Here is a 57,671-nt window from a genome sequence, read left to right on the forward strand (position 1 = left end):
TCATTCGCGAGTTATTCACCGATGAAAATCATCCTGTGTACTGGAAAGTCGATGGGCTTTTTGCCGAACTCACTTCCTTTTTAGAACGCAACAAGTCACCGAAACACAGTTTTGTGTACGACCAAGTAATTTGTTTTGGCGAGCTCATTTCTACCACTATTATCAGTCAGTTTTTGAATGATAATGGTATTAAAAACACTTGGATAGATGTGCGTAATCTCGTGAAAACCGACAGCAACTATCGCGATGCCTCTATTGATTGGGAAGAGACACAAAGTAATATCCGCACCCATATCAACAAATCACTGCTAAATATTACTCAAGGATTCTTGGGCAGCGATGCCAATTTCTTCACCACTACCTTAGGGCGTGAAGGCTCCGATTATACCGCTGCTATCTTTGCCTATTGCCTCGATGCCGAGAGTGTAACAATATGGAAAGATGTGCCAGGGGTGCTCAATGCCGACCCTCGTTATTTTGAACATACTGAGCTCTTACACAAAATCCCGTATAAAGAGGCTATAGAGCTTGCGTTCTATGGAGCTTCGGTGATTCACCCTAAAACCTTACAACCCCTACAACAAAAGGAAATTCCTCTCTATGTACGTTCATTTGTAAATCCTACAGCCGAAGGAAGTGCCGTGTGTAATGTTCCTGAATTAGAGCCTAAAGTACCTTGCTTTATCCTTAAAAAAGACCAGATATTACTCTCACTCTCCTCTCGTGATTTCTCGTTTATAGTGGAAGAGGGTATTAGTTATATTTTCAAGAGTTTGCACAAAGCACAAATGAAAGTGAGTGTGATACAAAACTCAGCGATTAGTTTCTCGGTATGTGTAGACAACAAGTTTGATACTTTGGCGGAACTATTAGAAAAATTAGAAGAGCGTTTTAAAGTCTCAGTAACCGAAAAAGTAACACTTTATACCATTCGCCACGCCACCCCAGCAGCTATACAAGCAGTAGAAACGGGAAAAACCGTATTACTCAAACAAGTAGCTGCCGACACAGTGCAAATAGTAGTAGCTTAAATAAATGTAGTAGTAGCATAAATAAAGAGGCTGCCCCCAATGCAAGAGCAGCCTCTCCTTTTTATAAAGTAATAAAGTATTACCTATCTTTAGGGCCTTTATGGTATTTACCAGAAAAAATACATTCCTCACCATAAAGTTTTTTAGTAGCAGCACTTAGGTCTCTAGTAGTTCTTCCACTTTCTATGTTATTTCCATTGATGTTGAAAATCATCATCAATCCAAAGCAATCATTTAAATTAGATTCAGCGACATATTCTGCTCCGTATGTACCCCAATTGGCTTCGATAGACTTTTTCCCGTATTTTTCTTTAGGAACTCCTATGTAAGAACCGTGGTCTTCTCCATAATTAGCCCAACTATAGTCTATGTACTCTTTAGCTTCTTTCCCTTGCTCATCAGTTACACTGCCGTATAATCCGTGTCCGTAATCGTATAGGGTAAGGAGTTTGTCAGGCATTACTTCCTTCATTGCACGCATAAACCATAAGATAGACTTACGTCCTACATAAGGTTTATCTTCAACTTTATCGTACTCTGCGTATTCTTCGTCGATATCGTAACCGTCAAAACCGTACTTATCGGCATATTGTTTGCATTCGCGAGCAAATTCAACGGCTTCTTCATAGTTTTGGAAGTTGAGGTAACCTACGCCTTGGTGGTTAGGCAAGATATCTACTACTACTTTAATTCCCCTATCTTTCAACGGTTTGATATATTTATCAGGGTTTTTGAGAATAGGTTGCAATTTATCGTTGAAAGATAAATAACGTTTGCCTTTTTTGGCATCGTAGTTCATATTAGCAGCAAATAAAATCACAATGTCAAACACTGGTTTTTTACTATCTTTAAGTATAAACTGACCCATATTGCGGATATCCCAGTCGTTAGTCTCTACATAAGCGACCATTTTCATAGGTTCCTTACGGTCGGGGCAGCTATAGCTTCCGGGGGGCATAGGTTTTTTAGAGCTTTCGCTAAGAGCAGAATATTCTCCATCTTTATGCACTTTTACCAAATGGAATGCTTGTTGTCCTGCCATCTCTACTTTCAAAGGGAGCAAGTAGTCGCCATAATCCAAAGAAGCAAAGTTTTTGATGGTGAGTTTGGCTTCAGCCTCAGTAGCGCCTTTGGTATAACTACTACCTTCAAAAGTATAATAGGCTGAAGGTAACAAACTATAATCTGAAACTCCTTTGAAAATGTTGTAATCTTTTACGATTTTCTCCATAGAGCCAGTAAGCAAAGTAACAGCACCTGCATCGGGGGCAGCTTTTCCTATTTTGGTTACAAAAGTGTAAGCACCGTCGGCAGAGAGGTTTGTTACTTCCTCTTGAGGGGCTGTTTTGTAATACAAGGCACTGCCTTGGCTGTTCGTAGTATTGTTCTCGGGTTGAGGCAATTCTATTTTGTCTTTGTCGCAAGCGTACAGCAATGCTGCACCTATCATTATATTAGCTATGATGTATTTTGCTTTCATATTATTCAGTTATTTTTACACCTTTTTCTTCTTCGTGTAGCTGGATAGTTTGTCTACCGTTTTTACTTGCCTGACCATATAGAATAAGGTCGCGGTCGTTACCAGAAGCATCAGGTATTTTATTGTCTTTCACTTCGTTCATTTTCCAATAAGCGTACAAGCCACTTTCAGTAGGATTTACTTCGTACATATTGTCTTTTATTTGTTCGGCTGTACGAGCTACATTCCACAAACGGAGTTCGCTAAAGCGCGCTACAATACCGCGACCTTCGCTCCAGCTCTTTCCAATATAGAAAGTACGAAGACTTCCTGGACTATTAAACTCGGTTATTTTTTTACCGTTTACATAAGCGATGGTTTTACTGCCGTCTACCACCAAAGCAATATGATACCATTGGTTAGTTTTGAATTTTAAACCTATATCTTGACCATTCGCTTGCAAGTGATCAGGATCTACTCCACTATCACCAAAGCGCAATAAGGTTTTCCCTTCAGTACCCATAAAGGTAGAAATACCAGCTTCACCTGGATCATCAGGATTACTTCTAAATTTCTGTACATTGATGAGTCCTTCCATAGTGAAGGTATAACCAATATCACTAACATTGGAATATCCATTATTTACTACTAAAAACTCATCGCGAGTAACTGCTAAAGTATTTTTAATCTGACCTTTTACTTTTTCAAAGCTCACCATTAGCAGTTGGGTGTTAGGGGTAACACTCGCTCCGCTTACTGAGGAGAGACGCAAAGCAAACATATAAGCCGTATTGTCTTTCAATTCATCGGAGACGGTTACTTTGGCAGTTCCTTCGTCCGATAGTATATTACCTGCTTTGATGTTCAAAGTTTTTGTATACGAAATGTATTTAGCGGGTAACACGGTGTATTGGGTGCCGTATAGACTGTTGTATTTGGCTACTTGGCTATCGTCTAAGGTGACATAAGCAGCCAAATTACTGTTGTTCTCTTTGAACAATTGCACTTGGTAGGCTACACTTTTTTGAGTACCTACTTCATTCGCCTGCGCCGAAAGGGCTACTGGAGAGGAAAATTCGGCAGTTTTATTACCGTCTTTTTGGAGCAATACTGCCGATTGTCCTCCTGCTTTAGCTCCTCCTCCTACATCTTCTTTAGGAGCACAAGCCGCAAGGGCGAGGAACATTCCTATGATTAAATTTCGTTTCATTATTTCTATTTTTGTTGTTGTACTTTGTGAATGATGCCTCTCAAGGTTTTGAAAGTAGTTTTACCCGAAAGGTTATAGTAATCTTTTTCGATGTGGTAAAGGGCTACCCCAGCGCGGTTAGAGGCTTTCCAATTAACGATATCTACTGTTCGCGGATAGCGACCATCTTTGCCGTCGGGATTGAAGTTAGTGGTATCGCTAAAACCATCAGCGAGACCTTCTTCACTGAAATCAGTAGAGGGTAAATAGCGCAAGGGTTTCCACTTTTCAGCTTGATCAGTGAAACTGCGTAATAGCTCATTGTCCTTTTTGCGGAATATGACCCAATTAGCTTTGTCAATTGGTTTTTCCTCGCTTGTTAGTCCGTACTCACCATACATATTTTCAACGGCAAAAAGCAAATTGCCTTTCTTAGCAACGATAGCCGAAAGTACGGCATCAAAAGCTGCTTGAGAGAAGTAATCGCTACTTTCTTGCGGAAACTCTACACTCACACCGTTAAAACCATTGGCTTTGGCGATAGAGATAGCATCGTTAGCTTGCTTGGTGAGCTTGGTAGTATCGGTAGTGGTAGCTGCCGAAAAGTCGATACCGAGCAATACTTTAGTCGCTTTCTTTTGTTGTACGTCTCTCAAATCGTTTTGGAGTATTTCGTCGATAGCGTTGTAGTTGTTTTTTACAACAATCACATCTAAGCTATCGGGGGTATTCATCAGGATTGCGCCTGCTTCTTTTCCCCAATTGTAGAGCATACCCATAGTAATTGCACGCTTGTTTAGGTCGGCTTTGTATTGGGTAAGCGCCTGAGTGTTGATTTCACGTTTGGGAGCCTCTATATCTATTGGTTCAATATCGTTACAAGCAACGGCGAGTAACGAGGCTATGAATATTAATTTTTTCATTGCGATAACATTTAAAGGTTAAGTTATTTCTTCACCCACCAAAGGTCGGTAGCACCATTATCGGCACCGCCTAAATAACCTACAGCAGCGTTGCGATTGGTAGGGTTGTTAGTAGTCTCTTTAGAAGAGAAAGGCAAACGGCGCATACCACCAGTGTCTTTGCCATTTACTTGGTTTACCGAAGTAATCACCCCATTGCTGCGGTTTTCTACGGGAGCCATTAGGTTAGGATAACCTGTTCTGCGCCATTCAGCCCACGCTTCGTGTGAGTTGTAAGGGTACATCGCAATCCATTTTTGAGTGATAATCTTTGATAATTTCACTTCATTGTTGGCACTGTTATCCCATTTTACGCTAATAGCCGAAGAGAATGTAGGGTTGTTGTAAGCACTTTGTCGAGGGTCGAAATAAGCACCACGGGTATTGGTATTGTTTAAGTAATTTCCTATCGCAACATTGTGTTGAGCGAATGATAGTTCAATACCTTTTTTGTACAAGTTTTCGGCAGTATCGCCTACAAAAGTCCAGCCTTTGAGTGCCATTTCAGCTTTGATGAAAGCTACTTCGGCAGCTGTAATCCACACCATAGGTGACTCTTTAGTGATTTTAGGTGCTGAAAACTTGGTAGGATCTATTGTGATAGCAGGAGCACCGCTTCTTAACCCGATGTATTTTTGAGGTAAGCCTGTAACTTCAGTGAAATAAGCTTCGCGACGTGGGTCGGAAAAGGCATTCATATAGGCTACAATATCAGCGCCTGCACGTGAGTCGTTCCAACTTACAGCTACTTTGAATACTGAATTGTCTTGAGTTTCAAGCATAGCGTTATCGGCATTTTCAGTAATCACCCCATTGTTAAGAGCAAATTGAGCATACGTTTTAGCGTTAGTTTCGTCTACATCGCTCATACGTATTGCTATACGCAATAGCAAAGAGTTAGCGTATTTCACCCATTTGGTCATATCACCTTTGTATACAAGGTCAAAATCGGCATATTGGCGATCGGATGCATCTACAGCTTTCAAGGTGTTGATAGCAGCTTTGAGGTCTTCAGCCATATATTTGTACAAATCCGATTGTTTGTCGTAAGGAGTTTGGGTTTTACCAGCTTCCATTTTGGAGTAGGGTAGAGGGCCATAACTATCGGTAAGCCAATGAGTGATAGCCACGCGCAACACAGTACCCCAAGCAAAATAATATTTGCTCATATCGCCTTTAGAATAGCTTTTTAGGGCAAAAAAGGCAGGATAGAGATGCTTGGTATAAGTGTCGTCGAACACATAGTCAGTCCAGCCTGTACGTGGGTTATACACAGGGTAATCGGCTTGGAATTTAGGTTGTGAGGCATAACCTGCATACGGAGTAGCTGGCAGGTCAAAACACATTTGGTAAGAGTTTTCCTGCTGAGGTACTACCAATTTTTGCAAGGCAACGAGTTCATTTCCTCCTTGTGGGATTCTACTAAGCTGTTCATCAGTAGCTCCGTAAGGGTTTGTATTGAAATCTTTAAAATCTTTAGTACAGCCTACAGCGAGTAGCGCTAATACAGGGATAATATATTTTTTCATTCTTTTTGCGCTTATTTAAAAGTTTGCTTTGATACTAAAACCATAGCTTCTAAGGCTTGGCAACATAAAGTAGTCTAAACCTTGAGCGTAGTTACCAGTAGATGAAACGGCTTCGGGGTCGAAAGGTGCTTTGCTATAGAGCATTGCTAAGTTTCTACCTACTATCGAAAGGGTAACATCTATTTTATCATTCACGAGTTTGCGAGGCAAACGGTAAGAAACATAAGCTTCTTGCAAGCGGAAGTTAGTAGCCGAATAGGTGTAGTATTGAGCGATACGTCCTTTTCCGCGTTCTTCAAAGTAACTTTGGGCAGGAACTCTGTAACCATTGATATTTACGCCTCCCGCATCGCGAGCCTCAGCCGATTCTTTAGAAACACCGTAGTGGTCTAAGGCTGCTTGAGTCATAGAGATAGCAACCCCACCGATACGTCCAGCCAGCATTGCACCAAAGCCTATATTACCAATATTGAAATCGTTGCGCCAACCTAAGTTGTATTTAGGTAACACGCTACCTAATTTCACATAATCGTTGAAATTGTTATAATTCTGTACACTCACACGACCATTTGAATCTAATAACAAATTGCCATCGGCATCGCGTTTGAAATCGTTAGAAGCGTATACATCGCCTAAAGTACCTCCTGTTCTAAGGATATAGCGAGCACCACCAATACCTCCTTTTTCTAAGTAACTGCGACCTTCGCGTTGCCCAGTAACGGGGTTGATGTAATCTTCAACAAGCGACATAATTTTGTTTTCGTTGTAGCTCATTGTAAAGTAGCTGTTCCAGTTGAATTTATCTTTGATTTTCAAATCGTAACCTAAGCCCACTTCAAGTCCGCGGTTGCGTACATCACCTGTTTGCAAGTAGATGCCGTCGTAACCTGTAGAAGGTGAAATCTCAGCCTTGATAGTTTGGTTGTAAGTGTTAGTTTGATAAACAGTAGCATCAAAAGAAAGGGTACCTTTGAGCCATTTGGTAGCGATACCTACTTCGTAAGAATCAGTGCGTTCAGGGCGCAATTCCCCGATAGGGAAATACGAAACGGCTTTCCATACTTTAGTATCTTCGTTGAAAGTAAAAGTAGGGGTAGTGAGTTCTCTATCAAAAGGAGAAGCTACCGAACTGAAAGCTACACGCATTTTAGCAAACGATAGAGTATTGTATAATTTAGCTTTCTTTTCAGCTGAAAGCAAATCGGTAAGTACTCCTGAAAGTCCCACTGAAGGATAGAAGAAAGAAGATTGTGGAGAGTTTGCTAATTGTGAAGCCCAATCGTTTCGACCAGTGAGGGTGAGGTAGAGCCAACTGTTGTAACCTACTTCCAAACTACCAAAAATAGATTGAGTTTGTTCGGTATAACCTGATTGGTAAGGACGAGTTTTGGCAGCACCTTGGTCGATGTTGAAAGCGTTGAATACGTTAGGAATACCGTCTTTGCGCAAAGGTCCTTTATAGCCTAATTCGTCATAACGTGTATCTTGCAAAGAAGCCCCAATATTGGCTACTAAAGAGAAACGACCTACACCTTCCCATTCAAAATTCTTGTTGAGGTTCGTTAAAACATCTAAGTAAGTTTGTTTTTCATAACCACGAGCAATGCCAAAATAACCTGTTTTGCTCATATCCAATAGCGACAAAGTAGAAGCATAACGTTTGTCGGTGCTGGTGAAGTTGGTGTTATCGGTGCGTACACGACCTGAAATATCCCATTTTTCAGTAGGGCTCCATTGTTTGAGGTCGAGGGTAACGCCCAAAGAGAGCATATTGCGTTCGCGTTTACTTTCACGTAAGTTGCGATAAGCTACCCAATATGGGTTTTGCAAGGTATAATCACCTGCAAAGCTACCGTTGAAAGTACCGTCAGGCCCAGCTGCAAAATCCCCCCATACTTGTTCATAAATATGATTAGTAGGGTTGTAACGTTCAAACTGACGAGCGCGTTGCAAACCGTAACCACGAGGCATCAAATAAGCACCTACTAAGGGGTTCATATATTCCCCTTGGTTAATCATATTGAGGTGGTTTTGGAGAATGTAGCTCGCTGAAGCATCAATGCGCAAACGGTCGTTAAGCAAGTGGGTTGTGTTGCGCACTGTAAAGTTGTAACGGTTGTAATGGTTGTTAGGTACCAACCCTTCGGCATTGGTAGAAGCTGCTGAAAAATAAGTTTGATTCTTTTCAGTACCTCCAGAAAGCGCTACCGAATTGGTAAGGGTAGTGGCAGTTCTAAAGAAGTCCTTCACATCGTAACGACTGGCATCGCTGGGCAATTTAGCTCCCCAAGAAGTTACTTTGCCATCACTGCCATAGCTGTTTTGGAATTCAGGTAAGAGAAAAGGATTGGCAAATTCAGTGTTTGAAGATAGCTGAATGTTCATTTTGCCCTCTTTACCTTTTTTAGTAGTGATAAGGATAGCCCCATTGGCAGCAGCCGAACCATAGAGCGCAGCAGCTGATGCCCCTGTAAGTACGGTCATACTTTCGATATCGTCAGGGTTGATATCAGCAATACTTTCGGTAGTTCCTTGTGAATTGAATCTACCACTACCTTGAGTAGAAGTGGTGGAGAGCATAGGTACGCCGTCTACCACATAAAGCGCGTTGTTGCTCTTTTCAATAGATTTAGCACCACGCATCACTACTTTGGTAGCACCTCCTACGCCTGAAGAACTGCGGTTAATCGTTACCCCCGCTACTTTACCAGTGAGCGAGTTGATAAAGTTCGCATCTTTCACTTTAGTAAGCTCTTCGGCGTTTACCTGTTGTACATTGTAGCTCAAAGCCTTTTGTTCACGCTTGATACCTAACGCCGTAACTACTACTTCGCCAAGCTGTTGCGCTTCTTCTTTAAGGACGATGTTTAAAGTAAACGTCCCTTTTTTAGTATCAATCTTTTTAAGCTGAGAAGCATAGCCTATAGAGCTAAATTCAAGTACTTCATTAGGAGCAACTTGAATTTCGTACTTCCCATCAAAATCGGTTGAAACGCCACGAGTTGTCCCTTTGACAACCACACTCACCCCAGGAAGGGGCAGTCCATCGTTACCTGTAACAGAACCTGTTACAGATACTCTCGTTTGTGCCATTGCTACAGTGCAGCATAGTAACAAAACGAATAGCAACATTGATTCTTTTACTTTCATTTAATAAAAATTTATTTTCGACAAAGGTAGGAAGTTCTTAATAAACTGCCAAATTTTAACGAATAAATTTATTAACAAAATTTAAATTTTAACATTTCGATTTCTGTAACCTTTTATCAATCAATCGAAAAGAATTTAATTGAAAAAGTGCTTTTTCAATCTAAAAAATACAAAAATCGAAAAATAAAGGTTTTTTTGATGGAAATATTTTAATTATTTTTTAAGAAAAAGATATTACCATCTTATGAAAAAATAAGATTTCTTTATTTCTAAATAAATGTTAATATTTTTCTTTCGTCTAAAATCGTGAGAAACTTGAATGATATTCGTTTTTATAGATTGTCTTCTTGTTAATTCTCAATTAATTTGTACCTTTGCCCAAATTATAAATTATAAACGAACAAAAACTAATGAAGAATTTTATAGAAGAATTGCGTTGGCGCGGTATGATTCAGGATATAATGCCTGAAACTGAACAACATCTTATGGAAGGATTACGCGCCGCTTATGTGGGGTTTGACCCTACAGCCGATTCGTTACATATCGGTCACTTAGTGGGCGTGATGATGTTGCGCCATTTCCAAAATCGCGGTCATAAACCCTATGCACTTGTAGGGGGGGCAACAGGAATGATAGGCGACCCTTCAGGTAAATCGGCTGAACGCAATTTGCTTACCGAAGAAGTATTAGCACATAATATAGAGGGTATTAAAAAACAATTGGCAAAATTCCTCGATTTCGAAAGTACCGCTCCCAATCGCGCAGAGCTCGTGAATAACTACGATTGGATGAAAAACTTCTCATTTCTCTCCTTCATCCGCGATATTGGTAAACACATCACTGTGAACTATATGATGGCTAAAGATTCAGTGAAAAAACGTTTCGACCCCAATGAAAATACCGATGGGATGTCGTTTACTGAATTCTCATACCAACTCTTGCAAGGTTATGACTTTTTGCATCTCTATCAAGAGAAAAATCTCACTTTACAAATGGGAGGGTCAGACCAATGGGGAAATATCACTACAGGTACCGAGCTCATTCGTCGCATTGCAGGAGGAAAGGCGTATGCCCTTACTTGCCCGCTGATTACCAAAGCCGATGGTACTAAATTCGGTAAGAGTGAAGGCGGTAACGTATGGCTCGACCCCGAGAAAACTTCACCTTACAAGTTCTTCCAATATTGGATTAATACTTCCGATGCCGATGCCGAACGCTATATTAAAATCTTTACAATGCTCAGCAAAGAGGAAATCAATAGTCTCATCGCACAGCACACCGAGGCGCCTCACTTGCGCGTATTGCAAAACAAATTGGCTGAAGAACTCACCCTATTAGTACACGGGCGCGAAGAACTCGAGAAAGCTAAAAAAGCATCACAAATCCTCTTTGGTAACTCTACTTCTGCCGATTTGCGCACTTTAGACGAGAAAACTTTCTTAGAAGTGTTTGACGGCGTACCTCAAGCCGAAGTAAGTGCTGCCGATATCGCTAGCGGACTTGATATGATTGCTATTCTTTCAGCAAAAACAGGCTTCATTAGTTCTAATTCCGAAGCTCGTCGTGCCTTGAAAGAAAATTCTATTTCGGTAAATAAAGAGAAAGTAGGTGAAGACTACCAAATAGGTGAAAAAGACCTTGTGGATGGTAAATTTATCCTATTACAACGCGGAAAGAAAAACTACTTTATAGTAAAGAAAGTATAATTCTTTATAATATCCAACTTTGCCAAAGTTTCCCTGCCCGTGCGGCTCGCACCTTTGGCAAAGTTTATTATTATTATTAATTTTTCTTCTTACCTCTTATCTCTTATCTCTTATCTATGAAAACATTCCTTCCCCTTATATTATGTTTCTTACTTATCGCTTGTAAAACAGTAGATATGACGGTGCTAAATGATGTGTCTTTTTATGCTTTTTCTAAAGAAAAGGAGGAAGAAAATGAACGTAAATTTCCTTTTGTACCGTTGGAGTACCAACAGCAAAAGGCACTAATAAATAGCTTTCGGTTGCGTTTTAAAAAAGATTCTTTGTTTGTAACTTACGACTCAATTGCTAATGACTCAACTATTCCCGTAGTAAGAGGCTTTAAAGGTAAGCAAAAACGGCGCTTTTGGCGCTATTATGCTGCTTGTGAAATAGAACCTTATTTTCCTATTTATATGAGGATTTATATTCATCGACTGCGTTTGCGCCCTACTGAAGAAGGAAATTTGAGAGTAGATACTTATGTAGATAGAGAAGGGGCTGTATTAGCTGTATTAGGAACTGGTTATTCCTATAAATTGAAACATATTTATAAGCGTATCAATGATGAAGAGCTGATGATTCCTTTTTTTGAAAATGGTAAATATGGTATCAACAAGGGAGGAAAATTGTTCATACCTGCTCAATATGATTATATCAGTGCTTATACCGATGGGTTTTTTATTGTAGAACGAGAAGGAAAATGGGGTACAATTGATAAAAATGGTCAGATGATTATTCCTTTAGAATACGATGCTTTGCAATATGACAAATCAGTAGACAGTCACCCTTTTTTTATAGCACAAAAAGAAAGGCGATACGGATTTTTAGAACCTTCAGGAGTGCCTATATTGCCTCTTATTTATAGTTATATAGAAAAACAATCTAATGAGAGAAGTTACATTTTAGGGATAGGTAATAAAGTAGGGTATTTTACTTATTACACTAATTCTCCATCTCAAATGCCTTATTTATTTATTCCTGCTGTATATACCAAAATAGAAAAGCGCACTCTTAATTCAGATTATATATTAGTATACGATGGAATAACGCCTCTTTTTATAGATCACAAAGGTAATGAATATGATTTGCAAATAGTTCATTTAAACAAGTGGGAAACTTTTATGGGTGAAAAGTTGGGGAAGGAATGCATAGTAAAGATTGATAACAGTTTTTATAAACCCAACTTAGAGACTAAGCGCCCCGCAATGCGATCTGAAAATCCTACAATTATCTCAGAAAATTACGAATAAAAAGCAAAACTACAAAAAATAATGTAATTAGCTCATACAAAGAGGATTAATTTTTTGACAGGAAGATAAGAGAAGACAGAGTCTTAGATGTTTTAGATAGTTTTTTTCAAAATTAGGTTTCTAAATCGTTACCTAATACCTTGAAAAATATTTTTTATTAGTAGGTTATATTTCAGTGTTTTACACCTTTTTTCATATTGTACAGTAACTTGATAAAAAGTACTTTCGCAAATTAAAAAATTAGAGTATGAAAAAAGTAAAGCGCTCAACTTTTAAGGTATTGTTCTACCTTAAAAAGAATGCCCCAAAGAAGAATGGTAAGGTTGCTATTATGGGGCGTATTACCATTGACAATCAAGTAGCTCAGTTTAGTACCAAACTTGAAATCCTTCCACAGAAATGGGATTTGAAATACGGCAGGGTAACAGGTAAAACAGAAGAAGCTACCCAACTCAATCGCAAGCTGGAAGAAATTCGCTCACGTATCATTACTCATTATGAGGAGTTGATGAAGTACGAGGGAGTGGTTACTGCTCAGAAGCTAAAAGCTACTTTCTTGGGTATAGGAGTAATGGAAGATTCCTTGCTAAAAGTCTATGAGAAGTTTAAAGAGGACTTTGCCTTGATGGTAGAAAAAGGTGTTAGAAGTTATAGTACGCTCAACAAATACGAAAATGTATACACTCATTTGAGTGAGTTTATCCAGTACAAATACCACAGAAGTGATATTTCTTTCAAAGAGCTTACAGAAGACTTTATCAACGATTTTGATTTCTATCTTAGAGTTAATAAAAGTCTTACTCACAACACAATATGGGTTTATATGATGCCCCTTTGTAAAATGGTAGAAATAGCTATAGACAAGAGTATCATCTATCGCAATCCTTTTAAGAATTATATAAGTTCTATGGAGGAGAAAGACAGAGGCTATTTGCTTAGAGAGGAAGTAGAAGCTCTTCTACAATATCATCCTAAGAGTGCTTCTGCTGAATTAGTACGAGACCTATTTGTTTTTAGTTGCTTTACAGGCTTCTCTTACATTGACATCAAGCAGCTCAAGAAAAGTCACTTACAATCGTTCTTTGACGGTAACAAATGGCTTATCAAACGACGTCAGAAATCCGATGTGCCCTGTAATGTACGCCTATTAGATATAGCCGAGAAAATTATTGAAAAATATGAGGGTACGACTCGTACTGAGGCATTGTTTCCTACGCCCTCCAACACTAATTGCAATCTCTTAATCAGAAAGATGATGAAAGATTGTAACATCATTCGTGAAAAACCCATTTCATTTCACTGGGCACGCCATACCTTTGGTACTCTGTTCTTAACAGAAGGAGTTCCCTTGGAAAGTGTTAGTAAGATGATGGGACATAAGAATATCAAAACTACCCAGATTTATGCTAAAATCACCAATGAGAAAATTAGCAAGGATATGGAAATTGCAGCTGAACGATTAAAGAATTTAAAGATAGGATAACTAACAAATTTCTTCTTAGAATTAAAATCCATTGATAACATTTCAAAAAGAGATGTGTCAATGGATTTTTTTGTTGCCTTACAGAAAGCTATCTCACAAAGATAAGAGTGTTATTAAGGCTTACCTATTTTCCCTGTTTTAAACACTTAAGGCACGTAATGGCGGTTCGTTGTTCGAGTGCAAAGGTATTTCTGTGTTCTTAACGCTTCTTGCAAGGTCAAGCCCGATGGGTTTTCAAAAAAATCTCCAGCCCTTGTCCGTTGTCCTGCGGGTAGTATTTTTTTGAAAAACCTTGCAGAAGCTAAACACAGACCTTTTATGGCACTCGAAACGAAACCAGCTCATTCCGACCTTTAAGCGAATAAAAAAATGTCAAATATGAGAAAAATGCCGCTTCTTACAGATTGTTTTTTGAAACGAATACCGCTTTTCCTCCCATTGTCGAATAAAAAATTTCAAACTATGTAGCTACCTAATTACGTTTTTACCTTCGTACGTACTTGCTTACGTTGATACGTAAATTCAAAGTAATGTACAAATATACATATAGCTTTACATAGAATTGTAAATAGCTTTGTAAGTAAGTGATTGGTTAAATATATTGCTAATATGCCCTAAATTACTTTATGTGCTTGTAGTGTTTATCTCCCTTTCTTATAGTTAATTAAAATTTGACCTTTAGGGAGAATTTTCTGTTCACCGGAACAGAGCAAGTTGTGTTTTGAGGCACGCATTAGGCGTTTAGGCACTCAAAACAACTTGCCCTTGCAGGGAGCTTAAAACGCACTCCGAAGTCGTAGCGATTAGGTCATTCTGCATTGTGATTTTCGTTGTGTCCTTTATCTTTTATGGTGATTTTACCACCAACTGAGCACATACAATAGGAGCTTTCTGTAAGTATTTTTTGTCCGTTGATAGAGTCTTTCTCTGCGGTATCTTCCCATTGAATAGGAGCAGGCACACAAGGTAAATAACCACCTGAAGAAGGTTTTAGTTTACATTGCTTAAAGGGCTGTATATTAGTATTCGCTTGCTTGTCCTCCTCAGTAGCCATAGCTTTACCCTCAATAGTTACAAAATCTTGACTTGTAACATTGAGTTTACTTGTTGCAGTACCTTGATCGCAACTGAGTTCTGCAGTATCAGTGATGATTTGTGGCATAGTACATAAAAATTTATTCTACTTTTTTATAGTTCTATTTTTATTCTCTTTACTATTTTTTAATTGGGGTAATCCATAAAGATCCATTGCTTTATTATTATAGCGTTCATATTCTTCTCGAGTATATGTCCCTGCTACACAATCAAAGATATATTCATAATAAACATCAATAAAAACATCTATTACTTCTTTAACAACTGCCACTGTCCATTTTTTTTCTTTTTCATCAAAATCAAAGTCTAATTCATTTGCTTCTCTATGTTTTCCCGTTCGCAAATTGATAACTCCATCTTTTTCTAATACCTCTAAAACCTTATTAAAAGACCATTTCTCAAATTTTGCTTCTTCATCTACCTGTGTTTCATCTCCTATAGCATCATATTGTCTCCAAACACCTATTTTTACAGTACTTCTAAGTCCTGCAAAAGCTCCATATTCTTTTAGTCTTCCGTTGGGGTAATAAAAATACATATAATAATGGTAGGAAGGCTTAGGAGGTATCACAAGATAATATATATCATCTCCCCCTACAAATGATTCAAAAGCACTCCCATCTGCTAATATATAAAATGGGGGACGTGTTGGATCTTCTTTATAACCTTCATAGTTTCTTTTGTATAATTCAAAATCAAATCGTTTAAACATAATTGTATCTTTTAAAGAGTTTTTAACTTCAATGCTATATCTTTGCGCATTTTTACATTGTAAAAATAGAGTGATGATTATTAAGCTTATAAATATTCTCATAATATCATTTTTTATTCCAATAATGTACTTTCTCGTACTATTAACCATTGCCAATGCCACGTAAGATAACGCTCTTTTGGCGAGTCTATTCGATTTTTTGTAACAGGGTTTACTCCCAGATGTGAATAGTCCATTATGTTGTTTGTTTCCATTGCTTTGAATACAAAAAAGTTCTTATCTCTTATTTTTTCTTCCATCCTTGATTTATATATTTCTGATGGGTAGTAGAATGAATGTGGCAATCCTAAAGCGTGTAAACACTCGTGTGCAATGGTTTCCTTTTGGTGCCCATTAAATAACATTACACATTTAGATACTGAATCAAAATAACCTCCTGCTCCTTCAGTATTAGGTTCCTTATATTCAAGATCAAGAAAATACAATTTAAAATAATTTGTATAAACAGTAGAATATTTACGTTCAAATTCATTTTTGACAAAATTATCCAATCCATTATTATCTGTTATTGTTTTAGAGACAATTGTAAAAGGATAAGGCGCAGGTAAATTTAAACAGAAAGACTCTCCTTGAGCACTGTTAGGGTCTTTTTCAAGTAAATTTACTTTGATCAACGCCTGTCCTAAAGCTTTTTTTAAGAAATTAAAATTATTATCTTTACTAATAATATAATCTCTCATTATAGTTTTTATATAAACAGGAAGTATATTGATAGTTTTTACAATAGGTGCAATCATTGTAATGCAGCCTGCTAAATTTTCTGTTTTGTTCCCTTTTTCATCTACTTTAATGGCATATATTTTAATATCTATATCCTTGTCAAACTTTATTCCCTGTCCATTTTTATCTATGACTTGAAATGCCTTACAAGTAATTTTTATAGTTTCTCTTTTACCCGATTTAGGCCGCTCTATTTTTAATCTATCAATCCCTATAAAATAATGATCAGCAGTTAGTTCTTTTGTCTCATCATTGAGTTTAAACACTAAATAATCAGGTTTTTCTTTACTTAAAAATTTAATCTGTAACTCAATTTCAGCTTCACTCACTCCATAATTCTCTGTTTTAGGAAATAAGGCAATAAAAGACTTGTAATGAGTAAAATTTTGCTCAATACCATTCTTATTCTTGATTTTAAAGTTAAAAAGGGAAAAATCTTTTCTCAGTTTATTTTGTGATTCATCACTATGTCCATATTGGGTTCCATCAAGTTTGAAATTTTCTATTATATTACCACCTCTGTTTACATACCAACTATTGGGATTGGATATAAAAAATGAACTATAAGTGTTAGAAGGATTGTTTTGTTTTTCTATTTGCATTTCAGCATCTGTTTTACTATAATACTTTCCGATAAGATCTATATATTTCTCAGTATCATTAATTCCTTTCACATTGCTGTTTTCTTTATAACAATCAAACCCAAATTCTCCTTTCCAATCTTTTTTAGTTCTAAAATGCACTAAAACATAAGTATCAGGGAGAGTCTCTATTATTTCATACTCTTCTGCTTTATTACTATGCTTTGTGCCTTGCTGTCCTTTCACCTCAAGCAAGCCCTTAGAGTTTACCGTTGCCAACTCATCTGAGTGGATAAAGAGTTTTTCCACCCCTGCCACGTTGGTCTCTTTTGCCTCTATCTTCATCAGGTTGTCAGAGCTGAGCAAAGCATTACCCAAACGTGCCTCATAATTAGCAACTATCTGCTTCATCAAAGGGGTTTCTAAAAGCATTTGCTGCAATATCTGCATTGTAGCCTGCCCGCCTATAGTGAAGTTAAGATTATTCCCCACACTTAAGTCAAAGTTTTTACCTGCATTCATACAGATATTATTGGGGGCATAAAGATTGATATTGCCCTTGCCGTCCATCTCGTAAATGTTATGACTCGCATCCTCAATCCTTATACTTCCATCTTCATCGTTAAGTACAATTTTTGTACCACTCTCAGTATGTATAGCTTTGGTCGTTGGGTTATACCCACTCTTTGCCGCGCCGTTATAATGCGCCCCCAATACAAATGGTCGTTCAGCATTGCCATTCTCAAAATCTACCATTACCTCTTCGCCTACCTCTGGGATAAAATAAAATCCTTTACCACTACCTGCATAAGGCTGTATCATTCGTATCCACGGACTGAGCTGTTCGCCTTTCTGCCAAAAGAACTGTACCCGTACGCGCCCCATTCCTTGTGGGTCGTTGTTATCTTTAACGATAGCAGGCTGTTGCTCTGCTTTGGGGAATGCTTCTGCATTATAATCTGCAGGCGTGCGCATCATAGGGATAGCCTCAAAACTATTTTCATAGTTCATACCGCTATGGTAGTGTGATATTTTGATAACTCTATAGGTCTCCATCGCACGTGCATTGATGTCGGTAAGACAAGCAAAGGTGTTCATCCTCAGGCGTGGGTCGCGACTGCGCCCTGTTACTTTAAGTGATAGCTCCCTTAAATCTCTTTCCTGACGCACTACTTCTTCTAAATCTATATCCGATTGCTCTAACGAGGTAGCTGAGTGATACTTTTGTGGTATCTTTTTGAAGAGCTTCTTAGAAGCATTTTTGGCATCGGTCTGTATAGGATTGTTTTTGTACTCACAAGAAGCACTTTCGGCGTCCTTTCTATAAACTTCAGCCCTGTCTATAGCATAGTTTATGTACTCAAAATCCTGCGGTTTCATCTCTAAGGTAAAATCCTCATCAATGAGGTTCAGGTTCTCACCTAATTCAATAGTCTCTTGGAGTTTATTGCCAAAGATAAGTTTAGAGCCATCGTAATAAAAGTATTCTCCATACAAATTAGCTAAACGACAAATAAAATCGTAATCAGATTCGTTGTATTGCACCGTATAAGGCAATGCTCTTGTAGTGTTTACCCCTGCAGAGCTATCAACCTGAGCAGAATTATCATAACCTTCACTTACTAAGGCAATAATTTCTTTAAGAGTCTTATTCTCATAAGAATGGCAGGCTTTTCCTTGGTCTAAGAGGATACTCGGTGCATTGCCTGAAATGTAGAGTGTGCCATAGCCACCGCCTGTTTGTCGTTTGCAATAAATTCTGGTGATAATCCCAGAAAAGTGCTGTACTACTTTGCCATATTGGTAGAACTTAATGGTAAGAGGCTCACCAAGTAAGTCGCGAGAATGCTCCATAATGTACTCATTAAAAGCATCAAAAGAGTCTTCAGGGGTTTCAATAGTAAAAGTGTCGTGCTGGCAGTTGTATTGATGTAGCTCAACCTTGTAGCTTTCTTTGGCTAAGAAGTCTTTACCATTGGAACTGAGCAGACAGTAGACCACAGGATTGGTTTTATCTTCTAAAAACTCCTTAAAGGTTTTGATTTTCATATCTTTCAATTCCATACGCAATTGTGTTGTTACTATTAATTGAGAGCAAAGTAACGAAAAATAACGCAACTAACCAAATTATTTTGAACTCAAATAAGAAATATTTTTGAAAGTGTAAGTAAAATAAGGCAATTCGTGATGAATATAAGGTAATGGAAATATAGTTATTTTACCTACTTTATTGTCGTATACACTTAGCAGTTGAACCTACCGTTCAGATCTTTATTTGATATTTTTTTGCTCGCTAAAAAAATAATTGTACCTTTGCATCGTGAGTTAAAACACAATAAAAATAAGGCAAAGCAATGAATTAAATTCCGTAACTAAATCATTACCTATTAGGTTTTTTACAAAATAGAATTGATTGTAAGTGAGAAAGTTAGAAAAATAGTTTATTCTTTGTACCCAGAAGTTACTGAGAAAATAGGTGTAATCAAATAAAATAAGAACTATTACTAAATCATTACCTAATCTTCTTGTAATTCCTGTATCTTCTTTATTTAAAATAGATTATAAAAGTAGTTTCAATTTTCTCAGAAAAATGAAAAAACTCTTCTGCCTTATTCCCTTTCTCTTAATAGTAGCTTGTAGTAGCACCAAAATGGATATGTCTGTGCTAAACAATCGTACTTATTACGCTTATTCTTATGAAACAGATGATAGTAAAGGTAATTGCTTCACTTTTTTGCCTTATAGTTATTTAGACAAAGAAGGAATTCCGATGCGTTTTCAACTACAGTTTAAAGGTGATTCACTACACGTGAATTATGAGATTTTTAAAGAAGGAAAAGTACTTACAGGAACTAAAAGTATCAAAGGAAAACTTAAAAAAGACGGCTGGAAGTATGTATCGCGTAGCTTGTTGCCTTTCTTTCCTATATACCTTTATTCCTCAGTTTATAAAGTATTGATATATCCTAATATTGAAAACGATATGCGTGTGGATACTTATAGTAGTACAGGAGGCTGTCTGTTCTTGTTTTGTGCAGGTGGAACAGGATATTCATCGCTCAACACATATAAAAATGAAGAAGATATCCAAACAGCTATTCCTTATATAGAAAATGGTAAATTTGGTATCAAACGTCAAGGGAAAATCATCGTCCCTGCTTGTTATGATCACATCGATATTTTTGATAAAGGAATCGCCAGAGTAAAAAAAGATTCACTATGGGGAACGATTGATAATCGCGGAAAAATTGTGATTCCTGTTGAATATAAGGTGTTAGAAAAAGAGTATTATACCACTCCTGAATTATTTTTAGTAGAAAAAGATAAGCGTTGGGGATTTTTAAACGAGCAAGGAGAAACAGTTTTGCCTATTATTTATGATGTAATTGATAGATTAGGTTCTAACTTCAACCTATACTTAGGTGATAAAAGAGGATATTTCAAATATTATAAAGGTAAAGAAGATGAAAGTAGATTTATACCTGCTTGTTATACAGCTATAAACGAATCAACTTTATGGAGTAATTACACCTTAGTTTACGATGGTGATACTATATTATTTGTAGATAAAGAAGGCAATGAGTACGATGCAGTAACCAACGAAGTGAGAGCTATAGACGCTTTCTTTGGTTATCCGCAGCGTGACAGCGAAGTAAAAATAGGTGATAAGTACTATCGCCCTAATATAGAGAGCAAACGGCCACCGAGAAAAGAATAGGGGCGTTTTGCAAAACGCCCCCCTTTAACATATTTATAATTCTTTAAACGAATTGATAATCTCCTTCATTTGTTGGTAATGTTTCTCTTTTTTGTTAGCTAACGTCCACGTGAAAATCTGGTAGTACGTTTTCTTTGTTTCGATGATAGCCACCACATAGAACACCCCCATACCATTCACTTCTTCTGTAGTCTCCACTACTATAGCAGGATACTTATTGATAGTGGTTTCGGTAATTTGCTTGGCAGTAGGGCGCATCATATTGGCTTCAGCCCAACCTTTTTTGCAAATCTCAAAGTAATTTTTAAGCTTAAACTTTTTGGCGAAAGCATTTTTGCTGCGAATGTGCAACGAATCTTTCAAAACCTCATAGAGCATATCGTTCACTTCCGATCGGTTTTCATCAATTACCGCTACAAAAAAGTCGGTTTTGCGATCACCATACTGCAAAGAAGCTTGCTCATAGAGATTGTTTTGGTTAGTAAGAGAGTTAGGTAGTTTTACTTCATACTTGTCTTCTATGTTCACCACTTGAGAAGATTCTGTCGAATTTTCACTAATCCTACAAGCAGTAGCCGATAAAAAGAGCACGATGAAGTATAGTTTGTTGAAACGTCTCATCTCTTGCTAATTTAGTTTTTTCCGCTACAAAAGTAGAAATAAATTTTTAAAAATCAATTTTTTTACCAAAAAAATAACAAAAATGTTTTTTTACCTCAGAAAAAAGACAGAATTTTGTACCCAAAAATAAAACAATGCTACCGCTGAAAGACACATTAAAACACCAAGGATTACGCAACCAATTAGCCAATTTACTCAAAGAAAAAGGCATTAAAGATGAACGCGTATTAGCTGCCATTCGTACTATCCCTCGACATTTGTTTATGGATAGCAGTTTTGAAGACCACGCCTATCAGGATAAAGCCTTCCCTATAGGTGAAGACCAAACCATCTCTCAACCCTACACCGTCGCTTTTCAAACCGAATTGCTACAAGTAGCCCCACACCAAAAAGTCTTGGAAATAGGTACGGGCAGTGGCTACCAATCCAGCATACTCTTGTATTTGAACGTAAAACTCTATACAATCGAGCGCCAACAAAAACTCTTCAAGCAAGCCCAAATGCTGTTGCCCAAGCTCATCAGTAAACCCGTGCGTATGTATTTTGGCGATGGCTATAAAGGTTTGCCCAACGATGCACCCTTCGATCGTATTTTAGTAACGGCAGGTGCGCCTTACGTACCCAATGCACTTCTCTCACAATTAGCCATTGGAGGTCGCTTGGTAATCCCCATAGGCAATGAAACCCAAACAATGACCCTCTACGAACGCATCTCCGAAAAAGAATTCCACAAAACCGATTATGGTACATTCCAGTTCGTGCCAATGTTAAAAGAAAGAAATTAATAATCCCAGACTCTTTTGCATCATATTCCGTGAAATATAGTAGTGGCAACTGTCAATCTGTCCAAATTACAATTGATAATAGAAATTTATCCGTGTCAAAATCCGTGTAATTTGTGCAATCTGTGCCCAACTTTTGTAGTAGAACTGCCTCTCTGTCTTCAATGCAAAATGAAGAATTCTGAATAAAAATTGACTCCTTTTTGCTGTTAAATAAAAATAATTACGTACTTTTGCCCAAAATTTAATACAATGGAGAAAATAACCGCTGCCATCACAGCTGTCGGAGGCTATGTACCTGAAGATGTTCTAACCAATGCAATGTTAGAAAAAATGGTAGATACTAACGACGAGTGGATTTACACCCGTACAGGCATCAAAGAAAGACGCATACTCAAAGACCCCGATAAAGGCTCTTCCTTTTTAGGTATTGAAGCCGCTAAAAACCTTATTCATAAAACAGGTCTTGACCCCAAAGAAATAGACTTAGTTATTTTGGCTACGGCTACCCCCGATATGCCTGTAGCCCTTACAGGTCCTTATGTAGCATCTCAAATAGGCGCTGTCAATGCCTTCGCATTCGATTTGCAAGCCGCTTGCTCAAGCTTCCTATTTGGCGTTTCAGTAGCTGCTAAATACATAGAGTCAGGTCGTTATAAAAAAGTACTCTTGGTGGGGGCAGATAAAATGTCGTCTATCATCGATTACACCGATCGCGCTACTTGTATCATCTTCGGCGATGGAGGTGGTGCCGCTCTCTTTGAACCTAATTATGAAGGTTTAGGGATACAGGATGAACTCCTCAAAAGCGATGGGGTAGGGCGTAATTATTTATACATCAAAGCTGGAGGCTCTCTATGTCCTACTACTGCCGAAACAGTGGCTAACAAAGATCACTTTGTATTCCAAGACGGCAAAACTGTATTCAAATATGCTGTTACAGGTATGGCCGATGTCGCCGAAGAACTCATCAAACGCAATGGATTAACACGCGACGATATACAATGGCTCGCTCCTCACCAAGCCAATAAACGTATTATCGATGCCACTGCCGAGCGTATGGGCTTACCTTCCGAAAAAGTAATGCTCAACATCTATAAGTACGGCAATACTACTTCTGCAACTATCATCTTAGCTCTTAACGACTACGAAAACCAACTCAAAAAAGGCGACAATATTGTATTAGCTGCCTTTGGAGGCGGTTTTACTTGGGGAGCTATTTATCTCAAATGGGCTTACGATGGACCCCTCTATCACAAATAAATAACAACTATAGAAAGAATACAATATATAATATATAACGTATGGATTTAAAAGACATTCAAAATTTAATTAAGTTTGTTGCCAAGTCAGGGGCAAGCGAAGTGAAATTGGAAATGGAAGATGTAAAAATCACCATTAAAACAAACCCTGATGAAAGTGGCAAAGAGCAAGTGTTCGTACAACAATTGCCTATAGCTCAACAACTACCTCAGTTGCCTTTGCAACAGTCAATGCCTGTACAACAACTCCCCGCAGCTGAACCTGCCGACAGCAAACCTGCAACCCCCGCCGATGACGATAGTAAATATATCACTATCAAATCGCCGATGATTGGTACTTTCTATCGCCGTCCCGGTCCAGATAAACCGCTATTTGTTGAAGTAGGCTCTACCATCTCTAAAGGTACTGTCATTTGCATAATCGAAGCAATGAAACTCTTCAACGAAATAGAATCAGAAGTTTCTGGTAAAATAGTTAAAATATTGGTTGACGACTCTTCTCCTGTAGAATTCGACCAACCTCTGTACTTAGTGGATCCATCCTAAACCAAACAACTATGTTTAAAAAAATATTAATTGCCAACCGTGGAGAAATTGCCCTGCGCGTGATACGTACGTGTCGCGAAATGGGTATCAAATCGGTAGCTGTATACTCTACTGCCGATGCCGATAGCTTACACGTGCGCTTCGCCGATGAAGCCGTGTGTATAGGCCCTCCACCAAGCAAAGATTCTTACTTAAAAATACCTAATATTATTGCCGCTGCCGAAATTACCAATGCCGATGCCATCCACCCCGGCTATGGCTTCCTTTCGGAAAATGCTAAATTCTCTAAGATTTGTGCAGAACACGGTATTAAATTCATCGGAGCTTCTCCCGAAATGATTGAAAAAATGGGTGATAAGGCTTCTGCCAAAGCTACTATGAAAGCTGCTGGAGTCCCTACGGTACCAGGCTCTGATGGACTTGTAGAATCATTGGAACACGCTAAAAAAATAGCCGCCGAAATCGGTTATCCTGTGATGTTAAAAGCTACTGCCGGTGGAGGTGGTCGCGGTATGCGTGATGTGTGGAAAGAGGAAGACCTTGAGAAAGCTCTCAACAGCGCAATGCAGGAAGCAGGCGCTGCCTTTGGTAACGATGCAATGTATATGGAAAAACTCATCGTCGATCCTCGCCATATCGAGATACAAATCGTTGGTGACCAGTATGGTAAGGCTTGCCACCTTTCTGAACGCGATTGCTCTATCCAGCGCCGCCACCAAAAACTTACTGAAGAAACTCCATCCCCTTTTATGACCGATGATCTTCGTAAGCGTATGGGCGAAGCTGCCGTAAAAGCTGCTGAGTTTATTAAATACGAAGGTGCAGGAACAGTAGAGTTCTTGGTAGACAAAGACCGCAATTTCTACTTTATGGAGATGAACACTCGTATACAAGTAGAACACCCTATCACCGAACAAGTGATTGATTACGACCTTATTCGTGAGCAAATATTAGTAGCGGCTGGTGTGCCTATCTCAGGTAAGAACTATACGCCTAAGTTACACGCTATTGAGTGCCGTATCAACGCCGAAGACCCTTATAACGACTTCCGCCCATCACCAGGTAAAATTACTACTTTGCACGCACCAGGGGGGCACGGAGTACGCCTTGATACTCACGTATATAGCGGCTATGTAATTCCACCTAACTACGATTCTATGATAGCCAAGCTTATCACTACAGCGCAAACCCGTGAGGAAGCAATTGCCAAAATGAAACGCGCCTTAGATGAGTTTGTCGTAGAAGGTGTGAAAACCACTATTCCATTCCACTTACAACTGATGGATGACCCCGATTACTTAGCTGGTAACTACACCACTAAGTTTATGGAGGACTTCAAAATGAAACCCCAAGTGGCAGAATAAGCAACTCAAAAATGAATGTATAATGAAAGGGACTGTCTAACTCACAAGAAAGATAGTCCCTTTATAATAATTATAAGATAGATGCTAACTAAATTTAGAGTGTCTAATTTCAAAAGTTTTCAAGAGAACTTTGAAATAGATTTTACCAAAGTCAATAAGTACGACTTCAATCAGGAATGCATTAGGGATAATTGCATCAATAATGCTATTGTATATGGCAAGAATGGCGTAGGGAAGTCTAATTTAGGCTTTGCTATCTTTGATATTATTGAACATCTTACTGATAAAAAGAAAGGAGAATGGAATTATAGTAATTATATCAATGCTTATAGCGAAAGTGCTTGTGCCGAATTTTACTATGAATTTATTATCAACGGACAAAAAGTAACTTATACATATCGGAAAAGTAATCATAAAACTATCATTTATGAAGCTTTTTGGATTGATGATGCCTTTTTAGCAACTATTGATAGAGAAAAAAGTAACACAGCAGTTATAAATTTTGAAGGAGCAGCTACATTGAATACTGATTTAGAACATAATCAAGAGATTTCAGTGTTAAAATACATTAGAAATAATGCTGTTTTAGAAGATAATGTTATTAATACTACATTTAAAAAATTTTTTGTATTTGTAGAGAAGATGCTTTTCTTTCGTACCTTAAGAGATACGAGCTATATAGGTTTAGATACTAAAGAGGGAGGCATTACCGAAGATATTATCAAGCGAAATAATGTCCGCGATTTTGAAACATTTTTAAACCGTGCAGGGGTAGAGTGTAAGTTAGAGGTACTGAATATATTGGGTAAAAAGATGTTAGTTTTTGATTTTAAAGGCAAAAAAATTCCTTTTTGGGATATAGCTTCTACAGGTACAGAATCGTTAGCTTTGTTTTATGTTTGGTTTCAGGATATACGCGAAAAAGGAAAAGTTTCTTTCTTGTTTATTGATGAGTTTGACGCTTTTTATCATTTTGAACTCTCTAAACTTATAGTAGAAGAATTGAAAAAAGCGGGCGTTCAGTTTGTTCTCACTACTCATAATACCTCAATTATGACCAATGATTTGCTGCGCCCTGATTGTTATTTTATAATGGATAAAGAGCGTATGGTTTCTTTGGCTAACGCAACCGACAAAGAACTGAGAGAAGCCCATAATCTCGAAAAAATATATAAAAGTAATGGATTTAGCCTCAAATAATATCCTTTTTGTAATGGAGGGAAAAAGAGAAGAGAGTGTTGTAGAAAGTATGCAAAAAGTTTTGTTTGATGATAAAACAGTTATTACTTGCGTTTTTGGAACAGTGGTTTATGCTCTTTACAATGAGATAAAAGAAGATAGAGATTTAGATGTTTTTACATTGTTGAAAAACCGTATAAAAGAACTGCAAAAATTTGATAGAAATACTTTTTCTGAGATTTATTTGTTTTTTGATTATGATGCTCACGCTTCTAATGCTTCAAATACTAAATTAGAGGTCTTATTCAGTACTTTTGATAATGAAACCGAAAATGGTAAACTCTATGTAAGTTATCCTATGTTAGAAGCTTTAAAGCATTACACTACGCTACAAGATTTTAAAACCAAGATAGCAAAATGCAATGATCAATATAAAAAACAAGTAAACAGAGAATGCAATCCTAAGTATATAGATTTTAATAGGTATGATAAAGAAATATGGAGAGAGTTGTCAGAAGCACATCTTTGTAAAATGAACTATATTGTAACAGACGATTATAGATTCCCTACCAAATATTTTTCTCAATCATCTATTTTTGAAAAACAAAAAGAAAAATATAAAGTTCCTAATGAAGTAGGCGTATTGAGTGCATTTCCAGTTTTCTTATATGATGAGTTTGGAACAGAAAAATTATCAAGAAAATTAAAGTAAAGAATACTATGATATATCTTATTGTATACCTTATCTGTTGGTTATTAGCTGTTGTACTATATGCTTTTTCTTTCGATGAAAGCTTTGTATATACTGCATTATACACCCATTTGGTTTATGGAGTAGGCTTTTTTGGGTTGTTTAACTTTGTAGGCCACTCGATACTCAGTGAGAAAGTAGCTAAAACTATAGGGTGGGTATCTAACGGTTTTCAAAAAGAATTAGGTTTTGTGTCCTTAGGAATAGGTATTTGTGGAATAGTATGCCATTGGTTTCGCGATGGTTTTTGGTTAGCAACTACTATCCCTTTTAGCGTATTTTTGATAGGAGCTGCTTTGTTACACATCGTTGAAATGAAACAAAAACACAATTTCAACAAAGGGAATGTATGGATTATTCTCCCTGATTTTCTAATGCCTCTAACACTTGTAATATTACTTATTTTAAAACCATAACACAATGAACAACAACATTAAAAACGTCGACACTACTTTTGAACTTACACCTGGGCTTAAAAAACTACAAGGTGCTACTACCTATTTTGAGAAACTCAAAGAAATGACTCTACTGGGGGTAACCTCTGGAATGAAATCCTCAGGAAGTATCATAGTACTATTCTTGCTAAACTTTTTATTCCTTATTATAGCGGGCTGTATAATAGGATTTTCAAGTAAATTTGAATATATACAATTACTTTATTTAGCTATTGTAGTACTTTTAGGAGGTTTTTTTGTGTTTTTGGCGGTAAAACGTATGCTTTCTCTCTTGCAATTAGATTATACTTTGTATGTTTTTAATCAATTTGAACCTTTTATTCATAAAATATGCGCAGCTATTGTAGATAAAGCTGAAAAAAGCACTGAAAAAATAGTAACTACCGACCAAGTAAAAGGGGTTTTCAATACATATATTTCTAAAATACCTCCTGTCTTTCAACAAGTATTGTGGCTACTGCTCTCACAAGTGCCCGTAGTGGGATTTGTAGCCGAAATATACAAAACACCTCTGCTCGATACTTACGAGAAACGCAGCGAAAGATTGGTAGCACGTGTAAAACAATACATACAACACAGCATAGAGATGCGTCGTAAAGCTAAATTTTTAGCTTGGGCACTCCCTCTGAATATAGTGTTACAAATTATAGTAATATACTTATTGTCAAGATAAAATATGAAACTCATAGCAATGATACCCGCCCGTTATGGGGCAACACGCTTTCCTGCCAAACTGATGCAAGACCTCTGTGGCAAACCCGTGATTGTGCATACTTACCAGCGTGTGGCTGATACTCACTTGTTTGACCAAGTATATGTAGTAACCGACGATGATCGCATCGAAAAGGCAATTCGCGAAGTAGGAGGCAGTGTGATTCGCAGCCAGAAACAGCACAATAGTGGTAGTGATCGTTTAGCTGAAGCTTCTAAAAATTTGGAAGTAGATATCATCGTGAATGTACAAGGAGATGAACCTTTTACCGATAAAGAAAATCTGCAAAAAGTAATAGATATTTTTGCAAACGACCCTCAAAAAAACATAGCAGTAGCAAGCCTGATGGAACGCATTACCAACCCCGATGATATTGCAAATCCTAATAATGTCAAGGTAGTAGTAAACAAATTTAATGAAGCTCTCTATTTTTCCAGAAGTGTAATTCCTTTTCCGCGTGACCCCAATACAGCTGTGCCTTACTACAAACACATTGGAATTTATGCCTATCGCAAAGATGCTTTGCAACAGTTCACTCAGTTGCCTCCATCTCAGTTAGAAGAGACCGAGAAATTAGAACAACTCCGCTACTTAGAAAATGGCTTTAAAATACGCCTCGCCCTTACTCACATCCCTACCATAGGAATTGATACCCCCGAGGATTTAGAAAAAGCACGAAAACGCCTCTCAAAATAGAGAGTAAAAAGTTATTAACAGATTTTTTAACATTTTCTTTAACAATGATTCTCAATAGTTTATAAGATTGTTAATAACTTATTGATAAAAAACTACTATACAAATTGCTTTTTTACTTATCTTTGCTACCTGCAAAGCTATAGTTGTCGATAAAACTACCTAATTCCTCAAGAATATAATAACAAACAAAAAATTATCAATCTCATAGAGATATGTGATTGTTTTACGTGAAAAAATGAAATATAAAAAGTATTACGTTGGGTTAGATATCGGTACTACCAAGATTGTAGCTATGGTAGGTGCCAAAAATGAATATGGTAAAATTCAGATTTTAGGATACGGACAAGCAAAAAGCGAAGGTATAAACAAGGGCGTAGTGAACAACATCGCCCAAACTACCCAGTCTATAATGGATGCTGTCCAAGATGCAAAAGAAAAAACAGGCTTAGAAATCGAAAATGTAGTGGCTGGTATTGCAGGGCAAAATATCATCAGTCGCTCTCATTCCGATTATATCTCACGTAAAGATCCTGATAAACTGATAGATTTTGAAGACTTAGAAGAACTCAAAAAACAAGTTTATAATATCACCTTATCTCCAGGTCAGAAAATTATCCACGCTTTACCTCAAGATTACAAAGTCGATAACAACCCCGATGTCAAAGAACCTATCGGTATGATGGGATCGCGGTTAGATGCTACTTTCCACTTAGTGATTGGCCAAATCAACGCTATAAAAGGCATTTCTCGTTGCGTAGAAATGGCTAACTTGAAACCCATAGGGCTCACCTTAGAACCTATAGCTTCAGCAAGCGCAGTACTCAGCGACGAAGAAAAAGATGCCGGTGTTGTGTTAGTAGATATAGGAGGGGGTACTACCGATGTAGCAATCTTTAAAGATGGTATTATTCGCCATACAGCCGTAGTTCCTTTGGGAGGAAATGTCATTACCGAAGATATCAAAGAAGGTTGTGGTATATTAGCACGCCAAGCCGAAATGCTAAAAGTACAGTACGGCTCTGCTTGGCCTGGCGAAAATCGCGACAACGAAATCGTCTCTATACCTGGTATTAAAGGTAAAGAACCTCGTGAAATATCCCTTAAAAACCTCTCTAAAATTATACACGCTCGCGTGAGTGAAATTATCAATTTAGTATTCAACGTAATTAAAAGTTATGGCCACGAAGAACCTAAAAAGAAACTCATTGCAGGCATTGTTCTTACCGGTGGCGGTAGCCAGCTCAAACACATCGTTCAGTTAGTAGAGTATATCACCGGAATGGATACACGCATAGGTTACCCCGATGAACACTTAGCTGGTAATTCCGATAATCGACTTACTTCCCCTATCTATGCTACAGCCATTGGGTTGGTAATGAGCGCTATAGAAAACGAAGCTGAAGAACAATTCAAAAAACGATTAGAAGAACTCAAAGCTCAAGAAGCTAATGAAGCTTCACAAAATCAAAATACAGAACCTCTGTTTCAAGAAAACCCAATAGAACCTGTACCAAAAAATCTTACCGTAGTAGGCAATACAATTACCTCTACTCAAGAAGTACTACAACCCGTCGGTGACGACGAAGAAGAAACTCCTAAAACAAGCGAAAGTTTCTGGGGAAAATTCAATAAATTTATCTCTAAATATATAGGAGAAACTGACGACGACGAATAAAGTATAAAACAAATAATTATGATTTAGATATGGAAGAAAACTATCAATTTAACTTTCCTAAAAACAACAGTAACTATATCAAAGTTATTGGCGTAGGAGGTGGAGGATGTAACGCCGTGAATTTTATGTATAACGAAGGCATAAAAGGCGTAGATTACGTTGTGTGTAACACCGATGCCCAAGCTCTTGAGTATAGCCCTATTTCTAATCGCATTCAGTTAGGTGTTACCCTTACCGAAGGATTAGGAGCTGGCGCTAATCCCGAAATTGGAGAACAAGCCGCTGTTGAAAGTATCGAAGATATCAAGCGCGCTTTAGAAGGAAATACTCAAATGGTATTCATTACCGCTGGTATGGGAGGAGGTACAGGTACAGGAGCTGTGCCTGTTATCGCTAAACAAGCCAAAGATATGGGGATCCTTACCGTCGCTATCGTTACTACTCCATTCAATTTTGAAGGTCCAAAACGCAGCCATCAAGCTCAAGCAGGAATTAAAAAATTGCGCGACTGTGTAGATTCTCTTATCGTTATCAATAATAATAAAATAAGCGAAATTTACGACGACCTCACCGTAGAAGAAGGATACGGAAAAGCCAATGAAATCCTCCTTAGAGGGGCTAGAGGTATGGCCGAAGTAATTAGCAAACACTACTTGGTTAACATAGATTTACGTGACGCTCGCGCTGTACTTGAAAACGGAGGTACCGCTATTATGGGAGCAGCAATAGCCGAAGGTGATAATCGTGCTTCTGAGGCTGTAGGAGCTGCCTTAAACTCTCCTCTATTAAACGATAATAAAATTACAGGAGCTAAAAATGCTCTCGTCCTTATTACTTATGGAGATAGAAAAGCTACTCAACGCGAAGTGAATGAAATTATGGGGTATATCCAAGAAAAAGCAGGCGATAATATGGCCGACCTTATCTATGGTATAGGTGTAGACGAAAGTTTAGGAGAAGCTATCTCAGTAATCGTGATTGCTACTGGTTTTGACGCCGAACAACAACAAGAAATCGTAAATGCCGAACCTCGTCGCGTAATTCACGTACTCGAAGAAAACCAAACTATTATTCGCGATTTAACCGAGCAAAAAGGAGCCGTAGTAAAAACCTCTATTTCCACTACACCTGATAATATTGCTTATCCTACCCCTGCTGTTCCCGAAATTAAAAAAGAACTTTCCCTTTCCGACCTATTTAATATTTGGACAGATTGCGAAGTAGTAACCCCCGACGATGCCTTTGTAATTGTCGATAAAACAACCCCTACTCAGTTCGATAATAGATTCCAATCTCAATCTACAGTTCAACGACAATCTGCTCAACAACAACCTATCCAGCAGCAACCTATCCAGCAGCAACCACAAACAAAAGCTCCCGATGCTCCTATTATTCATACCTTGAGAGATGATGAAGTTTATGAACCTTCATACACAAATAAATCTTCTGTAAAAGAAGAAGATATATTTGATATGTATGTGAGAAATATCGAGTTTGAAGAAAAATATACTCAGCCAGTGGTAGAAAAAAGAACTCAACCTGAGTTTGTAAGTAATAAAGATGGTGAAACTCCTCAACCTTACAATCCCAATACTTCTATAGGGGTACAAACAAGAATGTTTGAAGAAGAAGAACAAAAACTCAGCCCTATAGACGCTCCCATCTCCGATGTGCTTAACAAACGTTCGTCCAACCTAAAAACCTACAATCATACCTTTGGTAGTGCAGGTCAATCGCGTACTACAGTAGGTAAAGATAGTGCAGGTGAAATGCAGATCCGACGTAACAATTCTTTCTTGCACGATAATGTAGACTAAATTAAATATCCTTAAAAAGAAAAAATCTGAAAGCTCATAGTGAACTTTCAGATTTTTTTGTTGTTATAAATAATCAGTTGTTAAATATTTCTGTTCATATCCCATTTTTCGAGATATTCAGCGACACGTTGTACAAACATTCCGCCTAAAGCACCATTTACCACGCGGTGGTCATAACTATGGGAGAGCATCAGTTTGTAACGGATGCCTATTACATCACCTTCAGGAGTTTCTATTACAGCAGGGACTTTGCAAATAGCACCAATCGCTAAAATTCCTACTTGTGGCTGATTAATAATAGGAGTGCCAAACAAAGTGCCAAATGAACCTATATTGGTAACTGTATAAGTGCCATCTTTCACCTCATCAGGCTTTAGCTGACCTGCACGTGCACGTACTGCAAGATCATTTACAGTTTTTACCATTCCACGCAAGTTAAGAGTATCAGCGTTTTTAATTACAGGTACAATGAGGTTACCGTCGGGGAGGGCGGTCGCCATCCCTATATTGATGTGTTTCTTCTTGATAATTGTATTGCCTTCTACCGAAATGTTCATCATTGGGAAATCTACCAAGGCTTTGGCTACTGCCTCCATAAAGATAGGAGTAAAGGTAATTTTCTCACCTTCACGGGCTTCAAAGGCTTTCTTTACCTTGTTGCGCCATTGCCAAATACGAGTAACATCAACTTCGGTAAAGCTTTGTACGTGTGCTGAGGTTTGCTTGCTCATTGTCATGTGCTCAGCGATGAGTTTGCCCATACGGCTCATCTCTATGCGCTCATCTCCCTCAACAAAAGAAGAGGTAGTTGTTGCAAAAATAGGAGAGGTGCTTGTGATAGGGGCTTGAGTTCTATGTGCTAAATAACCTAAAATATCGTCTTTGGTAACGCGGTTATTCAAACCTGTACCCTGTATATGATTTAGTTCATCAAGGCTGATACCTTCTTTTTTAGCAATATTCTTCACCAAGGGCGAATAAAAGCGTTCACTACTGCTAAAATTAATAGGTGCAGCAAGTGTTTCTTTTATCTCAGCGATTTGCTGTGTTAAGTTTTTAGCCGTTTGTTGAATAGTAGGTATTTCGGCTGTAGCCTGTGGTGCATTAGCTTCAGCTTCAGTTTCTATGATAGCCATTACTTGTCCTACTTTCACTACTTCATCTACTTTGAAGAGTATTTCGGCTACGATGCCCGATACTTCACAAGGCACTTCGGAGTCTACCTTATCGGTGGCTACTTCTGCAATAGTTTCTTCGGCTTCAATAGGATCGCCTACTTTTTTAAGCCAATTGGTAATAGTAGCTTCAGCTACACTTTCGCCCATTGAGGGTAATTTCAATTCATATTTTGCCATTTTGTGCTACTTTAGGTCTTTCACCTCTTGAGGGAGGTTCATATTTTTGGTTAATACGCCTATCTTATTCAGGTTGATGTCGCCTGTGAGTGATAGAACAACGGTTTGTTTAGAGGTTCCTGAGGGTTCTACTAACATTAGGAGTTCGGCTACGTTGTTTGCATCTTTTCCTCCTTTGGTGTAGAATTTCACGTTTTGAGCTTTGTCTTTAACGCGCATTAATTCTGATAGTGCAGCGGTTTTTACATAAGCTAAGGCTTCAGTTTTCATTTGGGTAGCTGCTGTGGTATTCTCGGTAGTGAATATTTTCATTCCTTTGAGCTTGTTGGCTACTTCCATAAATTCTTTAGCATCAGCATCTTTACTATCTATTTTAGAGAGCATTTGAAACATTTTTTGAGAGACTACCACCGTATTGATATCTTTATTAGCTTCTAATTTCTCAAAAGAGGTTTGAGCACTTATACTCATTGATACAAAAGCTGCTGATAGGATTACTAAGCTTTTTATTTTCATAAGATTATTATTTAGGTTCTTCTTTTATTATTTTGTGTTTTGCTTCCTCATATTGCTGTAGGAGTTCTACTTTTTCAACGCCTTTATTGTATTCTTTAGAAATCATCAGTAAGCCTTGTTTTACTTCGCTGTACACTTTTTGAGCGACTTGCTGTTCTTCTTGGCGTTGTTTGAGGTAATAGCCTATACCTGCCACTACAAGCACGACTATTAAACTTATTAGTATTGTTTTTTTCATTAGTTGTGTTTGAATATAGATAGGTCGAAATCAAGAAAATAGAGAGTGATAAGTATTAGTATTGCTAGTACAATCCAAAAGGTTTTGTTTGTACCTGCATTTTTTTTGTTTCTACTCTCGTTGCGGATAGCACGCCATTCTTCAGTAAAATGATTGGTTACTGTTTCGCGGTCTCGGCGAATGCGTGACCCCATTTCAAAAGCGTTGCCTTGTTCCTTTCCTTCGTAGTAACGAGGGGTATAGTTGAAACGTTTGTTCTTCTGTAAATGAAATAGTTTAATCTTCATAATGCGCAAAGGTAAAAAAATATTGAGAATTAACAATGAACAAATTACAAAAATTATTCCAATAGGCTATCCATTTGGGAGATAATATCTCTAACGATGTGATTTTCATCTATTACATTCTCAAATAGTTCGGTTTTATTTTCTTGTAGTTTGATAATTTTTTCTTCTATACTATCCTTGCTTACAAATCGGATGACGTTCACTTTGTTTTCTTGCCCTATACGGTGGGCGCGTGCAATGGCTTGGCGTTCGGAAAACGGATTCCACCAAGGGTCTAATAGCAATACATACGAGGCTTTTGTGAGGTTGAGTCCTACTTCACCAGCTTTGAGTGAGATAAAAAAGAAGTTCACATCTTCTTGGTTTTGAAAGGCTTCTACTTGGCTTTTTCGCTCGTGAGAGGCAGTAGCTCCCGTGAGTTTGGCGTACTTTATTTTATGGGTTTTACACCACGCTTCAAAGAGTTCTAAATGTTTTACAAAACTACTGAATATAAGTGCTTTGTGTTGTGCGGTGTGGAGTGTTTCCATATAGCTAATTACCTCTTGGTACTTACCTGAAGGGATAGTGCTTTGGGCATCTGCCAATACAGGGTGGTTGCTTATCTGTCGCAATTTGGTGAGCATTTGCAGGGCATTGAACTCGCTGATGGGCTCTGAGGCTTCTAATAGCTGGTTGCGTACTTTAGATTTTTCTCTCTCGTACCATTGGGCTTGGGCTTCGCTCATAGGGCAGTAGGCGAGTTGTTCTTCTATATCGGGTAAATCGCTGAGTACTTGTTCTTTGGTACGGCGCAAAATGTGTTTACCTACCAAAGTTTTGAGTTCTTCTAAGGCTTGTGGATTCTTTTTCTTGCTGATTTCTACCTCGTAATGTTTGTGGAAAAAATTGTAAGTACCTAACTGACCGGGGTTGATAAACTGCATTTGTGCCCATAAATCGCTTAGAGCATTCTCTATAGGAGTTCCACTGAGAGCGATGCGATGCTCAGCTTTCAAGGCATTGATTGCTTTAAAGGTTTTGGAATTCTTGTTTTTAATACGCTGACTCTCGTCTAAAATGATATACCTAAATTCGAGTTTTTCGAGTTCTTTGCCGTCGCGTTCCACGATAGGGTAGGAGGTGAATACCACATCGTAATTGGTAAGCCGGCGTATTTTTGTTTTGCGTTCGCTGCTACTGCCTATGTATTGGGTGCATTTGAAATGAGGAGCAAAACGTTTGGTCTCGTCGTACCAATTGAAGAGCAGAGACGAGGGTAATATTACTAATACTTTTAGAGTTTCTTTTTGAGGTTCGGTAGCCGAAAAGAGATCGGTGAAGTTGTTTTCTTTTAGAGGGAGAGTATCGTGAATGGCAACCAATAAAGCAATGGTTTGCAAGGTTTTACCTAATCCCATATCGTCGGCTAAACAAGCGCCTACCCCGTTGTGATAGTGTTGTAAAAGCCATTCTACGCCTTCCACTTGGTAAGGTCGCAAGGTTGCTCGTAGGTTAGGGGAGGGGGTATAGGTTACCTTTTCGACAATATTTTCCGGTTTGAGTTCAGGAATAGCCTCTAAAAGAGCATAATTATTCTTTGCTAATTGCAGTTTTCCGCCTTGTTGCTTGCTGTGTTTAGCAATACTGCTGAATTTACTAAACCACTCTTGCGGAATAATAAAGATTTTTCCGTCAGAAAGTGTGTAAATAGGATTGTTTTCCTTGATATTGGCGATTAAATTCTTAAAATGGAAGCTGTTTTCTCCTTGTTTTACCTCAATAGAAAGGTCAAACCAGTCGTTTTGGGTGCTGGTATTGCTATAAATAAGCTCTGAAGTGCTCATATTCACCTCTTTTCCGTCTACCAAAAACGGGCGAAAGGTGAATCCTTGTTCACTAAGCCTTTGCTGGTGGTGTAGCAAGTGAAAATAAGCCGCAAAAGGGTCGGGGTTTTGTAGCGAAAAAACGCCGCTTTCCTCATTGAAGTCTATATCGGTGAGGTGTTGCTTTATTTGAGTTTCTTCTTTGGTATTTCTCTTGTATTTGTAGATAGTAATATGGTTATTTTTGTCAATTTTTAGTTGAGAATGTACATTTTTGTTTTGATTGCTTTTAAAAGTATAGCCATCGTAATCAAAATGAAGTACAATTTTGTACTGATTGGTAAAAAAATCGTGAATAAGTTCTATTTCAGTGTTTTTTAGACTTGTTTTTTCGATGATTTCAAAACCAATAGCTTCTACTTGGGTATTGCGTAGAATTTTTTGAAGAAATTTGTCAAAATATTCTTGTAGATTTCTTTCAGGAATAAAAGTCTCCTCTTTGTTGAGGAAAGGTTTCAAGTGAGATGCTTTGATGTGAGCGATACGCACTACTTTTTGGTTTAGAGTAATCCACGTGTGAGTGTTGTTGAGCAGTTCAATTTGGCACTGATGAGGCAAGTGTTTTTGTCCGTTTTCTTCTATATACAAGCGGTAGGCAATACCCTCTTCTTTTTTCTCGAAAACTAATAGAGGTTCGAGTATTTCGTTAGTTATAAAGCGTCTTTTTTTGGAAATATCGTCCTTAGGGGAATAGTTGATGGTTAAAAATAGCTCTTTTTCAGCAATAAGTAAAAGCAATTGGTGAGTTTGTTCCTCTATTTGCTCTTGGATATACTTTTTAGTGGCAGGATTTTGGAATAGTTTTTCAAAAGTCTCTCCTTTTTTAGCGTATTTATTGTAAAGAACATTGGTTTGCAGATTATTTACTAATGTTAAAGCCTCTTTTTCGGCAGATGATAATTGCCAATTAGCTAAACTTTCGAGTACTTGAGGAGTTGCTTTTTTGTAGAAAGAAAGGAATCCGTTTTGCGTTTCACCTATATAGGCAGTGGGCAAATGGAGTTCTAAGAGAGGTGTATAGGAAAGGTCGAAAAATAAAAACATTATGATTAATTAGTGAATTAGAGGGTTAGCAAATTTGGAGGTGTAAAAACATTGTAGAGTGTTGATTAATAATAAGGCTCTTCCTCATTTTGATATTGTTCCCAAATGCGCATACATTGGAATTGTGAACAAATTTTTTTCAAATACTCTTCAAATTCTTGCGTCCTATCTTCCTTGTTTAATAGCAAAATAGGTAGATATTCTAATTCATCTATAAGGTTATAAAGTTCTCTATGAGGTAATTCTTGAACGATATTTATTTTTAAACGAATCATCAAATTGTGTATAGCTTTTATAGCTCGTCTGTTTTTTTCAGGGGGTATCATATTGTAGTGTTGTGAATATCGGTTATGATGTTTTGACAGCCTAATTTGTTAAGCACTTCTTCAATCGTATCAAAAGTTTGACCGTGTAAATCGTTTTGATTGTAATGTTCTACATAAGCATATTTTTTCCGATTGCTAAAAAAGAGTTTTGATTCTAAATAGCTGTATATATTAGCTGTAAACTTAAATATCTCATATCTTAACTCATAAGCGGGGTATGGCTTTTCTTTTACAAAAAGGATAAATTTGTTAAGCGTTTCGTACATAGCAATATATCTCAATTTAATTTCTTCTTGCTGCGTCTTTTTCTTCAATAAACGTTGAGCATATAGGTAATATTTCATTCTTTCTGCAAAAAAAGAAAAGTACGCCTCTTTTTCTGCGTCATTAACCCTTTGTATTGAGAGGTATATTTGCCTAAATACTACCACTAAAAATTTTATTTCTTCTTTTGTCATTTTGGCGAAAAATTTATCTAAATGCCAATTGGCATCCATTTTTTCCTTTTCTTCATTTGTGCTATAGCTTGGAGATATTCTTATGCCACAATGAAAGATGAGTCTTTCTGAAAGTTTGTAACTAAACCAATTCTTTTTCTCAGTAAATATCAAGCAAACTAAAACTACTGTCTTTTCAGCAGAGGAAAAATACAAATTGAGATCTACCTCATTGAGATATTTCTGATGCTTTTTAATTTCGGTTACTAATTGTTCAGCAGTAAGGAATTTTCCTTTTTTATAAAGTTGAAAAGTATTTCTGTCAGCCTCTTCAAAATCTTCTCTTTTTTGTTTTTCTTTAATCAGTCTTGTAAAATAAACAACCTTACGAGAAATTTTGTTATAACAAATATTATCTGCCATACGCAATAAGGCAGCAGTCATTTCTTCTATAGATTCTTTAATGTTGATATTCATTTATTTACTTAGGATATGCGATATCTTCTAATTTTGACTGACAGATAAAACTTTGGTTTTCTTGATTTTTAATCTTCATAGCAGCACTCAATTCAATAGGATCTTCAAGAAAAGGACAATTGTTTAACAAGAACCATTCATTTTTAAAGCATATACTAATGGCATACAAACAATCTTTAGAAAAATCATAACTTGCTGAAGCTATCAAATCGTTATGACCTTTTACGTAGAAAGTAATGATGGGCTCGGCAAAATCGTTTTCTAAATTGTCAATTCCCAATACAGGTACTTGGTAATCTTCGGGGTATTCTTCTTCGAGGTTTGCTTCCCAAACCCAAACCCATAATTTGTTATCAATTACATCTTTGGCAGTAATTGTCTCTAAACTTTTAGGTTGTCCAAATCTATACATAGCGCTATGAGATATGATGTTCGTGATGCAAAGGTAGCAATTATTTTTTAGAAGAATAAGAGAAAAGTTTTTTTCGTTAAGAGACAGTTTGAAATTTGCTAATCAACAAATTGGCTAATTTGTTAATTATTTATATCTTTGCCGCGATTTTTAAACTACAAAAAGAAATGTCAGCAGTTAGAAAAGAATACAAACGTGTAACTACCAAATCGGTAATAGAGATGAAAGCCAATGGCGAAAAGATTTCAATGCTTACCGCCTACGATTATACTTTTGCAAAATTATTAGATTCCGCTGGTATCGATGTACTTTTGGTAGGCGACTCCGCTAGTAATGTAATGGCAGGACACGAAACAACATTGCCTATCACCTTAGACCAGATGATTTATCACGCTTCGTCTGTAATAAGAGGGGTTACCCGTGCTTTGGTAGTAGTAGATTTGCCTTTTGGTACTTACCAGTCCGACCCTAAAAAGGCATTGCGTTCGGCTACGCGTATAATGAAAGAAAGTGGGGCTCACGCTATTAAATTAGAGGGAGGTAAGGAAGAAGCCGAAAGTATCAGACGCATTGTGAATGCAGGTATTCCTGTGATGGGGCACTTAGGGCTTACGCCACAATCAATTCATCAGTTTGGTTCTTTTGCTTTGCGAGCTAAGGAAGAAGCTGAGGCGCAAAAACTCAAAGAAGATGCTAAATTGCTTGAACAATTAGGCTGTTTTGCTATTGTATTGGAAAAAATACCTGCTAAATTAGCTGAAGAAGTAGCTAAAAGTGTGCGTATACCTATCATTGGAATTGGCGCAGGTAGTGCTGTTGATGGTCAGGTACTTGTAATGCACGATATGCTGGGAATGAGCAATGAGTTTCACCCTAAATTTTTGCGAAAATATGCTAATTTGCAAGAAATCATCAACGAGGCTGTAACTCATTACATCCAAGATGTGAAAGCCGTAGAATTTCCTAATGAAAATGAACAATACTAATGTTCCGTCATCAAGGTAAAAAGCGAACTGCTAAACACAATTTACAAATAGCCGTAGTGCTCTCATTCGTTGCAGGAATGGTGAACGTTACGGGCTTTTTGTTTGTGGGCAAACTAACCACTAATGTTACAGGGCACTTTGCTTATTTTATTTATGATGTATCGGTGGCCGAATTTTGGAAAGGATTGATTTACTTTCTTTATATCTTTGCTTTCTTGTTGGGCTCTTTTACTTCGGGACTGCTCATTGAAAATGCTAATTATCACCGTACCCAAAATAAATATCTGAAACCTACACTCTTAGAGTGTTTTGCCTTGCTATTGGTAATGGGGTTACACTTCTTTTTCCCCGAAGCGATTCCTACAGATGTAACGGCTTGTATCTTGCTCTTTGCTATGGGGTTACAGAATGCTTTTGTAACCAAAATCTCCAACTCGGTAGTGCGCACCACTCACCTTACAGGGCTTTTTACCGATTTGGGTATTGAACTCTCTCAAAGGCTTTACTTAAGTCGCAATCACTATGAAAATCAACACACGCAACTGAAAAACACTATCCGATTGCGACTTTTCATCATTGCGTTTTTCTTTTTAGGAGGATTTAGTGCAGGTTATTTCTATATTGCACAAGGACTCTCTATATATACTCTCTCCATTTCGGTAATCATACTCCTCATCGGACTTTTTTACGATGGAATGCGCTTTCTCTACTTCACTAATAAACGACATTATGAAACTTATCACAAACGCCGAAAACGTCGACGTGCTCTACGACGACAATCACGTTATCGCCGTAAACAAGCGAGCAGGCGACATAGTTCAGGGCGACAAGACGGGTGATATACCCCTAAGCGATATTGTTAAGGCTTATCTTAAGAAAAAATACAACAAACCTGGGGAGGTGTTTCTCGGGGTAGTTCATCGATTAGACCGCCCTACTACAGGGGTACTACTTTTTGCTAAGACATCTAAGGCACTTTCACGTCTCAATGCGATGTTTGCTAATAAGGAAGAAGTGCAAAAAACTTATTGGGCTTTGGTAGATGCTGCCCCTCCAGCCGAGGAAGGTATGCTTACCCACTGGTTAGTGCGCAATGAAAAACAAAATAAATCAGTAGCGCATCAAAAAGAAGTGCAGCATAGCAAGAAAGCTGTACTGCACTATAAACTATTAAAAACTTATAATCGTTATTATTTATTAGAAATCGACCTTATTACAGGGCGACATCACCAAATAAGAGCACAATTGGCTGCCATTGGCTTGCATATCAAAGGCGACTTGAAGTATGGAGCTAAACGCTCAAATCCCGATGGCGGTATCTGTCTTCACGCTCATAGTCTCCGCTTTTTACACCCCGTTAAAAAGGAACCTATCTCTATTGAGGTAGCTCCTAATTGGTAAATTGGCTAATTATAGTTAATTTATTTGTACATCGCTTCTATTTCACGACTGTAATTAGCGTAAATCACCTTTCTTCTCAACTTTAGCGAAGGGGTAATCTCGTTGCGTTCAATCGTAAAAGCAGAAGGAAGTAGTGTAAACTTCTTAATTTGTTCGTAGTCAGGTAAGTCTTTTTGAAATTTTTGTAACTGCTTGCCTATGTACTCAATCACCTGACTGTGTTTGATTAAATCTGCTGTATTTTTATACTTAATATTGAGGTCTTTTAAGGCTTGTAACAACATCTCGAAGTTAGGTACAATAAGTGCTGAAACAAATTTTTTACCATCGGCAATTACAGCTATCTGTTCAATAAGGTTATATTTGCCCACTTTACCTTCAATCATTTGTGGAGCAATGTACTTGCCATTAGAGGTTTTCATCAATTCTTTAAGGCGTTCAGTAATAAAGAGGTTGTTGTTGCCGTCTAAATTACCGGCATCACCGGTGCGCAAATATCCGTCGGGCGTGAATACTTTAGCTGTTTCTTCAGGTTTTTTATAATAGCCCTTCATCACCATTCCTCCTTTTACTAATATTTCGTTATCTTCACCTATACGCACTTGTACATTAGGCATTACTTCCCCTACCGATTGTGGATTGATGCGATTGTCACCCCAGCAAGATATGGTAGCAACTGTTTCAGTCATTCCATAACCCAATTTCAAATTAATACCAATTGATTGGAAAAACCTACCAATACTGGGTTCGAGGTTAGCTCCCCCGCAAGGCATAAACTTAATGCGACCGCCAAGGGCTTCTTTTAGTTTTTTGTATACTAACTTATCAAAAAGATTGTAGGCTTTTTGCAGTATTAACGAAGGTTTTTTTCCTTGTTCGCGCAGCGCTAATACACGTTTGCCCGTAGCGATAGCTAAGCGAAAGAGTTTGCGTTTCACAAAAGAGGAAGCATCGGCTTTGTCGTGCACTGTTGCAAATATCTTTTCGTAAAAGCGAGGTACGGCACACATCAAAGTGGGGCGCACTTGGGCAAGGGCTTCACGTACTAAATTAGTATCGTCTAAATAGTATACCGTAACAGCTTTATAAAGGCAGAAAAACGTCCAAGCACGTTCAAAAACGTGTGATAAGGGTAAAAAAGCTAAAGAAGAATCGGTATTATCTACAGTTGATAGGCGCTCAGTATGTCCTATCATTTGGAAAGCTAAGTTTTCGTAGGAGAGCATTACTCCTTTGGGTTCACCAGTAGTACCCGATGTGTAGATAATCGTAAAAAGGTCGTCTAAGTTGCGTTCTTTGAGGCGTTTTTCAAACTCAACATCGTACTGAGAGCTACTGCCGAGTGCTAAAAAGTCGTTCCAATGAATGGAATATTGTTTTTCGGTGAGAGCAACCTCGTTGTCACATACCACAATCATTTGTAACGATGGACATTGGTTGGCAACTTGAAGTACTTTTTGGTATTGTTTTTCATCGCCTACAAATAGTACTTTCACTTCAGCGTGATTCATCACGTAAAGAGCTTGTTCAGCTGTGTTTGTAGTGTATATAGGCACTGTAATAGCGCGTATTTGCAAGCAAGCAAGATCGGCAAGCGACCATTGAGGAGTGTTTTGAGAGAGAATTCCTACAGTTTCTTGGGGTTGTACACCCAATGAAAGCAGGGCTTTAGAAAGAAGAGTAGTAGTATTGCCTAAAGTTTCCCACGTGATACCTTTCCATTGAGAAGCTGTATTTCTTCCCATTAAGGCATCTTTTTGTGGGTATTGCTGCACATTATTGCGGAACAGCGACACAAAATGATAGGCTGTTAAATTCATTTTCGTTATTGAATTAATTAATCGGGGCAAAAGTATAAAATATTTTTCAATTAGCAATATGCGAGTTACAAATCTCATACCACAAAAAAAAGGAACAGAGCATTGCTCCATTCCTTTGTATAATCAATGAAAATTTATTACTAAGAAAACAAACGTTCAAAGAAGTTTTTGCGTTTTTCGTTCATTGAGTCGTCTACATTCAAAATGTCATCGGATACAGCTACAGATGCTGGTGTACTATCCACTGCTGAAACAGTTTCTGCGCTAAAGGTTTGTTGTTGTCCTTCCGACATAATATCGATTACAAAGTCGATATAGTCTTTCCCTTGTTTAGCCAAGTAGTTTTTGAAGAAACGATTGCTGAGCTCTACACCACCTATTTTTTCCATCTTCAAGAGTGAATCATAGAAAGGGGCTACGTAATTAGTGATAGCCGATTCAGGCACTGATTTACGTCTACCAATGTAGTGTGTAATTTTACCTGTTTCGTCGCGACGCATCTCAAAATCGGTTACTACCCAGTAGTATTCACCTGTTTTTGCTAAGTTTTTGATTACCCCTACGAAGTTATTGCCTACTTTCAAGTTATCCCAAAGGAGTTTAAAAATCAATTTAGGCATATCGGGGTGGCGAATAAGGTTGTGAGGTTGCCCAATAAGTTCTTCGGCTGAGTAGTGTGCTACCGAGCAAAACACATCGTTTACGTTGGTAATAGTTCCTGCTGCATCAGTTTCGCTGATGAGCACTTTGCTCTTATCCCATTGTACTTCACGATCTACAGGTGTAGGGCGCTCAATAGTAGGTACTGGATTTTGAAAATCTGACATATTATTTCTCTTTTTTATTGTTAATTAATTTGATTTTTTTAAAAACAGCTAAATTTCTTTTAGGTAAATAGTTTGCTAAAGAAACTTTTGCGTTTTTCATTTTGTGCTTCGTTCATTGTTACGATATCATCGGATACTACAGTGCTGGTATCTACTGATGATACAGGTATTTCTTCAAAGGCTACATTTTCGCGGTTTTCATTCATTACATCGATGATGAAATCGATATAATCCTTACCTTGTTTAGCTAAGTAGTTTTTGAAGAAACGAGAGCTGAGTTCCATACCACCTACTTTTTCAAGTTTTAACAAGGTGTCATACAGTGGCGCTACATAGTTCTCAATTACAGCTTTAGGTACTGATTTACGGCGAGCGATATAGTGTGTGATATTACCCATCGCATCGCGACGCATTTCAAAATCGGTAATTACCCAATAGTATTCACCGCTTTTAGCTAAGTTTTTAATTACCCCAATAAAGTTGTTACCTACTTTAAGGTTATCCCAAAGGAGTTTAAAAACGAGTTTAGGCATATCGGGGTGGCGAATAATGCTGTGAGGTTGCCCTATCATCTCTTCTGGTGAATAGCCGCAAACATTGCAAAATACATCATTCACGTTAGTAATACGACCATAAACGTCGGTTTCACTAATCACTACTTGTGATTTGTTCCAATTTACTTCTTTGTCAATTGGAGTAGGGCGCTCTACAGTGAGCTCAATGTCTCTGTAATCTCTAATCATTACAAAATTTTATTTTATATTGGTTATTATCGCACAAAAGTACAAAGTTTCTTAATATGAAAAGCTTTTTCTTTCTTAAACTTTTCATAAAATTTTAATATGTTTAAAAGTTACTTTTTTACACTTTTGAATATCAATTCGTTACATTGTTATCTGTAGTGTTATTGTTCTCTGCTTTATCTGATTCTTCAATCTTGTTTGTGTACTTGTTGTAAAAGAATGACGCTACAAGCACCAAGAAACCGAGAATTACAAATACAATAGTCTTTCGCAAAGCATCTAAATGGGTGGTGTCGTACAAGAATAATTTTAACATACTGAAACCGATAAGTACAATACCCGAAATGCGCAAATATTTCTTTTGTTTGAAAATACCCAAGACTACTAAAAGCAGTGCATAAGAACCCCACAAGATGGTAAGTCCTAATTTGTAGTTAGAAGCCGAACGATAAAGTTCTGTCCAATGCAAGAGCTCGCTGCTGGCAACCCATAAGATAATAAGGTGTAGAACAAACTCTAAACTTTTTTGTATTTCTTCTTTCAAAGTGAGAAAACGACTCAATAAGTAGGCTGTATAACAGAATACGGCGAAAACTGCGATCCCTACATATCTAACATTCAAAAACCAAAGTGATAACTGTGGATTGGCGAGGTAGCTTTCTCTCAATTCACTAAAAGTGTATAAACCTAAGGTCATAAAAATGAATGCGAGCACTATGCCGATGCCAAATTGTATTTCACCCAATGTTTTAGACTTGAAAACTCTTACATTCAGCAAGGTATAAACAGCAACAAATAGCAAACTATACACTGTTCTCCATACAGTTTTAAAGTTATTCAAGGTTTCCCAAGCAGCATAGTTGTCGGTAAGATTAGGTGTTTGCTGGAGGGCTCTCACATCACATAGAATGCCTATTTCTCTAAAAAATATAAAGTAGAGCGACCCTACACACAAAATGTTCAACACAAAGGTAAGTAGTTTGTAAATCTCTTTATTAACGAGCTCTGTTAAACGGTGTGTATATGCCATAAAACCAAAAGCAGCACTATATAACAATGCGTTGATGAACAATGCGTTACCAAAAGGAGTTAAATAGATGAATTTATCTGGGTTTACAATGTACAAAATATTAGGAGCTTTTACCCAATCGATTATCAAACTAATGCTCGCCAATACCATTACAGTGTATGAAATTCGCTCGTATACCAGCAAGTTTTTGCGACGGCCAAACCAGAAGAGCAAAGCTGCTTCGGCACTCCAGAACACTGTAATCCAAGAGCCCTTAAACTGGATAGGTATCACCAAAGTAGCAAAAGATAGTGCCAATACTAATATCAAGTATTTTAGAGCTTGTGAAGGGAATTTTTTTACGTGGAAATAGTAGGCTACCCCAAAGTGTAATAAGGCATTTGCCAAAGTGAACATGGCCATAATAGTACGGTTTTCCATAGTGTAATAGTCGTAAATATACCACACTCCCATACCGAAGAACAGCAAACTATTGGAGAGAAATAACACTACATCTATTTCCTTCAACTCTTTTTCCTGATGTATTTTCTGGAAGATAAAAGCTATATAAAAAGTGAGAAAAGTAACTAAATTGAAGATGAAATAAGGTGTGAAATCGTTGTATTTATAAGTGTTACCCCACAGTGATAACAGCATTAGCCAAGTGAAAGCAAAAGCCGATAAATAGAGTGAACGCCACTGTTTGTAGAACGAAATGATGAGTACTCCTATATTGATGATAGCTGTGTAAGCAAACAAAATAGATACACGCCCTGAGTTATCGCTCAGTAAGAATGGTACAGCATAACTGCCTACTAAGCCTATGAGAGCAATCACTACTTTGTTGTAATTCAGCGAAGCAGCTACCGTAAAGGCAGTAAAGAGGAACATCAGCACAAAGGTAAGCGACTGCGGGAAGAAATTAAATACCGAATAGCCTATAAAGGTAACAAAGTAGAAAATCGTCATTGCTCCACTTACGAGTACTGCACTGAAGTTTTCGTATTTCTTTTTGAGCATCGCTCCTGCTGCAAAGAGTCCTACACCCACTAAGTAGCTTAATACCAATCGCATTGCGGGGCTAATCAAATCGTGTTCTATAGAGTATTTTACCCCTATGAACACCCCAATAATGATGATACCTATTCCTATTTTGCTGAATAAGTTTTCACCGATAAAGCGTTCCCAATTGATAGCTTCTTTAGGTTTGAACCAATCGTCTACCTGTTTTTCAAAATCAGGTTTTCTGCTATGGTAAGATTGGTTTTCTTCCACTGCAGGCTGAGGTGCAATAGCAGTTTCTTCACTGCTTGCTTCTTCTATTATTTGAGGGGTAATAATAGGGGGTTCTGTAACTTCTTCTATAACTTTTTCCACTGTTTCTTCAGGAGTTTTTTCTACAATATTTTCCATTGCTGCAGGTGTAAGTTTTTCTTCTACTATTGTAGGTGTAAGTTTTTCTTCCTCAACTACCTCAGGTACAACAGGAGCTATAGTTGTCTCTACAATTGGAGGAGCTACAATCTCTTCTACAGGGCTTTCCTGCATTGTAGCTTTTAGCTCCCAAAGGTAGTTTTTGATACCTTTCATCTCTCTGATGAAATCGTATTGTCTATCTACAGCCCCATCTACCTTGTGTATTAAGGAGTCTAATTCTTTATTGGTAATCATATTCTTTTGAGAATTTTCGTTTGAAAGCACAAAGATATAAAACAAATAATAATAAACAAATAAAAAAATTAAAAAATATTCTACATCAATTCTTTACCCGAATAAAATTTTGCTAAATTCCAAATTTCTCTTTACTTTTGCAATCTTAAAACTCTTATAGTAAATTAAATGGAACGAATAAGCGTATTTGATATGCTCAAAATAGGGGTAGGACCTTCCAGCTCTCACACTTTAGGACCTTGGCGTGCTGCCGAGGCTTTCCTCAAGGAATTGAGAGAAAAGCATCTATTGTCCAAAACAACGAAAGTACACATTGATTTGTACGGTTCTCTTTCCCTTACTGGCAAGGGGCACGCTACCGATTTGGCAGTAATGCTCGGGCTTAGTGGCGCCGACCCTGAGTATGTGCCTATTGAGAGTTTAGACGTAATTATTACGGCTATTACAAATAATCAAAAACTTTGCTTGGGTAATGAACAGATTATCAACTTCAACCCTAAAGAAAATATAGTTTTTAACAAAAATTTCTTGCCTTTTCACGCAAACGGACTCACTTTTACTGCTGAAGGTGACGACTTCAGTTATGCTTCTACTTTCTACTCGGTAGGGGGCGGCTTTATAGTAAAAGAAGGTGAACAAGCAATAACTAAAGATGATAACCGACGCAATTTTCCTTTCCCTATCGATAAAGCAGAAGAACTGATAAACTATTGTCGCCAAGAGGGTAAGAAAATATCCGAAATAGTTTATGAAAACGAAAAATCCTTGCGCACCGAGGAGCAAATACACAGCGAATTGATGCGTATATGGCATACAATGTTGGAATGCACTTATATAGGTTGCCATACCGAGGGGGTACTCCCTGGCGGCTTGCACGTGCGTCGTCGCGCTTATGATATACACAAGAACCTCATTGGGGTAGTTACTTATGATAGTCCTGAAAATTGGCTGAACTCTATCAAGAAAACGAATATCAAGTTCCGCGAAATCCTCAAATGGGTGAGTTGTTTTTCACTGGCAGTCAATGAAGTGAATGCTTCGTTAGGGCGTGTGGTTACCGCACCTACCAATGGTAGTGCAGGAGTAATTCCAGCGGTGTTGCTCTACTATGTAACTATTGAAAACCAACAGGCTACCGAAGAGCACATTCAGCAATTTCTTTTGGTGGCAGGCGAGATAGGCAGTCTCTTCAAAAAAGGGGCAACCATCTCGGCGGCTATGGGTGGTTGTCAAGCCGAGATAGGGGTGTCATCAGCAATGGCGGCAGGTGCGCTCTGTGAACTCTTAGGAGGTTCTCCTGAGCAGGTGCTCATCGCTGCCGAAATAGCAATGGAACACCACTTGGGGCTTACTTGTGACCCTATTGGCGGATTGGTGCAAATCCCTTGTATTGAGCGCAATGCTATGGGGGCAATCAAAGCGATTAACGCTGCCGAATTGGCTATCGAAACCGACCCTAAGAATGCGAAAGTTCCTTTGGATAAGGTTATCAATACAATGTGGCAAACAGCCAAAGATATGAACTCTAAATACAAAGAAACCTCCGAAGGTGGTTTAGCCGTCGCCGTAAATATGGCAGACTGCTAACCCCCTAACCCCTAATGCCTGATACCTATGACCATCAATTGTAAAGGAGAATTGCTCTCTATGGATACCCCCAGAGTGATGGGAATCCTCAATCATACCCCCGACTCTTTTTACGAAGGGAGTCGTGTAACCGAAAAAACACTCTTGCAACGCGCTGAAACAATGCTCGCTCAAGGGGCTGATTTTATTGATGTAGGGGGCTATAGTACCCGCCCCAATGCGCCTGAAGTTTCACAAACAGAAGAACTTAATAGGGTAGTACCTGTAGTGCGCTCTTTGGTACAACATTTTCCTGAGATACGTATCTCGGTAGATACTTTTCGCAGTGAAGTAGCACGCCAATCGCTCTTAGAAGGAGCTTGTATAATCAACGATATTTCTGCTGGACTCTTAGATGAGCAGATGTTGCCCATTGTTGCACAATTTCAGGTACCTTATATTGCGATGCATCTTGTAGGTACACCCCAAACAATGCAACAACATACTGATTATAAGGATATCATTAGTGATATCCGCTATTATTTCTCCGAGCGCAAAGCTAAAACCTTAGAAGCAGGAATTAATGATTTTATAGTAGATGTAGGCTTTGGATTCTCTAAAACCTTAGACCAGAATTACGAAGTTTTGAAGCACTTAGAACTATTTCAGTGTTTGGGTTGTCCGTTATTGGTAGGTTTTTCCCGCAAGTCGATGTTGTACAAACTGTTAGAAACTGACCCTGCCAATGCACTGAACGCTACTACCATAGTCAATACCATCGCCTTGATGAAAGGGGCACACATCTTGCGGGTACACGATGTAAAAGAAGCTAAAGAATGTGTAACACTCTTTGAAAAAATACAATGAAACTATTCGATATTTTAGACTTTACAGTTGTCGATGCGATTGATATACTGCTATTTGCATCTCTCTTGTACTACCTCTACCGATTGATTCGGGGTACGGTAGCTATCAATATTTTTATGGGGATTGTGATTATCTACCTGATATGGAAAATTACTGAAGCCCTGCAAATGCAGTTGCTCAGTAGTATATTAGGTCAGTTTATCGGGGTAGGAGTCTTTGCATTAATAGTTGTGTTCCAGCAGGAAATACGTCGATTTTTGCTCACATTGGGCTCTACTAATATCACAGCGCGTAACAAGTTACAACGCGTATTTCATTTTTTCAAAGAAAAGGAAATTGTACTCAATATCGAAAGTTTGGTAAATGTATGTTTGAAATTAGGAACTACCAATACAGGAGCACTCATCGTTTTAGAACACAATATGCCCCTTGATTTTGTAACTGAAACGGGTGACAAGGTGAATATAGAATTTTCTGAGCCTATTATCGAAAGTATTTTTTATAAAAACAGCCCGCTACACGATGGAGCTATAGTGATAAAAGACGACCATATTGTAGCAACAAGAGTGATATTGCCAGTAGCAAGTGAAATCAATTTGCCTAAACGCTATGGTTTGCGCCACCGCGCCGCTATTTCCATTACCGAAAAAACCGATGCTACTGCATTAGTAGTCTCTGAAGAAACAGGGCATATCTCTTACTTCAAGAATGGAGCTTTTGTAAAATTCAAAGACCCCGATGAACTCATCAAAGCTATACAAGCTGATTTTTAAAATTGCTTTTGTATCACACACATTGTCAAAGTCCTTAATTGCCGGTGCGGCTCGCACCTTTGATAAAGTTTAAAACTCCTAATGATAATATGATATGAAGTTCCTGTTTTTAATACTTTTTTTTAGCTTATACAACCTCTGTTTTAGCCAACTTTCCACAGCAATGCAATGGGAAAAACTTTATAGAGGCTCTATCGACAGTGTGATAGTAGTGAGTAGCAGTGGCTATACTAAAGAAACCTCGCCTAATATAGAAGGATTTCCTGAAGAACAAATTGTTGAGACAATTAAAAAAATCCACTATAACAAAGGAGTTAAATTGTTAAACGCTTTACAACAAAAGAAATCGTTTAACGAAGCCTATCCTTTGGTTAATGATGTATGTGATACTTTCTATTTTTATAGAAACGGACAGCAAAAAATGACTCTCATTTTCACATCTTCTACTAAAGCAGTTACTATTTACAGAGGTGATGACCTTATTTTTGCAGGTTCAGCCACACCTTTCCTACAAAAGAAAATAGGAAAAACTCTTGGCTATAATTTCAGGAAGATAGAGGGACTAAATAGGTAAAATTACACTCGGGGGCTAACTCCCAAATTTGCTAATTTCCAAATTATCTAATTTTCAAGCTAAAACTCTTCTCATCTCCTAAAAATCCCTCTAATAAGTCACCTGCCACTACTTTCCCTGCTCCTTTGGGCGTTCCTGTAAAGATAAGGTCGCCTTTGCGAAGGGTAAAGTACTGTGATACTTCGGCAATGATAGTGTCAAAGCCTCTAAGCATTTGTTTCGTATTGCCCTCTTGTACAGTAGAGCCGTTTTTATCTAAGTGAAACTCAATAGGGGAGGAGTTGCTAAACATTTCTTTAGATACAAATTTTCCTACGATAGCCGAGCCGTCAAAAGCCTTTGCTTGCTCCCAAGACAGCCCTTTTTGGCTCAATTCAGTTTGTAGATCGCAAGCCGTAAAATCAATACCCACAGCAATCTCGTTGTAATATTTATGCGCAAACTTCTCCGAAATACACTTCCCATTTTGGTTGATTTTCAGCACTAATTCTATTTCGTAATACAAATCCTGTGTAAAATCAGGAATGTAATAAGGAATCTCGAGGTTGTGGATAGCTGTGTCAGGTTTCATAAACACTACTATAGGTTGATGTGGTGTTTGATTGTTTTCTTCGATAGTCTCGCGGTAATTTCTTCCTATACAAATGATTTTCATAGTCTTTACTTTTTTACGTATAAAAATGATATTGCAAAAGTAGTATTTTTTCATAATTCGTAACTCGTAATTCGTAATTATTTTATACCTTTGCCCCGAAAAAAGAGATTTTAAAAACTTTTTACGAAGATGAATACCATAACAAAAACAAACTTTAAATTCCCTAAACAAAAGTCTGTTTACAGAGGGAAAGTACGTGATGTGTATCAATTAAAAGATGATACCCTCATTATGATTGCCACCGATCGTATTTCAGCTTTCGATGCCATTCTACCCAAAGGCATCCCTTATAAAGGTCAGATACTAAACCAAATAGCTGTAAAATTCTTGCAACAAACTGAAGATATTGTGCCTAATTGGCTTATAGCCTCTCCCGACCCTAACGTCTCTATAGGTCAAGTGTGCGAACCTCTAAAAGTAGAAATGGTGATTCGCGGTTATCTTGCAGGTCACTCAGCTCGTCTCTACAAAAATGGTGTGCGCAAGCTCTCAGGCGTGCCTTTACCAGAAGGATTGCGCGAGTTTGATATGTTCCCTCAACACCCCATTATCACCCCTGCTACTAAGGCAGAACAAGGTTTGCACGACGAGGATATCTCACGTGAAGAAATCATTCGCCGCGGAATTGTAAATGAAGACGATTATCGTTTGATGGAAAAATATACCTATGCCCTCTTCGCACGAGGTACCGAAATTGCTTCTAAACACGGTTTGATTTTGGTAGATACCAAATATGAGTTCGGTAAAACCCGCGATGGTGAAATCGTACTCATCGACGAAATTCACACCCCCGATTCTTCCCGTTATTTCTATAAAGAAGGCTATGAAGAACGCCAAGAAAATGGCGAACCTCAAATCCAACTCTCCAAAGAATTTGTACGCCAGTGGCTCATCTCACAAGGCTTCCAAGGCGAAAAAGGACAAAAAATACCAGCGATGAGTGATGAATATGTACAATCCGTTTCCGATCGTTATATCGAACTCTATGAAAATATTATGGGTGAAAAATTCCTCCCTGCCGATACTACCGATATAGAAAACCGCATCTACGACAATATATTACGATTTTTACAAAACCAATAATCAAAGAATCAATAAAAATAGCATTCTTGCTTCTACTTTGCCAAAGTTTCTAATTGTCCATTGTGGCTTGCACCTTTGGCAAAGTTAGTCTCAAATTGTGTCAAAACACTGAGACTTTTGTTAATTATTAATTGTCAATTGAACCACGACGTCTACATATCATTAGGGAGTAACTTAGGAAACCGCAAAGCCTACCTACAGCAAGCCATTGAAGGCATCGCTATGCGAGTAGGTACCATTGTGGATATAGCTCCTATCTACGAAACACCCTCTTGGGGATTTTCTGGCGAGGCTTTCCTCAACACTTGTCTGCTCTGCCGCACCTTCCTCTCTCCTGAGCAGGTGCTAATGCAACTCTTGCAAATAGAACACGAACTAGGGCGCGAACGTATGCCTCACTCTAAAGGCTACCAATCGCGTACAATTGACCTCGATATACTTTTCTATGACGATGAAGTGATTCATACCGATAGACTTACCATACCGCATCCTCTCTTGCAACACCGTAAGTTTGTGCTTAAGCCTTTAGCTAATATCGATGACCTCAAAGTACACCCCGTACTTAAAAAAACAGTTGCCCAACTACTCCGAACTACTGATGATACCTCACCCGTGCAACGCTTGTCCGATCAACTGTCATTTCCCGCACAAAAGTCGCCGTTTTTGAATTATAAGTACATCGCTATTGAAGGTAATATAGGATCTGGTAAAACTACCTTGGCAACTAAAATCGCCAAAGACTTCAATGCTAAACTGATTTTAGAACAGTTTTCCGATAATCCTTTCTTGCCTAAATTCTATGAAAATCCTAAACAATACGGCTTTACACTCGAAATGTCGTTCCTTACTGAACGATACCAACAAATGCGCGAACAATTAGCACAAACCGACTTGTTTAAAGAGTTTGTCGTTTCCGATTACGATATCTTCAAATCCCTCATTTTCTCTAAGGTAACTCTTACTGATGATGAATTTGTGTTGTACCGCAAACTCTTCTATATTCTCTATAGCCAAATCATCAAACCCGATTTGTACGTATTCCTCTATCAAAATACCGACCGCCTTATTGAGAATATCAAAAAACGCGGTAGGGAATACGAACAGAACATCTCCCCTGATTATCTGAAAAAGATACATTATGGCTATTTGGATTTTATACAGAAGAATACCGCTATCAATTCTCTTATCATCGATGTAACCGACCTTGATTTTGTGCAACACTACACTCATTACGAGTTTATCATTGAAAAAATCCGTGAGAATTAAGCTATGAAATGTACATTTTTGCTTTTAGTATTTTCTACAATTGCCCTCAACCATTGTAATACTCAATCATCTACCTCTACCGCTGTTAAAGAGCCTGAAGTAATGACCATTCCTTTTAGCGATGATATTTCTCTACAATGGGATGTCGCTTCTCAACAACTACTTCAAAACACCAATTATCAACGCTATCAAGAAGATAGTAAGGCTATCACTCTATTGCTTAATAGTATTACTGATACTACAAATCTTAAAGTAATGGTCTGTTCCAAAGAAAAACCATTGCGCAAAGGTGATGTAGCTTTTCTTTATTTGCAAAAAACACTAAATATTCCTTTGTTTCAATGTTTTTATATCCAATTTGATGTATTTGAGAAAAAATGTACTTATCCTTCAAACTTACTGAATTATGTAGAAAAATATCGGACAGAAGTACAACAAAAGCTGCGTACATACCTTGGAAAATCCTTGTCTAATGCAAAAATTGGCGTACAAGCAACACTAAACTACACCGATACAAATCGAGATTATGCTGAGGCAGTTATTGTAAATTACTCAGGTAAACCTATTGAAATCAATATTTATTATGTGTTTCACTTTGGTTTACAATATGAAGATGAGAATGGTAAAGCTAAAGATATACAAGGTTGTCCACCTCCTTCTGTACCTCCAGCAAATTTAGATGATTGCAAAATAACTTTGCAGAAAGGTGAGAAATACAACCTTGTCTATTACATAATTGATAAAATGATCAATTGCCAAGACATAATAGACTTTGATAAACCGGTTGTAAAAATCCGTGCTTCTATACGTTACAAGTATCCAAATGATAAGAAATATAAGATAGCCTATACCAATTGGATAACTTATGAAAAACGCCCTTAATATTTTCCTCTTAACAAATTATTTTCGCTATTCGTAACTCGTATTTCGTAATTATTTGTATCTTTGCCAAAAATTGACTTTATAGATTACAAATGAATATATTACGATTTATCACCGCAGGTAGTGTAGACGACGGTAAAAGTACTCTCATCGGTCGTTTGTTATATGATAGTAAAAGCATTTTAGCCGACCAGCTTGAGGCACTCGAACAACAATCTAAAAATAAGAACAATGATGGTATAGACCTCGCTATCCTCACCGATGGTCTTCGTGCAGAACGTGAACAAGGTATTACTATCGATGTGGCTTATCGCTATTTTGCAACCCCTAAACGCAAATTTATCATCGCCGATGCCCCTGGTCATACGCAGTACACCCGCAATATGATTACTGGCGCCTCTAATTCCGAGCTTATTATCATTCTGGTAGATGCTCGTAATGGTGTAACCGAACAAACTCGCCGCCATTCTATCATAGCCTCTCTGCTCAATATTCCAGAGGTAGTTGTAGCTGTAAACAAAATGGATTTGGTAGGCTATAGTGAAGAGGTATTCAAAAATATCCAGCAAGAGTATGAAGGCATAGCCAAACGTTTAGGATTGAAAAGTGTGCACTATTTCCCAATTTCGGCTTTTGTAGGTGATAATATTGTGAATACCACCGAAGCAATGCCTTGGTACAAAGGAAATTCATTATTAGACTTCTTAGAAACTATAGAAATCAACAAAGATAATTACGATCAACCTCGTTTTCAGGTACAGTATGTAATACGCCCTCAAACTGAAGCCTTACACGACTATCGCGGTTACGCAGGACAAATCATATCGGGTGTTTATCGCAAAGGCGATGCTATAGTGGTACTCCCTGAAGGTATCAAGACTAAAATCAGCAAGATAGAGCACAATGGCGAAGAAGTGGCTGAAGCCAAAGCAGGTGACCCTGTAGTGTTACATATCGAAGATGATATCGATATTTCTCGTGGCGACTATTTTGCCAAACAAGGAGCTGAACCTCAGCAAGGTCAGGATATAGAAGCCCTTGTGTGCTGGATGGATAAACGTGAATTGCGCGAGGGCAATAAGTACTTGTTACAACAACGCAGTAGGATTGTAAAAGCCGTTGTAAAGGAAATTGAATACAAAATTGATGTCAATACCCTTGACCAAACTGAAGGAGTAGAAAGCGTAAAACTCAACGAAATAGCAAAAATCCGACTCAAAACAGCTGCCCCTTTAGTATATGATGCATTCCAAAGCAATCCTCCGATGGGTAGCGCCATCCTCATTGATGAGACTAGCAATGCTACCGTAGGAGCTGTGATGATTGAACATTGATAATTTTTTCAATAGTTTCTCAATACATATAGGAATGTTAAATAACGTTAAAAAAGAAAAGGGTATATGTATTATGTTTATATTTGCACTTGAATAACATATAAAAAATAAAGCGTATGACAGGTACAGAATTACAAGAAATGGTCGACAAGCTATGCTTAGATATGAAAGCCAATTTGTCAGGATTTATCTTTTGTGGAATCCTTAGATGTGCTGATGCAACTATTATAGGATCATCAGTAGCCAATACAGGAATTTCAGAAATTGCAAAAGAAGTTGCACCCTTTTTCTCAACTATTGTAGAACAAGTGAAAAAAGTAGTTGCTTCAAGTGAATCCTTAGGAGTTAAAGAAACTCACAGTATTCTTATTGAAACTGATAAGATTACTAATGTTATTGGAGTTTCAAATTCAGGGAAATTTTTTATCCTCTTAGCCTTAGAACGAAACAAAGCTAATATAGGAATAGCGAGAACTTTGATTGAAAAAAGTAGACCTATCGCAGTGATATTAGACGAACAACTTTAGAAAAATAGCTAATAGTATTTTTACAGCACAAATTTAGAAACTCTAAATTTGTGCTTTTTTTGTATAGAAATCTGCAATCGCTGGGTGGGTATGTATAAGGTAGGTTTGTTTATTTGCAATTTATTTTTGCTTGACTATAAAACTATTCAACATAAAATATTTTTTTATAAAAGTTTGATTTTG

The 57,671-nt window shown here is 37.8% G+C and carries 50 protein-coding genes (1 of these 50 only partly in view); 28 read left to right on the plus strand and 22 right to left on the minus strand.

The annotated features are described in order from the left end of the window. Positions 1-1,031: the 3' portion of an aspartate kinase gene (locus I7X29_RS11630; protein ID WP_088594841.1), read on the plus strand. It extends 220 nt beyond the left edge of the window; only the last 1,031 of its 1,251 coding nucleotides appear in the window; its start codon lies beyond the left edge, outside the window; it ends in the stop codon at positions 1,029-1,031. A 79-nt stretch (positions 1,032-1,110) separates the two neighbouring features. Here the strand turns inward: I7X29_RS11630 and I7X29_RS11635 are convergent, their stop codons facing one another. Genes I7X29_RS11635 through I7X29_RS11655 form a run of 5 tightly spaced genes read right to left on the minus strand, consistent with a single transcriptional unit; the run spans position 1,111 to position 9,320 of the window. Next, the gene (locus I7X29_RS11635) at positions 1,111-2,511 is read right to left on the minus strand and encodes a BT_3987 domain-containing protein (RefSeq protein ID WP_198474880.1); all 1,401 of its coding nucleotides are present in this window, start codon (positions 2,509-2,511) and stop codon (positions 1,111-1,113) included. Between the two features lies 1 nt (position 2,512). Then, positions 2,513-3,700 (minus strand): DUF1735 and LamG domain-containing protein, encoded by a 1,188-nt coding sequence (locus tag I7X29_RS11640; RefSeq protein ID WP_198474882.1) that lies wholly within the window; start codon positions 3,698-3,700, stop codon positions 2,513-2,515. Positions 3,701-3,705: 5 nt separating this feature from the next. Further along, the gene (locus I7X29_RS11645) at positions 3,706-4,602 is read right to left on the minus strand and encodes a glycoside hydrolase family 18 (protein WP_198474884.1); all 897 of its coding nucleotides are present in this window, start codon (positions 4,600-4,602) and stop codon (positions 3,706-3,708) included. Positions 4,603-4,625: 23 nt separating this feature from the next. Continuing rightward, a complete protein-coding gene (locus I7X29_RS11650; protein WP_198474886.1) occupies positions 4,626-6,170 on the minus strand; it encodes a SusD/RagB family nutrient-binding outer membrane lipoprotein in 1,545 nt (514 codons plus the stop codon). A gap of 15 nt (positions 6,171-6,185) precedes the next feature. Next, complete coding sequence (locus tag I7X29_RS11655) at positions 6,186-9,320, minus strand: SusC/RagA family TonB-linked outer membrane protein (protein WP_198474888.1); 3,135 nt, start codon at positions 9,318-9,320, stop codon at positions 6,186-6,188. A 410-nt stretch (positions 9,321-9,730) separates the two neighbouring features. Between I7X29_RS11655 and tyrS the strand changes: the two genes are divergently transcribed. The 3 genes from tyrS (at position 9,731) to I7X29_RS11670 (ending at position 13,801) form a co-directional block, all read left to right on the plus strand. Further along, on the plus strand, positions 9,731-11,026 hold the full coding sequence (tyrS, locus tag I7X29_RS11660) for a tyrosine--tRNA ligase (RefSeq protein WP_198474890.1): 1,296 nt from the start codon (positions 9,731-9,733) through the stop codon (positions 11,024-11,026). 116 nt (positions 11,027-11,142) lie between these two features. Next, positions 11,143-12,318 (plus strand): WG repeat-containing protein, encoded by a 1,176-nt coding sequence (locus tag I7X29_RS11665; protein WP_225883734.1) that lies wholly within the window; start codon positions 11,143-11,145, stop codon positions 12,316-12,318. A 247-nt stretch (positions 12,319-12,565) separates the two neighbouring features. Further along, on the plus strand, positions 12,566-13,801 hold the full coding sequence (locus I7X29_RS11670) for a site-specific integrase (protein WP_198474892.1): 1,236 nt from the start codon (positions 12,566-12,568) through the stop codon (positions 13,799-13,801). An 808-nt stretch (positions 13,802-14,609) separates the two neighbouring features. Here I7X29_RS11670 and I7X29_RS11675 read toward each other — a convergent pair. The 3 genes from I7X29_RS11675 to I7X29_RS11685 are packed head-to-tail and all read right to left on the minus strand — an operon-like array spanning position 14,610 to position 19,033. Continuing rightward, entirely contained in the window at positions 14,610-14,963 is a 354-nt protein-coding gene (locus I7X29_RS11675; RefSeq protein WP_198474894.1) for a DUF4280 domain-containing protein, read from the minus strand. An 18-nt stretch (positions 14,964-14,981) separates the two neighbouring features. Then, a complete protein-coding gene (locus I7X29_RS11680; RefSeq protein ID WP_225883735.1) occupies positions 14,982-15,710 on the minus strand; it encodes a hypothetical protein in 729 nt (242 codons plus the stop codon). Between the two features lie 11 nt (positions 15,711-15,721). Beyond that, positions 15,722-19,033, minus strand: coding sequence for a type VI secretion system Vgr family protein (locus I7X29_RS11685; protein ID WP_198474896.1), 3,312 nt, complete (start codon positions 19,031-19,033; stop codon positions 15,722-15,724). A 526-nt stretch (positions 19,034-19,559) separates the two neighbouring features. On the opposite strand from I7X29_RS11685, the gene I7X29_RS11690 reads away from it, so the two are divergent. Next, the gene (locus tag I7X29_RS11690) at positions 19,560-20,687 is read left to right on the plus strand and encodes a WG repeat-containing protein (RefSeq protein ID WP_198474898.1); all 1,128 of its coding nucleotides are present in this window, start codon (positions 19,560-19,562) and stop codon (positions 20,685-20,687) included. 33 nt (positions 20,688-20,720) lie between these two features. On the opposite strand, the gene I7X29_RS11695 is transcribed toward I7X29_RS11690, so the two are convergent. Continuing rightward, positions 20,721-21,308: a hypothetical protein gene (locus I7X29_RS11695; RefSeq protein WP_009413359.1), complete on the minus strand. Its 588-nt coding sequence runs from the start codon at positions 21,306-21,308 to the stop codon at positions 20,721-20,723. A 134-nt stretch (positions 21,309-21,442) separates the two neighbouring features. On the opposite strand from I7X29_RS11695, the gene I7X29_RS11700 reads away from it, so the two are divergent. The 11 genes from I7X29_RS11700 to ftsZ all read left to right on the plus strand — a co-directional run bounded on the left by I7X29_RS11700 (position 21,443) and on the right by ftsZ (position 32,547). Next, positions 21,443-22,093, plus strand: coding sequence for a protein-L-isoaspartate(D-aspartate) O-methyltransferase (locus I7X29_RS11700; RefSeq protein WP_198474901.1), 651 nt, complete (start codon positions 21,443-21,445; stop codon positions 22,091-22,093). A 249-nt stretch (positions 22,094-22,342) separates the two neighbouring features. Next, positions 22,343-23,353 (plus strand): beta-ketoacyl-ACP synthase III, encoded by a 1,011-nt coding sequence (locus I7X29_RS11705; protein WP_198474903.1) that lies wholly within the window; start codon positions 22,343-22,345, stop codon positions 23,351-23,353. A 41-nt stretch (positions 23,354-23,394) separates the two neighbouring features. Continuing rightward, positions 23,395-23,898, plus strand: a complete 504-nt coding sequence (gene accB / locus I7X29_RS11710; RefSeq protein WP_009413356.1) for an acetyl-CoA carboxylase biotin carboxyl carrier protein — start codon at positions 23,395-23,397, stop codon at positions 23,896-23,898. Positions 23,899-23,909: 11 nt separating this feature from the next. Further along, positions 23,910-25,262, plus strand: a complete 1,353-nt coding sequence (accC, locus tag I7X29_RS11715; RefSeq protein WP_002680793.1) for an acetyl-CoA carboxylase biotin carboxylase subunit — start codon at positions 23,910-23,912, stop codon at positions 25,260-25,262. Positions 25,263-25,361: 99 nt separating this feature from the next. Beyond that, positions 25,362-26,462, plus strand: coding sequence for an AAA family ATPase (locus I7X29_RS11720; RefSeq protein WP_198474905.1), 1,101 nt, complete (start codon positions 25,362-25,364; stop codon positions 26,460-26,462). Continuing rightward, positions 26,443-27,153 carry a hypothetical protein gene (locus tag I7X29_RS11725; protein ID WP_198474907.1) on the plus strand — a complete coding sequence of 237 codons (711 nt, stop codon included), beginning with the start codon at positions 26,443-26,445 and terminating at the stop codon, positions 27,151-27,153. Before I7X29_RS11720 ends, I7X29_RS11725 begins: the two co-directional genes overlap by 20 nt. A gap of 8 nt (positions 27,154-27,161) precedes the next feature. Next, a complete protein-coding gene (locus I7X29_RS11730; RefSeq protein ID WP_009413355.1) occupies positions 27,162-27,608 on the plus strand; it encodes a DUF6790 family protein in 447 nt (148 codons plus the stop codon). A 4-nt stretch (positions 27,609-27,612) separates the two neighbouring features. Next, positions 27,613-28,320, plus strand: coding sequence for a hypothetical protein (locus tag I7X29_RS11735; protein ID WP_198474909.1), 708 nt, complete (start codon positions 27,613-27,615; stop codon positions 28,318-28,320). Positions 28,321-28,323: 3 nt separating this feature from the next. Further along, positions 28,324-29,055, plus strand: coding sequence for a 3-deoxy-manno-octulosonate cytidylyltransferase (gene kdsB, locus I7X29_RS11740; RefSeq protein WP_198474911.1), 732 nt, complete (start codon positions 28,324-28,326; stop codon positions 29,053-29,055). A 235-nt stretch (positions 29,056-29,290) separates the two neighbouring features. Continuing rightward, the gene (gene ftsA, locus I7X29_RS11745) at positions 29,291-30,730 is read left to right on the plus strand and encodes a cell division protein FtsA (protein WP_009413352.1); all 1,440 of its coding nucleotides are present in this window, start codon (positions 29,291-29,293) and stop codon (positions 30,728-30,730) included. Positions 30,731-30,759: 29 nt separating this feature from the next. Continuing rightward, positions 30,760-32,547 carry a cell division protein FtsZ gene (gene ftsZ / locus I7X29_RS11750; RefSeq protein ID WP_198474913.1) on the plus strand — a complete coding sequence of 596 codons (1,788 nt, stop codon included), beginning with the start codon at positions 30,760-30,762 and terminating at the stop codon, positions 32,545-32,547. An 80-nt stretch (positions 32,548-32,627) separates the two neighbouring features. Here the strand turns inward: ftsZ and I7X29_RS11755 are convergent, their stop codons facing one another. The 8 genes from I7X29_RS11755 to I7X29_RS11790 all read right to left on the minus strand — a co-directional run bounded on the left by I7X29_RS11755 (position 32,628) and on the right by I7X29_RS11790 (position 39,504). After that, positions 32,628-33,902 carry a dihydrolipoamide acetyltransferase family protein gene (locus I7X29_RS11755; protein ID WP_198474915.1) on the minus strand — a complete coding sequence of 425 codons (1,275 nt, stop codon included), beginning with the start codon at positions 33,900-33,902 and terminating at the stop codon, positions 32,628-32,630. Between the two features lie 6 nt (positions 33,903-33,908). Further along, positions 33,909-34,418 carry a DUF4252 domain-containing protein gene (locus tag I7X29_RS11760; protein ID WP_198474918.1) on the minus strand — a complete coding sequence of 170 codons (510 nt, stop codon included), beginning with the start codon at positions 34,416-34,418 and terminating at the stop codon, positions 33,909-33,911. Between the two features lie 7 nt (positions 34,419-34,425). Further along, positions 34,426-34,656 (minus strand): hypothetical protein, encoded by a 231-nt coding sequence (locus tag I7X29_RS11765; protein ID WP_009413348.1) that lies wholly within the window; start codon positions 34,654-34,656, stop codon positions 34,426-34,428. Continuing rightward, complete coding sequence (locus I7X29_RS11770; protein ID WP_198474920.1) at positions 34,656-34,943, minus strand: hypothetical protein; 288 nt, start codon at positions 34,941-34,943, stop codon at positions 34,656-34,658. Before I7X29_RS11770 ends, I7X29_RS11765 begins: the two co-directional genes overlap by 1 nt. Before the next feature lie 53 nt (positions 34,944-34,996). After that, positions 34,997-37,852 carry a DEAD/DEAH box helicase gene (locus tag I7X29_RS11775; RefSeq protein WP_198474922.1) on the minus strand — a complete coding sequence of 952 codons (2,856 nt, stop codon included), beginning with the start codon at positions 37,850-37,852 and terminating at the stop codon, positions 34,997-34,999. Positions 37,853-37,917: 65 nt separating this feature from the next. Continuing rightward, entirely contained in the window at positions 37,918-38,178 is a 261-nt protein-coding gene (locus tag I7X29_RS11780) for a GTP-binding protein EngB (protein ID WP_198466200.1), read from the minus strand. Further along, positions 38,175-39,038, minus strand: a complete 864-nt coding sequence (locus I7X29_RS11785) for a hypothetical protein (RefSeq protein WP_198474924.1) — start codon at positions 39,036-39,038, stop codon at positions 38,175-38,177. The genes I7X29_RS11780 and I7X29_RS11785 overlap by 4 nt, the downstream gene beginning before the upstream one ends. Before the next feature lie 58 nt (positions 39,039-39,096). Next, a complete protein-coding gene (locus I7X29_RS11790; protein ID WP_198474926.1) occupies positions 39,097-39,504 on the minus strand; it encodes a hypothetical protein in 408 nt (135 codons plus the stop codon). Positions 39,505-39,671: 167 nt separating this feature from the next. Here I7X29_RS11790 and panB point away from each other — a divergent pair, with 167 nt between their 5' ends. The 3 genes from panB to I7X29_RS11805 are packed head-to-tail and all read left to right on the plus strand — an operon-like array spanning position 39,672 to position 41,891. After that, positions 39,672-40,490 (plus strand): 3-methyl-2-oxobutanoate hydroxymethyltransferase, encoded by an 819-nt coding sequence (gene panB, locus I7X29_RS11795; RefSeq protein WP_198474928.1) that lies wholly within the window; start codon positions 39,672-39,674, stop codon positions 40,488-40,490. Beyond that, positions 40,490-41,329 (plus strand): YoaK family protein, encoded by an 840-nt coding sequence (locus tag I7X29_RS11800; protein WP_198474930.1) that lies wholly within the window; start codon positions 40,490-40,492, stop codon positions 41,327-41,329. Before panB ends, I7X29_RS11800 begins: the two co-directional genes overlap by 1 nt. Next, positions 41,220-41,891, plus strand: coding sequence for an RluA family pseudouridine synthase (locus I7X29_RS11805; protein ID WP_198474932.1), 672 nt, complete (start codon positions 41,220-41,222; stop codon positions 41,889-41,891). The genes I7X29_RS11800 and I7X29_RS11805 overlap by 110 nt, the downstream gene beginning before the upstream one ends. A gap of 20 nt (positions 41,892-41,911) precedes the next feature. Here the strand turns inward: I7X29_RS11805 and I7X29_RS11810 are convergent, their stop codons facing one another. The 4 genes from I7X29_RS11810 to I7X29_RS11825 form a co-directional block, all read right to left on the minus strand. Beyond that, the gene (locus I7X29_RS11810; protein ID WP_198474934.1) at positions 41,912-43,711 is read right to left on the minus strand and encodes an AMP-dependent synthetase/ligase; all 1,800 of its coding nucleotides are present in this window, start codon (positions 43,709-43,711) and stop codon (positions 41,912-41,914) included. A gap of 140 nt (positions 43,712-43,851) precedes the next feature. Next, positions 43,852-44,538 carry a PAS domain-containing protein gene (locus I7X29_RS11815; protein ID WP_088594816.1) on the minus strand — a complete coding sequence of 229 codons (687 nt, stop codon included), beginning with the start codon at positions 44,536-44,538 and terminating at the stop codon, positions 43,852-43,854. A gap of 59 nt (positions 44,539-44,597) precedes the next feature. Next, positions 44,598-45,281 (minus strand): PAS domain-containing protein, encoded by a 684-nt coding sequence (locus I7X29_RS11820; protein WP_009413337.1) that lies wholly within the window; start codon positions 45,279-45,281, stop codon positions 44,598-44,600. A 133-nt stretch (positions 45,282-45,414) separates the two neighbouring features. Next, entirely contained in the window at positions 45,415-47,961 is a 2,547-nt protein-coding gene (locus tag I7X29_RS11825; protein ID WP_198474936.1) for a DUF2339 domain-containing protein, read from the minus strand. Positions 47,962-48,129: 168 nt separating this feature from the next. Between I7X29_RS11825 and I7X29_RS11830 the strand changes: the two genes are divergently transcribed. The 4 genes from I7X29_RS11830 to I7X29_RS11845 all read left to right on the plus strand — a co-directional run bounded on the left by I7X29_RS11830 (position 48,130) and on the right by I7X29_RS11845 (position 51,741). Then, entirely contained in the window at positions 48,130-49,548 is a 1,419-nt protein-coding gene (locus I7X29_RS11830; protein WP_198474938.1) for an L-serine ammonia-lyase, read from the plus strand. A 27-nt stretch (positions 49,549-49,575) separates the two neighbouring features. Then, positions 49,576-50,394: a dihydropteroate synthase gene (gene folP / locus I7X29_RS11835; protein ID WP_198474940.1), complete on the plus strand. Its 819-nt coding sequence runs from the start codon at positions 49,576-49,578 to the stop codon at positions 50,392-50,394. Then, positions 50,391-51,167 (plus strand): diadenylate cyclase, encoded by a 777-nt coding sequence (locus I7X29_RS11840; protein ID WP_198474942.1) that lies wholly within the window; start codon positions 50,391-50,393, stop codon positions 51,165-51,167. Before folP ends, I7X29_RS11840 begins: the two co-directional genes overlap by 4 nt. A gap of 163 nt (positions 51,168-51,330) precedes the next feature. Then, positions 51,331-51,741: a hypothetical protein gene (locus I7X29_RS11845; RefSeq protein WP_198474944.1), complete on the plus strand. Its 411-nt coding sequence runs from the start codon at positions 51,331-51,333 to the stop codon at positions 51,739-51,741. Positions 51,742-51,784: 43 nt separating this feature from the next. Here I7X29_RS11845 and I7X29_RS11850 read toward each other — a convergent pair whose 3' ends face one another. Next, positions 51,785-52,396 carry a fumarylacetoacetate hydrolase family protein gene (locus I7X29_RS11850; RefSeq protein ID WP_198474946.1) on the minus strand — a complete coding sequence of 204 codons (612 nt, stop codon included), beginning with the start codon at positions 52,394-52,396 and terminating at the stop codon, positions 51,785-51,787. 129 nt (positions 52,397-52,525) lie between these two features. Here I7X29_RS11850 and I7X29_RS11855 point away from each other — a divergent pair, with 129 nt between their 5' ends. From I7X29_RS11855 to I7X29_RS11875, 5 genes are all read left to right on the plus strand, one after another. Next, positions 52,526-53,479, plus strand: coding sequence for a phosphoribosylaminoimidazolesuccinocarboxamide synthase (locus I7X29_RS11855; RefSeq protein WP_198474948.1), 954 nt, complete (start codon positions 52,526-52,528; stop codon positions 53,477-53,479). A gap of 138 nt (positions 53,480-53,617) precedes the next feature. After that, positions 53,618-54,745, plus strand: a complete 1,128-nt coding sequence (gene folK, locus I7X29_RS11860; RefSeq protein WP_198474962.1) for a 2-amino-4-hydroxy-6-hydroxymethyldihydropteridine diphosphokinase — start codon at positions 53,618-53,620, stop codon at positions 54,743-54,745. A gap of 3 nt (positions 54,746-54,748) precedes the next feature. Further along, on the plus strand, positions 54,749-55,627 hold the full coding sequence (locus tag I7X29_RS11865) for a hypothetical protein (protein ID WP_198474950.1): 879 nt from the start codon (positions 54,749-54,751) through the stop codon (positions 55,625-55,627). Positions 55,628-55,719: 92 nt separating this feature from the next. Next, entirely contained in the window at positions 55,720-56,961 is a 1,242-nt protein-coding gene (locus I7X29_RS11870) for a sulfate adenylyltransferase subunit 1 (protein ID WP_198474952.1), read from the plus strand. Between the two features lie 116 nt (positions 56,962-57,077). Continuing rightward, on the plus strand, positions 57,078-57,488 hold the full coding sequence (locus tag I7X29_RS11875; RefSeq protein ID WP_198474954.1) for a hypothetical protein: 411 nt from the start codon (positions 57,078-57,080) through the stop codon (positions 57,486-57,488). Positions 57,489-57,671: the final 183 nt, after the last annotated feature.

The organism is Capnocytophaga periodontitidis (assembly GCF_016126015.1).
Classification (GTDB): Bacteria; Bacteroidota; Bacteroidia; order Flavobacteriales; family Flavobacteriaceae; genus Capnocytophaga; species Capnocytophaga periodontitidis.

Excerpts from the sequence above, each read along its gene's own strand:
- I7X29_RS11635 (WP_198474880.1), bottom strand. The coding sequence starts at position 2,511 with ATGAAAGCAAAATACATCATAGCTAATATAATGATAGGTGCAGCATTG.
- I7X29_RS11640 (WP_198474882.1), bottom strand. The coding sequence starts at position 3,700 with ATGAAACGAAATTTAATCATAGGAATGTTCCTCGCCCTTGCGGCTTGT.
- I7X29_RS11645 (WP_198474884.1), bottom strand. The coding sequence starts at position 4,602 with ATGAAAAAATTAATATTCATAGCCTCGTTACTCGCCGTTGCTTGTAAC.
- I7X29_RS11650 (WP_198474886.1), bottom strand. The coding sequence starts at position 6,170 with ATGAAAAAATATATTATCCCTGTATTAGCGCTACTCGCTGTAGGCTGT.
- I7X29_RS11655 (WP_198474888.1), bottom strand. The coding sequence starts at position 9,320 with ATGAAAGTAAAAGAATCAATGTTGCTATTCGTTTTGTTACTATGCTGC.
- tyrS (WP_198474890.1), top strand. The coding sequence starts at position 9,731 with ATGAAGAATTTTATAGAAGAATTGCGTTGGCGCGGTATGATTCAGGAT.
- I7X29_RS11665 (WP_225883734.1), top strand. The coding sequence starts at position 11,143 with ATGAAAACATTCCTTCCCCTTATATTATGTTTCTTACTTATCGCTTGT.
- I7X29_RS11670 (WP_198474892.1), top strand. The coding sequence starts at position 12,566 with ATGAAAAAAGTAAAGCGCTCAACTTTTAAGGTATTGTTCTACCTTAAA.
- I7X29_RS11675 (WP_198474894.1), bottom strand. The coding sequence starts at position 14,963 with ATGCCACAAATCATCACTGATACTGCAGAACTCAGTTGCGATCAAGGT.
- I7X29_RS11680 (WP_225883735.1), bottom strand. The coding sequence starts at position 15,710 with ATGAGAATATTTATAAGCTTAATAATCATCACTCTATTTTTACAATGT.
- I7X29_RS11685 (WP_198474896.1), bottom strand. The coding sequence starts at position 19,033 with ATGGAATTGAAAGATATGAAAATCAAAACCTTTAAGGAGTTTTTAGAA.
- I7X29_RS11690 (WP_198474898.1), top strand. The coding sequence starts at position 19,560 with ATGAAAAAACTCTTCTGCCTTATTCCCTTTCTCTTAATAGTAGCTTGT.
- I7X29_RS11695 (WP_009413359.1), bottom strand. The coding sequence starts at position 21,308 with ATGAGACGTTTCAACAAACTATACTTCATCGTGCTCTTTTTATCGGCT.
- I7X29_RS11700 (WP_198474901.1), top strand. The coding sequence starts at position 21,443 with ATGCTACCGCTGAAAGACACATTAAAACACCAAGGATTACGCAACCAA.
- I7X29_RS11705 (WP_198474903.1), top strand. The coding sequence starts at position 22,343 with ATGGAGAAAATAACCGCTGCCATCACAGCTGTCGGAGGCTATGTACCT.
- accB (WP_009413356.1), top strand. The coding sequence starts at position 23,395 with ATGGATTTAAAAGACATTCAAAATTTAATTAAGTTTGTTGCCAAGTCA.
- accC (WP_002680793.1), top strand. The coding sequence starts at position 23,910 with ATGTTTAAAAAAATATTAATTGCCAACCGTGGAGAAATTGCCCTGCGC.
- I7X29_RS11725 (WP_198474907.1), top strand. The coding sequence starts at position 26,443 with ATGGATTTAGCCTCAAATAATATCCTTTTTGTAATGGAGGGAAAAAGA.
- I7X29_RS11730 (WP_009413355.1), top strand. The coding sequence starts at position 27,162 with ATGATATATCTTATTGTATACCTTATCTGTTGGTTATTAGCTGTTGTA.
- I7X29_RS11735 (WP_198474909.1), top strand. The coding sequence starts at position 27,613 with ATGAACAACAACATTAAAAACGTCGACACTACTTTTGAACTTACACCT.
- kdsB (WP_198474911.1), top strand. The coding sequence starts at position 28,324 with ATGAAACTCATAGCAATGATACCCGCCCGTTATGGGGCAACACGCTTT.
- ftsA (WP_009413352.1), top strand. The coding sequence starts at position 29,291 with ATGAAATATAAAAAGTATTACGTTGGGTTAGATATCGGTACTACCAAG.
- ftsZ (WP_198474913.1), top strand. The coding sequence starts at position 30,760 with ATGGAAGAAAACTATCAATTTAACTTTCCTAAAAACAACAGTAACTAT.
- I7X29_RS11755 (WP_198474915.1), bottom strand. The coding sequence starts at position 33,902 with ATGGCAAAATATGAATTGAAATTACCCTCAATGGGCGAAAGTGTAGCT.
- I7X29_RS11760 (WP_198474918.1), bottom strand. The coding sequence starts at position 34,418 with ATGAAAATAAAAAGCTTAGTAATCCTATCAGCAGCTTTTGTATCAATG.
- I7X29_RS11765 (WP_009413348.1), bottom strand. The coding sequence starts at position 34,656 with ATGAAAAAAACAATACTAATAAGTTTAATAGTCGTGCTTGTAGTGGCA.
- I7X29_RS11770 (WP_198474920.1), bottom strand. The coding sequence starts at position 34,943 with ATGAAGATTAAACTATTTCATTTACAGAAGAACAAACGTTTCAACTAT.
- I7X29_RS11775 (WP_198474922.1), bottom strand. The coding sequence starts at position 37,852 with ATGTTTTTATTTTTCGACCTTTCCTATACACCTCTCTTAGAACTCCAT.
- I7X29_RS11780 (WP_198466200.1), bottom strand. The coding sequence starts at position 38,178 with ATGATACCCCCTGAAAAAAACAGACGAGCTATAAAAGCTATACACAAT.
- I7X29_RS11785 (WP_198474924.1), bottom strand. The coding sequence starts at position 39,038 with ATGGCAGATAATATTTGTTATAACAAAATTTCTCGTAAGGTTGTTTAT.
- I7X29_RS11790 (WP_198474926.1), bottom strand. The coding sequence starts at position 39,504 with ATGTATAGATTTGGACAACCTAAAAGTTTAGAGACAATTACTGCCAAA.
- panB (WP_198474928.1), top strand. The coding sequence starts at position 39,672 with ATGTCAGCAGTTAGAAAAGAATACAAACGTGTAACTACCAAATCGGTA.
- I7X29_RS11800 (WP_198474930.1), top strand. The coding sequence starts at position 40,490 with ATGTTCCGTCATCAAGGTAAAAAGCGAACTGCTAAACACAATTTACAA.
- I7X29_RS11805 (WP_198474932.1), top strand. The coding sequence starts at position 41,220 with ATGAAACTTATCACAAACGCCGAAAACGTCGACGTGCTCTACGACGAC.
- I7X29_RS11810 (WP_198474934.1), bottom strand. The coding sequence starts at position 43,711 with ATGAATTTAACAGCCTATCATTTTGTGTCGCTGTTCCGCAATAATGTG.
- I7X29_RS11815 (WP_088594816.1), bottom strand. The coding sequence starts at position 44,538 with ATGTCAGATTTTCAAAATCCAGTACCTACTATTGAGCGCCCTACACCT.
- I7X29_RS11820 (WP_009413337.1), bottom strand. The coding sequence starts at position 45,281 with ATGATTAGAGATTACAGAGACATTGAGCTCACTGTAGAGCGCCCTACT.
- I7X29_RS11825 (WP_198474936.1), bottom strand. The coding sequence starts at position 47,961 with ATGATTACCAATAAAGAATTAGACTCCTTAATACACAAGGTAGATGGG.
- I7X29_RS11830 (WP_198474938.1), top strand. The coding sequence starts at position 48,130 with ATGGAACGAATAAGCGTATTTGATATGCTCAAAATAGGGGTAGGACCT.
- folP (WP_198474940.1), top strand. The coding sequence starts at position 49,576 with ATGACCATCAATTGTAAAGGAGAATTGCTCTCTATGGATACCCCCAGA.
- I7X29_RS11840 (WP_198474942.1), top strand. The coding sequence starts at position 50,391 with ATGAAACTATTCGATATTTTAGACTTTACAGTTGTCGATGCGATTGAT.
- I7X29_RS11845 (WP_198474944.1), top strand. The coding sequence starts at position 51,331 with ATGCAATGGGAAAAACTTTATAGAGGCTCTATCGACAGTGTGATAGTA.
- I7X29_RS11850 (WP_198474946.1), bottom strand. The coding sequence starts at position 52,396 with ATGAAAATCATTTGTATAGGAAGAAATTACCGCGAGACTATCGAAGAA.
- I7X29_RS11855 (WP_198474948.1), top strand. The coding sequence starts at position 52,526 with ATGAATACCATAACAAAAACAAACTTTAAATTCCCTAAACAAAAGTCT.
- I7X29_RS11865 (WP_198474950.1), top strand. The coding sequence starts at position 54,749 with ATGAAATGTACATTTTTGCTTTTAGTATTTTCTACAATTGCCCTCAAC.
- I7X29_RS11870 (WP_198474952.1), top strand. The coding sequence starts at position 55,720 with ATGAATATATTACGATTTATCACCGCAGGTAGTGTAGACGACGGTAAA.
- I7X29_RS11875 (WP_198474954.1), top strand. The coding sequence starts at position 57,078 with ATGACAGGTACAGAATTACAAGAAATGGTCGACAAGCTATGCTTAGAT.